General features: G+C 56.6%; 50 protein-coding genes, 1 pseudogene and 1 riboswitch (2 of these 52 cut by a window edge). Of the genes and pseudogenes, 21 read left to right on the forward strand and 30 right to left on the reverse strand.

Annotated features, from left to right (window positions below; genetic code table 11):
- The 7 genes in view from I9187_RS07885 to I9187_RS07915 are tightly spaced (at most 26 nt apart) and all read left to right on the forward strand, a layout consistent with a single transcriptional unit that may run on beyond the window.
- On the forward strand, positions 1-791 hold the 3' portion of the coding sequence (locus I9187_RS07885; protein WP_171176990.1) for an alpha-glucosidase/alpha-galactosidase. 550 nt of this gene lie to the left of the window's left edge; 791 of the gene's 1,341 nt are visible here — the last part of the coding sequence; its start codon lies beyond the left edge, outside the window; the stop codon is at positions 789-791.
- A 26-nt stretch (positions 792-817) separates the two neighbouring features.
- Positions 818-2,527, forward strand: a complete 1,710-nt coding sequence (locus tag I9187_RS07890) for an IlvD/Edd family dehydratase (RefSeq protein WP_171176988.1) — start codon at positions 818-820, stop codon at positions 2,525-2,527.
- Positions 2,527-3,291 carry an SDR family oxidoreductase gene (locus tag I9187_RS07895; RefSeq protein ID WP_171176986.1) on the forward strand — a complete coding sequence of 255 codons (765 nt, stop codon included), beginning with the start codon at positions 2,527-2,529 and terminating at the stop codon, positions 3,289-3,291. The genes I9187_RS07890 and I9187_RS07895 overlap by 1 nt, the downstream gene beginning before the upstream one ends.
- 4 nt (positions 3,292-3,295) lie before the next feature.
- On the forward strand, positions 3,296-4,183 hold the full coding sequence (locus I9187_RS07900) for a 2-dehydro-3-deoxygalactonokinase (protein WP_209940132.1): 888 nt from the start codon (positions 3,296-3,298) through the stop codon (positions 4,181-4,183).
- The gene (locus tag I9187_RS07905) at positions 4,180-4,785 is read left to right on the forward strand and encodes a 2-dehydro-3-deoxy-6-phosphogalactonate aldolase (protein WP_171176982.1); all 606 of its coding nucleotides are present in this window, start codon (positions 4,180-4,182) and stop codon (positions 4,783-4,785) included. Before I9187_RS07900 ends, I9187_RS07905 begins: the two co-directional genes overlap by 4 nt.
- Positions 4,782-5,642: an SMP-30/gluconolactonase/LRE family protein gene (locus I9187_RS07910; RefSeq protein ID WP_171176980.1), complete on the forward strand. Its 861-nt coding sequence runs from the start codon at positions 4,782-4,784 to the stop codon at positions 5,640-5,642. Before I9187_RS07905 ends, I9187_RS07910 begins: the two co-directional genes overlap by 4 nt.
- Entirely contained in the window at positions 5,639-7,555 is a 1,917-nt protein-coding gene (locus I9187_RS07915; RefSeq protein WP_171176978.1) for a beta-galactosidase, read from the forward strand. The genes I9187_RS07910 and I9187_RS07915 overlap by 4 nt, the downstream gene beginning before the upstream one ends.
- 40 nt (positions 7,556-7,595) lie before the next feature.
- On the opposite strand, the gene I9187_RS07920 is transcribed toward I9187_RS07915, so the two are convergent.
- The 14 genes from I9187_RS07920 to I9187_RS07985 all read right to left on the reverse strand — a co-directional run bounded on the left by I9187_RS07920 (position 7,596) and on the right by I9187_RS07985 (position 24,937).
- On the reverse strand, positions 7,596-8,864 hold the full coding sequence (locus I9187_RS07920) for an ABC transporter permease (protein WP_171176976.1): 1,269 nt from the start codon (positions 8,862-8,864) through the stop codon (positions 7,596-7,598).
- Positions 8,861-9,781: an ABC transporter permease gene (locus I9187_RS07925; RefSeq protein ID WP_209940133.1), complete on the reverse strand. Its 921-nt coding sequence runs from the start codon at positions 9,779-9,781 to the stop codon at positions 8,861-8,863. The genes I9187_RS07920 and I9187_RS07925 overlap by 4 nt, the downstream gene beginning before the upstream one ends.
- Positions 9,782-9,793: 12 nt before the next feature.
- On the reverse strand, positions 9,794-10,906 hold the full coding sequence (locus tag I9187_RS07930) for an ABC transporter ATP-binding protein (RefSeq protein ID WP_171176972.1): 1,113 nt from the start codon (positions 10,904-10,906) through the stop codon (positions 9,794-9,796).
- A 116-nt stretch (positions 10,907-11,022) separates the two neighbouring features.
- Positions 11,023-12,147 carry an extracellular solute-binding protein gene (locus I9187_RS07935; protein ID WP_171176969.1) on the reverse strand — a complete coding sequence of 375 codons (1,125 nt, stop codon included), beginning with the start codon at positions 12,145-12,147 and terminating at the stop codon, positions 11,023-11,025.
- A 125-nt stretch (positions 12,148-12,272) separates the two neighbouring features.
- Positions 12,273-14,258 (reverse strand): beta-galactosidase, encoded by a 1,986-nt coding sequence (locus I9187_RS07940; protein WP_171176967.1) that lies wholly within the window; start codon positions 14,256-14,258, stop codon positions 12,273-12,275.
- On the reverse strand, positions 14,255-15,901 hold the full coding sequence (locus tag I9187_RS07945; RefSeq protein WP_171176965.1) for an amino acid ABC transporter permease: 1,647 nt from the start codon (positions 15,899-15,901) through the stop codon (positions 14,255-14,257). The genes I9187_RS07940 and I9187_RS07945 overlap by 4 nt, the downstream gene beginning before the upstream one ends.
- Before the next feature lie 64 nt (positions 15,902-15,965).
- Entirely contained in the window at positions 15,966-16,715 is a 750-nt protein-coding gene (locus tag I9187_RS07950; RefSeq protein WP_171176963.1) for a basic amino acid ABC transporter substrate-binding protein, read from the reverse strand.
- A gap of 27 nt (positions 16,716-16,742) precedes the next feature.
- Positions 16,743-17,783, reverse strand: a complete 1,041-nt coding sequence (locus I9187_RS07955; protein ID WP_171176961.1) for a LacI family transcriptional regulator — start codon at positions 17,781-17,783, stop codon at positions 16,743-16,745.
- Positions 17,783-18,532: a sugar phosphate isomerase/epimerase gene (locus I9187_RS07960; RefSeq protein ID WP_209509368.1), complete on the reverse strand. Its 750-nt coding sequence runs from the start codon at positions 18,530-18,532 to the stop codon at positions 17,783-17,785. Before I9187_RS07960 ends, I9187_RS07955 begins: the two co-directional genes overlap by 1 nt.
- Positions 18,533-18,612: 80 nt before the next feature.
- Positions 18,613-19,695, reverse strand: coding sequence for a sn-glycerol-3-phosphate ABC transporter ATP-binding protein UgpC (ugpC, locus tag I9187_RS07965; protein WP_171176957.1), 1,083 nt, complete (start codon positions 19,693-19,695; stop codon positions 18,613-18,615).
- Positions 19,696-19,698: 3 nt separating this feature from the next.
- The gene (locus tag I9187_RS07970; RefSeq protein ID WP_171176955.1) at positions 19,699-21,354 is read right to left on the reverse strand and encodes an alpha-glucosidase; all 1,656 of its coding nucleotides are present in this window, start codon (positions 21,352-21,354) and stop codon (positions 19,699-19,701) included.
- Positions 21,355-21,363: 9 nt separating this feature from the next.
- Positions 21,364-22,512: a carbohydrate ABC transporter permease gene (locus I9187_RS07975; RefSeq protein ID WP_171176953.1), complete on the reverse strand. Its 1,149-nt coding sequence runs from the start codon at positions 22,510-22,512 to the stop codon at positions 21,364-21,366.
- A gap of 3 nt (positions 22,513-22,515) precedes the next feature.
- A complete protein-coding gene (locus tag I9187_RS07980) occupies positions 22,516-23,523 on the reverse strand; it encodes a sugar ABC transporter permease (RefSeq protein WP_171176951.1) in 1,008 nt (335 codons plus the stop codon).
- Positions 23,524-23,578: 55 nt separating this feature from the next.
- The gene (locus I9187_RS07985) at positions 23,579-24,937 is read right to left on the reverse strand and encodes an ABC transporter substrate-binding protein (protein WP_171176949.1); all 1,359 of its coding nucleotides are present in this window, start codon (positions 24,935-24,937) and stop codon (positions 23,579-23,581) included.
- A 218-nt stretch (positions 24,938-25,155) separates the two neighbouring features.
- Between I9187_RS07985 and I9187_RS07990 the strand changes: the two genes are divergently transcribed.
- The 9 genes and pseudogenes from I9187_RS07990 to I9187_RS08025 all read left to right on the forward strand — a co-directional run bounded on the left by I9187_RS07990 (position 25,156) and on the right by I9187_RS08025 (position 33,809).
- Positions 25,156-26,187, forward strand: a complete 1,032-nt coding sequence (locus I9187_RS07990; protein WP_171176947.1) for a substrate-binding domain-containing protein — start codon at positions 25,156-25,158, stop codon at positions 26,185-26,187.
- A gap of 6 nt (positions 26,188-26,193) precedes the next feature.
- Positions 26,194-27,495 (forward strand): annotated as a pseudogene (locus tag I9187_RS21890) (GH1 family beta-glucosidase); the annotation flags it as partial.
- Between the two features lie 45 nt (positions 27,496-27,540).
- Positions 27,541-28,521, forward strand: a complete 981-nt coding sequence (locus I9187_RS21895; RefSeq protein WP_348540082.1) for an ROK family protein — start codon at positions 27,541-27,543, stop codon at positions 28,519-28,521.
- 39 nt (positions 28,522-28,560) lie between these two features.
- Positions 28,561-29,487 (forward strand): carbohydrate kinase, encoded by a 927-nt coding sequence (locus I9187_RS08000; protein WP_171238307.1) that lies wholly within the window; start codon positions 28,561-28,563, stop codon positions 29,485-29,487.
- Positions 29,488-29,502: 15 nt separating this feature from the next.
- Positions 29,503-30,168, forward strand: a complete 666-nt coding sequence (locus tag I9187_RS08005; protein ID WP_171238308.1) for a D-lyxose/D-mannose family sugar isomerase — start codon at positions 29,503-29,505, stop codon at positions 30,166-30,168.
- A gap of 99 nt (positions 30,169-30,267) precedes the next feature.
- Positions 30,268-30,466, forward strand: a riboswitch (cobalamin riboswitch).
- Positions 30,467-30,704: 238 nt separating this feature from the next.
- The gene (locus I9187_RS08010; protein ID WP_209940134.1) at positions 30,705-31,061 is read left to right on the forward strand and encodes a DUF1636 domain-containing protein; all 357 of its coding nucleotides are present in this window, start codon (positions 30,705-30,707) and stop codon (positions 31,059-31,061) included.
- Entirely contained in the window at positions 31,058-31,834 is a 777-nt protein-coding gene (locus I9187_RS08015; RefSeq protein WP_171176937.1) for an ABC transporter ATP-binding protein, read from the forward strand. Before I9187_RS08010 ends, I9187_RS08015 begins: the two co-directional genes overlap by 4 nt.
- Positions 31,835-31,846: 12 nt before the next feature.
- Complete coding sequence (locus I9187_RS08020; protein ID WP_245223154.1) at positions 31,847-32,797, forward strand: ABC transporter substrate-binding protein; 951 nt, start codon at positions 31,847-31,849, stop codon at positions 32,795-32,797.
- A gap of 1 nt (position 32,798) precedes the next feature.
- Entirely contained in the window at positions 32,799-33,809 is a 1,011-nt protein-coding gene (locus tag I9187_RS08025) for an iron ABC transporter permease (RefSeq protein WP_171176935.1), read from the forward strand.
- Between the two features lie 2 nt (positions 33,810-33,811).
- Here the strand turns inward: I9187_RS08025 and I9187_RS08030 are convergent, their stop codons facing one another.
- Entirely contained in the window at positions 33,812-34,702 is an 891-nt protein-coding gene (locus I9187_RS08030) for a LysR family transcriptional regulator (protein WP_171176933.1), read from the reverse strand.
- 115 nt (positions 34,703-34,817) lie between these two features.
- Between I9187_RS08030 and I9187_RS08035 the strand changes: the two genes are divergently transcribed.
- A complete protein-coding gene (locus I9187_RS08035) occupies positions 34,818-36,368 on the forward strand; it encodes a proton-conducting transporter membrane subunit (protein WP_171176931.1) in 1,551 nt (516 codons plus the stop codon).
- 14 nt (positions 36,369-36,382) lie between these two features.
- The gene (locus I9187_RS08040) at positions 36,383-38,794 is read left to right on the forward strand and encodes a DUF2309 domain-containing protein (RefSeq protein WP_171176929.1); all 2,412 of its coding nucleotides are present in this window, start codon (positions 36,383-36,385) and stop codon (positions 38,792-38,794) included.
- A 257-nt stretch (positions 38,795-39,051) separates the two neighbouring features.
- Here I9187_RS08040 and I9187_RS22085 read toward each other — a convergent pair whose 3' ends face one another.
- The 13 genes from I9187_RS22085 to hutI form a co-directional block, all read right to left on the reverse strand.
- Positions 39,052-39,318: an inositol monophosphatase family protein gene (locus tag I9187_RS22085; RefSeq protein WP_348540079.1), complete on the reverse strand. Its 267-nt coding sequence runs from the start codon at positions 39,316-39,318 to the stop codon at positions 39,052-39,054.
- Positions 39,270-39,548, reverse strand: a complete 279-nt coding sequence (locus I9187_RS22090) for an inositol monophosphatase family protein (protein WP_253282828.1) — start codon at positions 39,546-39,548, stop codon at positions 39,270-39,272. Before I9187_RS22090 ends, I9187_RS22085 begins: the two co-directional genes overlap by 49 nt.
- Positions 39,549-39,942: 394 nt before the next feature.
- Entirely contained in the window at positions 39,943-40,698 is a 756-nt protein-coding gene (locus I9187_RS08050; protein WP_171176927.1) for a methyltransferase domain-containing protein, read from the reverse strand.
- Positions 40,695-41,315 carry a pimeloyl-ACP methyl esterase BioG family protein gene (locus I9187_RS08055; protein WP_171176925.1) on the reverse strand — a complete coding sequence of 207 codons (621 nt, stop codon included), beginning with the start codon at positions 41,313-41,315 and terminating at the stop codon, positions 40,695-40,697. The genes I9187_RS08050 and I9187_RS08055 overlap by 4 nt, the downstream gene beginning before the upstream one ends.
- Entirely contained in the window at positions 41,312-42,598 is a 1,287-nt protein-coding gene (gene bioA / locus I9187_RS08060) for an adenosylmethionine--8-amino-7-oxononanoate transaminase (protein WP_171176923.1), read from the reverse strand. Before bioA ends, I9187_RS08055 begins: the two co-directional genes overlap by 4 nt.
- Positions 42,595-43,215: a dethiobiotin synthase gene (bioD, locus tag I9187_RS08065; protein WP_171176921.1), complete on the reverse strand. Its 621-nt coding sequence runs from the start codon at positions 43,213-43,215 to the stop codon at positions 42,595-42,597. The genes bioA and bioD overlap by 4 nt, the downstream gene beginning before the upstream one ends.
- Complete coding sequence (locus tag I9187_RS08070) at positions 43,212-44,345, reverse strand: 8-amino-7-oxononanoate synthase (protein WP_171176919.1); 1,134 nt, start codon at positions 44,343-44,345, stop codon at positions 43,212-43,214. Before I9187_RS08070 ends, bioD begins: the two co-directional genes overlap by 4 nt.
- Positions 44,342-45,322 carry a biotin synthase BioB gene (gene bioB, locus I9187_RS08075; protein ID WP_171176917.1) on the reverse strand — a complete coding sequence of 327 codons (981 nt, stop codon included), beginning with the start codon at positions 45,320-45,322 and terminating at the stop codon, positions 44,342-44,344. The genes I9187_RS08070 and bioB overlap by 4 nt, the downstream gene beginning before the upstream one ends.
- 5 nt (positions 45,323-45,327) lie before the next feature.
- A complete protein-coding gene (locus I9187_RS08080; protein WP_171176914.1) occupies positions 45,328-45,483 on the reverse strand; it encodes a hypothetical protein in 156 nt (51 codons plus the stop codon).
- Positions 45,484-45,673: 190 nt separating this feature from the next.
- Positions 45,674-47,356 carry a urocanate hydratase gene (gene hutU / locus I9187_RS08085; protein WP_171176912.1) on the reverse strand — a complete coding sequence of 561 codons (1,683 nt, stop codon included), beginning with the start codon at positions 47,354-47,356 and terminating at the stop codon, positions 45,674-45,676.
- A complete protein-coding gene (gene hutG, locus I9187_RS08090) occupies positions 47,353-48,147 on the reverse strand; it encodes an N-formylglutamate deformylase (RefSeq protein WP_171176910.1) in 795 nt (264 codons plus the stop codon). Before hutG ends, hutU begins: the two co-directional genes overlap by 4 nt.
- Positions 48,144-49,682, reverse strand: a complete 1,539-nt coding sequence (hutH, locus tag I9187_RS08095; RefSeq protein WP_209940135.1) for a histidine ammonia-lyase — start codon at positions 49,680-49,682, stop codon at positions 48,144-48,146. The genes hutG and hutH overlap by 4 nt, the downstream gene beginning before the upstream one ends.
- Positions 49,679-50,890, reverse strand: coding sequence for an imidazolonepropionase (gene hutI / locus I9187_RS08100; RefSeq protein ID WP_171177297.1), 1,212 nt, complete (start codon positions 50,888-50,890; stop codon positions 49,679-49,681). The genes hutH and hutI overlap by 4 nt, the downstream gene beginning before the upstream one ends.
- Positions 50,891-50,971: 81 nt before the next feature.
- Here hutI and I9187_RS08105 point away from each other — a divergent pair, with 81 nt between their 5' ends.
- Entirely contained in the window at positions 50,972-52,336 is a 1,365-nt protein-coding gene (locus tag I9187_RS08105) for a formimidoylglutamate deiminase (RefSeq protein ID WP_171177295.1), read from the forward strand.
- Positions 52,337-52,406: 70 nt separating this feature from the next.
- The gene (locus I9187_RS08110; RefSeq protein ID WP_171176906.1) at positions 52,407-53,117 is read left to right on the forward strand and encodes a GntR family transcriptional regulator; all 711 of its coding nucleotides are present in this window, start codon (positions 52,407-52,409) and stop codon (positions 53,115-53,117) included.
- On the opposite strand, the gene phnY is transcribed toward I9187_RS08110, so the two are convergent.
- Positions 53,111-54,559, reverse strand: coding sequence for a phosphonoacetaldehyde dehydrogenase (gene phnY, locus I9187_RS08115; RefSeq protein WP_209940136.1), 1,449 nt, complete (start codon positions 54,557-54,559; stop codon positions 53,111-53,113). The genes I9187_RS08110 and phnY overlap by 7 nt on opposite strands.
- A gap of 125 nt (positions 54,560-54,684) precedes the next feature.
- Positions 54,685-55,659 carry a LysR substrate-binding domain-containing protein gene (locus I9187_RS08120; RefSeq protein ID WP_171176901.1) on the reverse strand — a complete coding sequence of 325 codons (975 nt, stop codon included), beginning with the start codon at positions 55,657-55,659 and terminating at the stop codon, positions 54,685-54,687.
- A 361-nt stretch (positions 55,660-56,020) separates the two neighbouring features.
- Between I9187_RS08120 and I9187_RS08125 the strand changes: the two genes are divergently transcribed.
- On the forward strand, positions 56,021-57,671 hold the 5' portion of the coding sequence (locus I9187_RS08125) for a CHRD domain-containing protein (RefSeq protein ID WP_171721322.1). It continues 1,550 nt past the right edge of the window; 1,651 of the gene's 3,201 nt are visible here — the first part of the coding sequence; its start codon is at positions 56,021-56,023; its stop codon lies beyond the right edge, outside the window.

Here is a 57,671-nt window from a genome sequence, read left to right on the forward strand (position 1 = left end):
TGGACCTGCGCAAAGAGGACATCCACTACAAGGTTGCGGGCGTCAATCATGTGGCCTTCTTCCTGAAACTTGAACATCAAAACAGCGATCTCTACCCCGCTTTGAGGCAGGGGTATGCCAATGGCCAAATCCCAAAACCACCCCTGCTGATGCCGCGCTGCCCCAACAAAGTGCGTTACGAAGTAATGGACCACCTGGGCTATTTCTGCACTGAAAGCTCGGAACATCTGGCGGAATACGTCCCGTGGTTCATCAAGGACGGACGCCAGGATCTGATCGAACAGTTTTCGATCCCGCTGGACGAGTACCCAACCCGTTGTGTCGAACAGGTCGCTAACTGGAAAGAACAGGCCAAGACGTTGACCGACGGCCGCGACATTGAAGTCATTCGAAGCCACGAATTCGCGGCCGACCTGATGAACGCCATCGTCACGGATACGCCCTATACAGCCTACGGCAACTTGCCCAACACCGGTCAAATTCCCCAACTTCCACTGGGTGCCGCTGTCGAAACGCCTTGCCTGGTTGACAGTAATGGTGTCCAGCCTTCGGTTGTCACGGACATCCCGCCCCAATTGATCGCGTTGATGCGCAGCCAAATCAATGTGCAGGAACTGACGGTCCGCGCATTGGTAGATCAGAACCCCGAATACATCTATCACGCCGCGATGATGGATCCACACACCGCTGCCGAATTGGACCTTCGTCAAATCCGCAGCCTGGTGAGCGATCTACTGGACGCACATGCAGACTGGTTGCCGGATTGGTGCAAACCCGCCAAAGCCGCCTGACCGCGAGACTAGAAGGCTAACAAAAAATGACAAAAAAGCGCCGCTCATCACATTGGTATGGAAAACTCGACAAGGACGGGTTCATCCATCGTTCGTGGATGAAGAACCAAGGGTTTCCTGACCACGCTTTTGATGGGCGCCCTATCATCGGCATCTGCAACACATGGTCCGAACTGACGCCTTGTAACTCGGGCCTGCGCGATCTGGCCGAAGGCGTCAAACGCGGTGTGTGGGAGGCAGGTGGCTTTCCGGTCGAATTCCCCGTCATGTCACTGGGCGAAACACAGATGAAGCCGACCGCCATGCTGTTCCGCAATCTGCTGGCGATGGATGTCGAAGAAAGCATCCGCGCATACGGAATTGATGGCGTTGTCCTGCTGGGCGGGTGTGACAAGACAACGCCCGGGCAGCTGATGGGCGCAGCCTCGGTCGATTTGCCGTCAATCGTGGTCAGCTCCGGCCCGATGCTGAACGGCAAATATCGCGGGCAGGATATCGGTTCGGGCACCGACGTTTGGAAATTCTCCGAGGCTGTCCGCGCTGGGGAAATGACGCTGCAGGATTTCATGAACGCCGAATCCGGCATGTCTCGCAGCGCGGGGGTTTGTATGACCATGGGGACTGCCAGCACCATGGCCTCGCTGGTTGAGGCGATGGGTATGTCCCTGCCTACCAATGCTGCCCTGCCCGCAGTGGATGCCCGCCGTATGGCGCTGGCACATCTGACCGGCAAACGGATCGTCGAGATGGTGGGCGAAGACCTGAAGCCCTCGGACATCCTGACCAAGGAAGCGTTCGAGAACGCCATTTTGGCGAATGCTGCTGTGGGTGGGTCAACCAATGCTGTGGTCCACCTGTTGGCTCTGGCAGGCCGTGTAGGAGTTGATCTAACGCTCAAGGACTTTGAGATTGGGTCTGAGATTCCTCTACTGGTGAACTGTATGCCTTCGGGCAAATACCTGATGGAGGACTTCTGCTACGCAGGCGGGGTTCCCGTCGTGCTGAACGAGCTTAAACCCTTCCTTCGCCAGGCAAAAACCGTGTTGAACAAGGACATTTCAGCCCATTATGAAGGGGCCGAGTGCTTCAATACGGACGTCATCCGCCCTTTCAACGATCCGGTGAAACCTGCCGCCGGTCTGCGCGTCTTGCGAGGCAACTTGGCGCCCAACGGGGCGATCGTGAAACCATCGGCGGCGACGGATGAATTTCTGGAAACCGAGTCCGAGGCTTACGTTTTTGAAAACATCGAAGACCTGAAAGCCAATATCGACCGAGATGATCTGCTGGTCACACCTGATACTATTCTGGTCCTGAAAGGCTGCGGCCCCAAGGGATATCCCGGCATGCCCGAGGTTGGCAACATGCCGATCCCGGCCAAGCTGGTGAAAGAGGGCGTGCGTGACATGATCCGCATCTCAGACGCGCGCATGTCCGGTACCGCTTATGGCACTGTCATTCTGCATGTCAGCCCCGAAGCGCAAGCCGGTGGTACACTGGCACTGGTGAAAACCGGTGACCGCATTCGTATCTCGGCCAGCAAGGGTGAGATGGAATTACTGGTTGATGAAGCGGAACTGGACGCCCGTCGCGCCGCGTGGCAGCCGGATGAGCCGTATTACTCCCGTGGTTACGCGAAACTTTACATCGACCACGTGCTTCAGGCAGATCAGGGCGCTGATCTTGATTTCCTTGTGGGCAAAGACACTCGCCTTGTAACCAGAGAGAGCCACTGATGCCCCAACTAGCAACATTTCATGACCTGAAAGGGGCGTCTGTCTATATCACGGGCGGAGGCTCGGGCGTCGGCGCGGCGCTGACAGATGGTTTTATGGCTCAGGGGGCCAACGTTGCGTTCATCGGTCGCTCGGACGCCAGCGGGTTTGTTGACGAGATGCGCGACAAGCATGGCCGCGCGCCGCTTTTCATGCAGGGTGACATGACCGATACCGAATTGCTGCACGCAACCATGCGCAAGGCCGCCGACGTACATGGGCCTTTGCATGTACTGGTCAATAACGCGGCCAACGATCAGCGGCACGCCTTGGACGAAACAACGCCAGAGTTCTGGGACTGGATGATCGAGGTCAACTTGAAAGCCTATTACTTCGCCTGTCAGGAAGCCGCCCGGCAGATGAAAGACGGGGGTGCGATCATCAATTTCAGTTCAATCAGCTATATGATGGGCAACGCGGGCTATCCGATCTACACGACGTCAAACGCCGGGATCACGGGCATGACACGCTCTTTGGCGCGCGAGCTTGGGCCACAGAACATCCGGGTCAACGCCCTGGCGCCCGGCTGGGTTCTGACGCAGAAACAGCTGGACATGTGGGCCACGCCCGAAGATTTGGCTGCACATCTGGACCGGCAATGCCTGAAAGAGCATCTGACACCTGAAGACATGATTGCGCCCACCCTGTTTCTGGCGTCTAAGGCCAGCCGCGCGATGACCGGCCAATGCGTGGTCGTTGACGGTGGCGTTGTGGTTACGGGGTGACGTGATGAATACTGAATGGATCGCTGTTGATTGGGGTACATCCCATCTGCGCGCGTGGGCCATGCAGGGGCGCACCGTGCTGGATCAGGCACGGTCTGACGCAGGAATGGCCCGAGTTGGCAAGGATGGGTTTCAGGCGGCGTTGCTTGCGCTTGTTGAAACATGGCTGGCGGATACCCCGGTGGACGTAATCGCGTGCGGTATGGTTGGTGCGCGGCAGGGCTGGGTCGAGGCACCTTATGGCGCAGTTCCAAGCCAACCACTGCCCGACGCGCCAATCCGCGTTCCCGACACCGATCCACGCATCTGTGCCTTTGTCGTGCCCGGTCTGAAACAGATGGCACCGCCGGACGTTATGCGTGGCGAAGAAACGCAGATCGCAGGATTTCTTGCCGCGCGGCAGAATTGGGATGGGGTGATCTGTTTGCCCGGAACGCATACAAAGTGGGTTCAGGTCAGCGCGGGCGAAGTTGTCAGCTTTCGGACATTCATGACGGGAGAGATGTTCGATCTGTTGTCTGGGCAATCGGTGCTGCGACACTCGGTTTGCGAAGGTTGGGATGATAACGCATTTGTGGACGCCGTTGCAGATACCCTGTCCAAGCCCGAACAACTGGCTGCACGCCTATTCGGTCTGCGCGCAGCAGATCTGCTACACGGTCAGGACAAAGGCACCGCTCGGGCGCAGCTTTCGGGGTTGCTGATCGGTACCGAGCTGGCCGCCACCCGACCCTATTGGTTGGGACAACAGTTGGCCGTGATTGGTGCCGACGGTGTTTCGCAGATTTATGCAACTGCGCTGAAGCAACAAGGTGCGTTTGTCGAAACTGAAAATGCCACTGCGGCGACACTGGCAGGGCTTTCTCTGGCAAAAGACAAGGTGAATTCATGAGCCGTCCCATCATCGCCATTCTTCGTGGGCTTAATCCGTCCGACGCCGAAGCCGTTGGGCGCGTGATACTTGACGCGGGAATCGACCGTATCGAAGTGCCGCTCAACTCACCCGACCCGTTAAATAGTATCGCTATTCTTGCCAGGGTATTCGGGCATCAGGCACTGATCGGAGCAGGCACGGTTTTAACCATCGATCAGGTCAATGCTGTTTCGGATGCCGGGGGTAAACTGATCGTATCGCCAAACTATGATGCCGAGGTCATTGGGCGCACGGTCGCTTTGGGGATGCAAAGCTGGCCGGGTGTTTATACCCCAACCGAAGCGTTCGGGGCACTAAAGGCCGGCGCCACAGGGCTAAAGCTGTTTCCCGGTGTGATGGCAGGACCTGCCGGACTGGCAGCTTTGCGCCCGGTTTTGCCTGACGGTGCGCTGGTGTTTGCCGTGGGTGGTGCGGGCCCTGAGAATTTTGATCAGTGGATCAAGGCCGGGGCAGATGGGTTCGGGATCGGATCGGCGCTATATAAACCTGGCATGGACGTGACCGAGATATCAGACCGCGCCCGCCAGATCGTTGCCGCCTATGACAAGGCGGTGGGATGAGCACTGTTTTCGATGATCGCCCCTGTGAATTGGGTGAAGGGCCTTTGTGGCATCCCGAACGGCAACAGTTGTATTGGTTCGACATCATCGGCAAACGCCTGATGACCCGTAGCGCACAAGGGCCGCAGAGCTGGGCATTTGAAGAATATGTCTCTGCTGCAGGATGGGTGGACCACGATACGCTGCTGCTGGCGTCGGAAACCGGGCTTTGGCGTTTTGACTTGACCACTGCGGACTGCAGCCTGATCACACCGTTGGAGGCAGATAACTCAGTCACCCGCTCTAACGACGGTCGGGCCGACCCTTGGGGTGGCTTCTGGATCGGAACGATGGGAAAGCATGCGGAACCAGCAGCCGGATCGATCTATCGGTTCTGGAAAGGCGCGTTGAGGCGTCTGGTTGCGGATGTGACAATCTCAAACGCGATCTGTTTTGCTCCGGATCGGTCGGTTGCCTATTTTTGCGATACCGTGACAGGGCAGGTTCGGCGTTGGAAGCTGGACGCGGAAACCGGGTGGCCTGAAGGGGATCATTCGGTCTTTCTGGATCTTCGGGCGGAAGGGTTGAACCCCGACGGCGCTGTGGTTGATGCAGCTGGAAACATCTGGATTGCCCAATGGGGTGCGAGCCGGGTTGCCTGTTATACATCTGAGGGACAATTCCTGCGTGCCGTTTCTTACGACGCGGCGCATACATCCTGCCCGGCCTTTGGCGGCAGTGATCTGAGCACCCTTTTCTGCACAACAGCGCGTCAGGGGTTAAGTGCCGACGAAATCGAAGCGCAACCAAACAACGGAAAGACCTTTGCCGCGCTAAATGTCGGGCGGGGTCAGGCAGAACACAGGGTCATTTTATGAAGCCGGAACTTGGCGTTTGCTACTATCCCGAACACTGGCCCGAGGCGATGTGGGCGGAGGACGCAGCGCGCATGATCACCACCGGTCTGACCTGGGTTCGGATCGGTGAGTTTGCCTGGAGCCGTATGGAACCTCAGCCGGGTAATCTGCAACTCGATTGGCTGGACCGTGCGATCGAAACACTTGGGTCCGCCGGGTTGAAGGTTGTGCTGGGTACGCCAACGGCGACACCGCCCCGCTGGATGATCGACAAACACCCGGATATGCTTGCAGTGGATGAACTCGGGGCCCCGCGCAAGTTTGGGTCGCGGCGACATTATTGCTTTAGTCACCAAGGCTATATCGACGAATGTTCACGCATCGCCCGCATCATGGGCGAACGGTATGGTCGTAATCCGCAGGTGGCAGCATGGCAGATCGACAACGAATACGGGTGTCATGACACAACGGTCAGCTACAGTGCCCCTGCCCTCCGCGCCTTCCAACAGTGGTTGGCAGTTCAATATGGCACCGTCGAAGCGCTGAATACAGCATGGGGCAATGTGTTCTGGTCAATGGAATATGCCAGTTTTGACGAGATTGACCTACCCAATCAAACCGTAACCGAACCGAACCCGGCTCATGTGTTGGCGTTCCGACGGTTCAGCTCAGATCAGGTTGTGGCTTTCAACAAAGCTCAGGTTGAGGTTTTGCGGCAGCTGACCGACGCGCCACTGCTGCACAATTACATGGGCCGGGTTCTGGATTTCGATCACTTCGAGGTCGGCGCAGATTTGGATATTGCCACCTGGGACAGTTATCCAATTGGATTTTTGTCGGATCGGCTGGAAGATGACGATGCGCAAAAGATCGCCTTTCTGCAACAAGGCGACCCGGATATGCAGGCGTTTCATCACGACCTGTACCGGGCCGTCGGGCGCGGACGTTGGTGGGTGATGGAACAGCAACCCGGTCCTGTGAATTGGGCACCTTATAACCCAGCGCCCCTTCCCGGAATGGTACGGCTGTGGTCTCTGGAGGCCGTTGCTCATGGCGCTGAAGTGGTGAGCTATTTTCGTTGGCGACAAGCCCCCTTCGCGCAAGAGCAGATGCACGCAGGCTTGTTGACGTCAAACAACCGTCCTGCACCTGCATTGACTGAAGCGCGTCAAACCGCGGATACACTGTCGGAACTGGGTGACGTCCGGCAGTCGCAAGCCAAAGTGGCTATTTTGTTCGAATATGCGTCGGACTGGGCATGGTCCACTCAGCCGCAGGGGGCCGGGTTTGATTACTTCCGACTGGTCTTTGCGGCGTATCGCGCGCTGCGACGCGCAGGGTTGTCGGTGGATTTTGTATCTACCCATGACCTCTCAGGACAGTACGATCTGATCCTTGCACCGGGGCTGGCGACACTTGATCAGGATTTGGAGCGCCGTCTGAAATCGGCGTGTAACCTCGCCATCCTTGGCCCCCGAAGCGGAGCCATTACCCGTGATTTCCAAATTCCCGAGAATGGCCGCCCCGGATTGAGCGCATTGGACTGTGACGTCGATCTGGTCGAAACGCTTCCTCCGACGGTTGAGCGACCTGTTAATGGCGGTGGCGCAGCCCTTCATTGGGTTGATCGACTGTCTGGTTCAGCCACCGATTTGCTGAACTTCGAAGATGGGGCAGCCGCGCTCAAGGGGGAAAACGGGCTTTGGTATCTGGCGGGATTTCCTGATGAACAGCTTTGGGATCGGGTCATTGCGATGGCGGCAAAGCAAACAGGATTGATCGTGCAAGCCATGCCACAAGGCTTGCGGATGCGCGAGACAGCTGATCATGTGTTCCTGATCAACTACAATGCAAGCCCGGTGATCTGGAAGGGTCAAACTGTTCAAGGCTGCGATGTCGCCATCCTGAAACGCAATCCGCCCGGACAGGGCTGATCCTGATCCGGGCGGATGCCTTGGCTATCAACCTGCGACGCTAGTCGTTTTGCAGGCTGTTGGGGTCGAAGACGTTTCCGAACCCGCTGTTGTTCGATGGGGCCGGGTCGGCCTCGGACGAACCATCGTTGCTTTCGCTTTCGTCTCCGCCCAGAGAGTTGGGGGCAAACACGTTTCCAAAGCCACTGTTGTTTGATGGCTTGGGCGTGGATTGCGCCTCACCCTGTTCGGCTTCTTCGGCTTCGCGTTGCTTACGGCGCTCTTCACGCTGCTTGCGCAGTTCCTGAATGCGTTGTTCGGCCTCCAGCTGTTTCTGCTCGCGCACGTTGGCAATGCACTGACCGGGGTCGTAGGCCGTTGCAGTGCCGACAACCGTGATCGTTGCAATCGCAAACACAACCACCAGAACCGCCGCTGCGTTTCCGGCAAAGAAGCTGGGCAGTTTGATTTTGCCGGCCAGTTCCTCAACCGTTGCGTTCTTGCGTGCCGCCGCGACCAGTTCCTGACGCTTGAGCTTGGCTTCGTTCAGTAAGGCAAAGAACACGGTCAAGGCCACGATGATAAATGCCAGCGCAGAAATCGCGGGTGTGATGCCATACCGGACCTTCTGGGCCAGCTCGATTGTCAGCGTCGGGTATTCACCAAACGTAAAGGTGGTGGTGTTGTAGTTCTCGAACGAAGCAAGGAATGCCAACACCGCCGCCGAGGCAATCGCCGGGCGCATGAACGGCAGCAAGATCTTGCGGAAAGCCTGTGCATGGCTGGCGCCAAGGTCCAGGGCCGCTTCGGTCAGAGCTACGTCGTAGCGCTGCAAACGTGCCACCAGCACCAGCATGCAGTAGCTGGCGATAAAGGTGGATTGGCCGATCACCGTCAGAAAAATGCCATTTGACAAGAAGCTGTCTGCCCCCAGTCCGAGCATACGGTTGATCCGATCCCAGAACACCAGTGTCGAGATACCCAGAACCACGCCCGGGATCAGGATCGGTGCGATGATGATCGTGTAATAGGTCGCACGCAACTTGGGCCAGATCTGAGTCAGCATCAGCGCGCCTGCCAGGCCCATCGCCACGGACAGAACAACCGTTCCAAGCCCGATGATCAACGAGTTTTTGATACCGTTCAGGATACGCTGATCCTGAAACAGCTCACCAAACCACTGGAAGGTCAGGCATTCCCACGGGCTCATCCGAGGAAAACCGGACGAGTTGAACGCGGTGATCGACATGATCACAAGCGGTCCCAGCAGATACAGGAAGAAGATCGCCAGATAGACCCAGATGCTTATGCGGAGGAAGGAATTGTTCATTTCCCGATATCCCCCATGTTCACCTTGAACAGGCGCATCACCGCCAACACGAACAGGATACAGGTCACCAGTAGCACGATGGCGTAAGCCGCCCCCTGTGGCCAGTCATTGTTGTCGTTAAACTGCTGGTAGATCAGCTGCGTGAACCACAGGCTCGACGGTCCTCCCAAAATCTGCGGAGCGGCCAGCGCACCAGCGCTTAACATGAACACCATAGTACAGCCCGAACTGATGCCCGGCTTGGCGTAAGGAATAACCACGCGCCAGTGAATCCGCCACCATGGCGCACCCAGGTCCCGAGCGGCTTCGATCTGGTTTTTATCCAGACTTTCAATGACGTTATACATCGGGAAGATCATCAGCAGGATATAGGCATAGCCCAAACCCGCATAGAGCGCGATATCGTTGCGGATGAAGTCAAACGTTGTATCCCAGATCCCCATGCCCATGAACAACGTATTCAGAACGCCGGTTTCACCGAAGATAATGCGCAGCGCGAAGGCGCGCAGGATCTCGTTGATCCAATAGGGAATGATAAGCATGATCGCAAAGATGCGGATATGGCTACCTTCGGATTGTCCCAGGTAGTAGGCGATTGGATAGCAGATGATCAGATTGAAGATCGTCACACAGACAGCCGCCACAAGGGTTCGGAAAAACACTCTCAGGTCGACTGTGTTGTAGTCCTGACTGCCGCCCTCGGGGCCGTAGATCAAGTACTTGTAGTTCTCCAGCGTATAGACGTCCTTGGGCCCGCCAATCTCTGGCGGCGGCAGGTTCGGACGGAATGAAAAGTCCAGCATCGACAACTGCGGCAAGATGATCAGCCCAATGGTCCAGAACAGGACCAGGCCCAAAATCGCCAACCCCATGCCGGTGCCATTGCGATTGAAGAAATCCTTTAGAAACTGGGGCATGAACTGTTCCCCTTATTCCGCGGCCAGTTCACCCGCAGGAACGACGACGGCGTTGTGCGTCTCATATTCCAACGTGATGTTCTGTCCGGTGTGATCTTCGAAGGATTGCCCGTGGTTGGGGATCGATACTTTGATCTCTTTTCCGCCCTCGCCTTCGGTGAAGATGTTAAAGACGTTGCCCTCGAACTCTTCGTGGTTGACACGCGCGGTGACGAAATGGTCGCCCGACGCGCCATCGGGGGCGATGGCAAATGCCTCGGGGCGCACGAACATCATGGCATCGTCGCCTTCTTTCATCTTGCCTTGATTGGCCGTCGAAATCCTCGCTACCAGATCGCCTGAGCGGTTAGTCGCGATCAGAGCCTCATTGCCCATGACTTGTTTAACTTTACCCCGGAACACATTGTTTTCGCCGACGAATGAAGCCGCAAACGCCGTGTTGGGATCGTTGTAGATGGTCTTGCCGTCGGCAATCTGATCAATCACACCCGCGCGCATAACGGCGATGTTGTCGGACATGGTCAGCGCCTCACCTTGATCGTGAGTGATGTAGATAAAGGTGATACCCACGCGCTGCTGGATTTCGCGCAGCTCTGTGCGCATGTGTTGGCGCAGTTTCAGATCCAGCGCTGACAGAGGCTCGTCCAGCAGTAACACATCCGGCTCTGCGCAAAGCGCGCGGGCGATGGCCACACGCTGACGTTGCCCGCCTGACAGTTCGCTGGGCAGTTTGTCGCCCTGCCCGGGCAAAGCGATCATGTCCAGAAGCTCATCTGCACGCTTGCGGCGTTCAGCGGCGCTGGCCCCTTTAATCTCCATCGAGAAGGTGATGTTTTCCCAAACTTTCATCAACGGAAACAACGCCAGGTTCTGGAAAATCAGCGCCGTGGGCCGCTTGTTTGGTCCGATGCCGCGCATGTCATTGCCGCCAATCAATACCTTGCCCTCGCTTGGCTCCAGGAAACCTGAAACGGCGCGCAGGATCGTTGTTTTTCCACAGCCAGACGGCCCGAGGAACGAAAAGAAATCGCCCCCGTTGATGTTCACATTCGCGTCCCGCACGGCAACGAAGTCACCGAAACGGATCCACAGCTTTTCAAGATCGACGCCGACCCCTGCACTCATTTTTGGTATCTCCCTGGGGTGCACATTGTCTTCACACCACATTACTGTCCGTTACGCCGGGACGGCGCACAGAGTGTAGCCCCCCGCGCAAGGCGGAGGGCATGTTTTCAATGCGTTTAAGCGCTCTTGAATTTGTTGACGAACTCGGTCCGTGTTTCTGCATACCAAGGTGCTTCGGCCGGCCACGGGTTAAGGTTGGCCAACGAGTCGCCCGGATAGGCTTCGGCGAAGTTCTTTTTGTAAGTGTCGCCCGAATATTGATCAGCTCCAAGAACCGGCGAGTTGTAACCGTGGCTGTCGATGGCAACACCGGCAGGCTTGGCCTGATAGGCGAAATCAATGAACGCATAGATCTGGTCGATATTCGCGGCACCTGTTGGAATTGACATGCCGTCAACCCAGGCCATCGCGCCTTCGACCGGCGCTTGGTAGTGCACTGGTTCACCTGCAGACTTCAACGCCAGCGGCGGGCCATCCCAAGTTTGACCGACAATCACGCCTTCGTTCAACAGACCATTTTTCTGTGTGTCAGCGTCATTCCAGATCAGCTTGATGCGATCTTTGCGCGCAACGCACCAGTCGGTGATCTGGCCCCAAACCTTGCGCATGGTTTCTTCGTCACCATACGCCGCCCAGACCGAGCCCGGCTCCATCTCGCCCGAACGCTCCATGTAAAGACCCGCGCCCAACATCATCGAATGCGCACGGCCCATAGTTTTTCCGGCGTTTTCTTCGGACCAAACGTCGCCATAAGACGGTGCGTCACCTTCCGGCAGCCACAGGTCGGTGCGGTAGGCAATGCCTTCGGTGCCCCAGATATGCGGCAGCCAATGCGCCCCTGATCCACCAAAGTTCCAAGCGTCTGTGCCGATCTTGGCCATGGCTGGGTTCACCAAGTCAATCGGAACCTTGTTCATATCAAAGGGCTGAAGAAGCTCCAGCGGCTCCCATTGCAACGACCGGTTGTTGGTGGGCGAGACAATGTCAAAGCCCTGACCTTTGGTGGCCTTCATCTTGTTGATGATTTCTTCGTTCGAACCGATGCCGGTGTAGTTCACCTTGATGCCGGTCAGAGTCTCAAACTCTTCGATGAAGCTGGGCGGAAGATAATCCGACCACATCAGAATATTAATCTCGCCCGACGACGCCAGCGCGCTTTTGCTGTAAAGCGGCGCTGCCAAAGCAGCTGCACCCGCGCCCTTTAGCACCTTGCGTCTGGAAAGAGTCAATTTGTCAGCCATGTGTTTTCTCCCATTGATGAACTGTTTGTTTTTATTTTTTGTTTATAGGACTTTCTGTGTCAATTCGGCAGTGAAAAAGTGACAGTTTTGAAAATTCATTAGCCCAGCCTCCTGATGGAACGCGTTCAGATTGATTTTTTAAGGGGTACATCTTCTTGCCAAACGGTCATGTCCCGGACATCCACCGGGTCGGTTCCTATCAACAATCTACGATGATCACCGGCTGGCAAGGGTTTGGGAGTGTCACCAAAGTTAAACGCGAAATGCAACGTACCGCGCCGGGCAATGCGAATATCGGGATCACAGTTCAGTGTGCTCAGGCCAGCCCACTCCAAAGCCTGATGTAAAATGGATTGCAAAAGCGCACCACGTGGAAGCATCGCCATATATATTGCCCGGTTTGACTGCACGACCGCAGGGCTTCCGTCGCAATAGGCGCTTTCAAAGCGCGCTAAGACACTTTCGTTGGTCTCGACGATCTCGCGCCAACCTACGAAAGCGTGCCGAGGGCCGTTGATCAGTTGCACATGTTCTTGTGCCAGGAGGGGAAGTGACTCGACGCGTGTGACATGAACGCCGGTCAACTCTGTTAATGTGCCAGGGGCAAGGTTCGCAGGTGTGTGCATCTGGGGTGTTTTGCTGCCTGACCTGGCTCCAATCACGAGTTTCGCGTCCGAATCTGAAAGCTTGGCAGCAAGGTCTGCGCTGACGATCATGCTCTGCGGCAATAGGATCAGTGCATAGCCGTCCAGATCATCTTCAGGGCCTAGGAAATCGACGTCTGCCCCTAATTGACGAAGGCTGGCATACCATTCACGGATAATGTGACTGTTTGGGAACTCGTCATCATGCGGCAGGATATCCGCAGCCCAGATTGAGCTGTAATCCAAAAGTATCGCCACATTGGCCTTTGAACGCGTCGCAGATGGTAGAGTTTCGCGATCCTTTACGATCTGTGCCAATTCAACCGCCGCTTGATCTGGGCTGTTATCCGAGCGCAGCAACGCCGTATGATATTGTTCCTGCGCGAATTTTGCTTGTCGCCAACGAAAGAACATAACTGCTTGCGCACCATGCGCATAAGCTGCCCAGGTCCAAAGCCGTACCATGCCCTCCGCTGGAGAAGGGTTTTTAGCCGCCCAGTCCACCGGACCCGGCTGTTGTTCCAAAACCCACATACGCCCACGTCCCTGACTGCGGTATAAATCGCAGTGAAAGCCTTGATAATCCGGCGCACCTGTCCGCAGATAGCGACGCTTTTCATCGTCGGAGAGGGTCGAACCCATCAGGTTGCCCAGCGGGTAACTGTCAAAGCCAACCACATCCAAATCGGCCGCAACGGCGTGATGGTCAAACTCGAAACTGCCTGCCATAAAGTTGTGGGTGATGTCTCGGCCCGGAGAATGTTCCCGCAGAATGTCGACCTGTGCTTTGTTGAACAGACGTACCCTGTCCGAAGAATAACGCATGAAATCCAATGCATGTGTTGGATTCGGGGCTGCGACCAGACCGTTGGGCAGCTCAATCTGGTCAAATCCGGAATAGAGCGATCCCCAGAACACGGTTCCCCATGTTTGGTTTAGGGCGTCGATTGTTTCGTATCGCTTCTGAAGCCAGCGTTGAAACCCGCTGCGCGCAGCCATTGAATAGCTGAGTACCGTGTCGTGGTCGTTGTATTCGTTGTCGATCTGCCAGGCGTGGACATGAGGGTTCTTTCCATATCTGCTGGCGTATTCGGTTGCGATCCGTTTTGCCTCGGCCAGATAAATCTCGGAGGAAAAGCAATAATGCCGACGCGATCCGTATCCCCTGACTCGTCCGTCCGGTCCGACGGGTAGGATTTCAGGATGCGCGTCGATCAGCCATTTTGGCGGGGCCGCCGTTGGGGTCGACATCATGACCTTCAGCCCGGCCTGACCCAGAATTCCAATGACCTCGTCCAGCCAACCCCAGCGAAATTGCCCGCGTGCAGGTTCGATCAGGCCCCAGGTGAATTCGGCAATACGCACCCAATCCAACCCCATCTCGACCATACGCTTGGCATCCTCTTGCCATTGCGACCGATCCCATTGTTCAGGGTAGTAGCAAACCCCCAGCTCAAGCTTGCTCATCTGCTATCCTTTGCGGTACGACGTTCGATCCATTTCAGGAAGCTGGCGCAACCCAATGTGATCACGACGTAAAGAATTGCTGCCGTATTGAAGGGGGCGAAAGGCAGGAAACTTGCCGCCTGAAACTCTCGCATCCTTTGGGTCATGTCACGAACAGACAGGATCGACAGCAGCGAGGTGTCCTTGATCATTGCTATGAATTCGTTGCCCAAGGGTGGGGTCACGATCCGCAATGCCTGCGGTAAGACGATGAGCCGAGCAGTCTGCCATCGAGACAAGCCCAAGGAGCTGCCTGCCTCCAACTGCCCTTTGGGTATGGCCTCGATCCCGGATCGAAAGATCTCGGCCATATAGGCTGAATAGCCGACCGAAATGGCGATGATGCCGCGGGTCATATTGGTCATGTCGATGCCGCCGCCTGTGGCATCCTTGACTGCACCCGCCAGAGGCAGGCCGATGTAAAGGATGATCACCAGCATCGGGATGCCCCGGATCGTATCCACAAAGAACTCTGCGCCAACGGCTAGCGGGTGGAGTTTGTGCTGTGCGCCACCAATGGTCAGCGTCAATAACAAAAAGCCAAAGACAGCAAAAGCCAGCGCCGGGTTGCGGTACTTGTCGGGCAAAAAGCTGGTTTGCCAAAGCACCGGATAGCCCTGCGTGTGTGCCTGAACGGGGACAAACGCGCCAGAGACACTTTCAACGGTTTCGATTTGCTCCAGGGCCGCTGCGGCGTCTGTTGCACTGCGGATGCGGTATTGCTGCTCTCCACCGCCTTCGAATTCACCAAACCGGATGATATCGGCCTGTGCCTGTGGTGTGCCGCGCACAATCGCAATGCGGGCTTCGGTGCTCCCGACAAGGACGTAATTCACTTGTGGTTGCATGAAGAAAAACGAGGAAACTCCTAGCAGAGCCAAGCTGATTGCGCCGTAAACCATCGTAGTACGCGCTTTGGGTTTGAACGATTGCAGCCCCACCCAGATCAGCCCCAGGATCGCTGCAAAAATATAGGCAAAGATCGCCGCGCGGAATGTAATGGCAACGCCAGTTGCAAACTGCCAATGCGCCATGAACATCAAATAGAACAAGGTGGCCCCGGTCAGGATTTCAAACCCAAGTTGAGAATAGCCGCGCAACGGGTTGTTCAGACGGGTGGATAACACGCACAGCGCGATGATCACCGCATAGATTGCCAGCAAGACCTGCAAACCAGTCTGCACTTGCGCCACAACCACAGGGAAAAGCACCCAGGTCTGGTTGGTTCGGTCGATAAGTGCCGATGTGTTTTCACTCAGCGCATGAAAGAAGACCGACTCGGCGAATGGCATCAGGATCTGAGGTGCGACAAAGGCAAGCATCGACAGGCCAACCGCCGCAGGAAATGCAGCCAATGCCGCCACGCGCAACCAGGCCGGGGCTTGCGAATGGAACCGGGAATGGCGGGCGCAGAGATAGCCCAGGATCGCCGCGGTCAGGATCAGCAAGAACCCAACAAAAATCGGCCCCGCGTTGTTGCCGATCCCTAGGATCGCGACCAGAGATCGCAAATATTTGGACGAGGAAGCAAACAGGTAAATGATGAATGGCGCTGCTGCGAGCAACACAAGGTTGCTCGGGCGGATCGAGCTGAGACGCGACATGGGGTTCTCCGCTAGGTCAAAACCCCGGCGAAAAATTCCGCCGGGGCCGTAAGGTGTTCAGAGTTCAGTTTGTTCCCCAGTATTTGGCTTTCAGCTTGTCCAAGGTGCCGTCGTCCTGAATCGCGGCCAGTCCCGTGTTGATGGCATCAACGGTTGGGTCGCCTTCCTGAAAGACGATGCCCAGCGGGTCGGATTGCAGGCCAGTGATCCCAACGGTCAACTCGCCTGCAAACTCCTGCTCATAGGCCGACGCCGAGGTGCCGTCGATGATGACCCCCTGTACGTCGGCGTTTTGAAGCGCCAGAATGGCGGCCGAAAAATTGTCATACAGACTCACATTCTCGCGGCCCACCAACTCTTCCGCGAGTTGCGCGTTGGTCGTACCGGTCTGTGCCGCAAGCTTCTGGCCTCCTGCCTTGAAATCTTCCAGCGTCATATCCGCATTGTCGACCTGAAGAAGAATGGCCTGGCTGACAACGATGTAAGGTTCGGAGAAATCCATGGTCTCTTCCCGTTCCGGTGTGATCGAAACGCCCGAGATCACCAGATCGAACTCACCCTGCTGAAGTGCCGCGAAGATCCCGTCCCAAGCCGTGTTGACGAAATTCGGAACGCAATTCACGCGCTCGCAAATGGCATTCATGACGTCGACGTCAAAACCGACAATCTCGCCAGTTGTTTCATCCACGGTTTCCATCGGTGGATATGTCGCGTCCGTCCCGATCTTGAGCACACGGCCTTCCAGATCGGCGGCAAAGGCGGCAGGCGCTGTCATCGCAGAAAGCGCCGCCGCTGCAAGTAAATGTTTGAACATGTTTGGTTTCTCCTTTGTTGGACTAAGTCAAATCGCCGGTTCCGGCGGTGGCGTGTCAGGTTGCCGCTCGATCAATTGGGCCCTGATCTTTTTTTGAATCTCTGATGGGTTGGCTCCGGCCAAGACTTGCAGCATAAACTCGCCCAAGAGGCGGCTGGTCTCGCCAATGGGCAGATAATAGGTGCTGGGCGGGGGTACGAAATACTGGCTGAGTTTCAGATCATCGTTTGAAATGACCACAACATCCTGCCCCACCCTCACCCCTTGTTTTGCTGCCGCCGACAAGGCCCCAAGGGTCATCGCCTCGTTGGCGCAAATGATGGCGCTTGGCGGTTTGGGTAACTGCATGAGTGCCGCAAAAGCCGTTTGGCCGGTCTCTGCTGTTGTTGGACCGGTCGCAATCAGCGTAGGGTCAAAGCCAAGCGCACCCTCTGACAGAGCATCGGCATAGCCCCGGCGTCGTTGCAAGGCATAGACCAGGTCATCCGGAGGGTTAATCAACGCGATCCGGCGATGGCCAAGGCCAATCAATCTGGCCGTCGCTTCAAACGCCGCAGTCTCACTGTCGAGATCAACATATGCATGCGGCAGGTCGCTGCTACTCATGCCGTAAGTGACAAAGGGAAATGCCTCAGCCTGAAGATACGCTATCCGCGGGTCGTTCACTCGCGTGCCCGAGAAAATCACACCATCGGCCAGCCCTTCTTGCACGATCGAACGCAGAGTCTTCAGTTCAGTATCGTCGCCGCTTGTGCTGAAAACACTCAATTGATAGCGCGATCCCTGAACCGCTTTGGAAATCCCAGCCAGAATCCGTGTGAATTCAACGCCTTCCCATTCCTCAGCGGCATCTTCCGAAACGCTGACCAGAACAGCAATCCGATAGGATTTATTGGTCCGCAACTTAAGTCCATCAAGGTTTACCCGATAGCCCAGAGCGGTCGCTGCCTTGTGGATTTCATCCCGCGTTTCTTGTTTCACCGAGGGCGCATCCCGTAAGGCGTTCGAAACCGTTCCGACAGAATAGCCAGTCTTCTTTGCAATTGATTTTATTGTCGCCCGCGCCATCAGGTAATCCCGATCAGACGTTCGGTCAGGAACCCCCGTCCCGTGTTCAATGTACGTCTGTGATCTAAGGTTTCGTCATGTTCGACAAACAAATCGGAACAATTGCTGTCTGCGAGTGCCTTCAATACAGCGTCCCAATCCACGACGCCCTCCCCCAGATCGCGCCAACGCTCGTCACCTGTGCCACAGTCTGGATCCGCATCCTTTGCATGAATAGACAGGATTCGGTCCGCATGACGTTTGATCATTGCGACGGCATCTAGGCCAGCAACTTGCAACCAACCTATATCTGGCTGCCAGTAGATATTCCCTTGCGAAAGGACTTGATCCAGGGGCGTTTCACCCTTTGCCCCCACCAGATCAAAGTCGTGATTGTGATAGGCCAGACGGATGCCGTGCTCGCTTAGTCGATCAGCCCATTCTGACAACTGACCCGACACTGCCATCCATCCCCGGGCAGTGTCGGGCCGCGTCTGGGGCGCCAGCCAAGGCATGACGGCCACCTGGCATTCCAAAAGGTCCATGACCTCGACAATGTCATCGAAACGCGTGTCGAACTCTTCCCAGTCAAAATGTGCAGACCGAACGTTAAGACCTGATTGATGAATGGTACCCGCCATCTGCTGCGGGTTCAGTTCATGCAGCCCCGTGGTTTCGATATCCTCAAAACCGCAATCTGCAACCAGACGCAGCTGATCTGTCAGATCACCGCATTGCCGCACTGTATAAAGCTGGGCTGAAACTCTCATTCCCCACCATTGAAACGTTTCAATTATGGTGGAATACGACCTGTTGAGTTGTCAAGCTTCGCATTGATCAGCCGCCGTTCTCACTTTCGCATCGATACGCTGTTGTGGAACAAGTGTACTTTTTCAGGGGCTGCGGTCACGGAAACGGTCTGTCCGCGCATGTTCCGTTGAACTCCTGGCAGTTTGGCAATCGGCGCTTCAGCGTCCGTGGTCTTTTCGAAGTACAACAGTGTGACCTCGCCCAAAGCCTCGGTGAAATCCACCTTTCCGGTCATGATCGCGGTATCGTCAGTCACGACAAAATCTTCGGGGCGTACACCGATATTGACCTGCTTGCCCAGATCGCTGTCCTCGGTTGGGATCGCGGAAACGGCGGTGCCGCCAGACGCAAGCTCCACAGTCGTTGTCGCCCCCGTTTCGGTGATCGTTCCGGGTAATAGGTTCATTGACGGCGAGCCAATGAATTGGGCCACAAACTCGTTATCGGGCGTCTCATACAGTTCAAGCGGCGTGCCCACCTGCGCAATACCCTTGTTGGCCAAAACCACAATCCGGCTGGCCAATGTCATCGCTTCGACCTGGTCATGGGTCACGTAGATCATGGTACTGTCGGGCATGGCCTCTTTCAGGCGCGCAATTTCGATCCGTGTTGCCACCCGAAGGGCTGCGTCAAGGTTCGACAAGGGTTCATCAAACAGATACACCTTTGGATCGCGCACAATGGCGCGCCCGATGGCGACCCGCTGGCGCTGACCGCCGGACAGAGCTTTGGGTAAACGGTCAAGAAAGGGTTCGAGTTGCAGAATTTGGGCGGCTCGATCTACCGCAGCATCTATTTCACCCGCAGGCATCTTGGCAATTTTCAGGGCAAACGCCATGTTTTCGCGCACTGTCATATGGGGGTACAGGGCGTAGCTTTGAAACACCATCGCGATGCCGCGTTGTGCGGGCGGAACATCGTTCATGACCTGCCCTTCGATCTCCAGCGTCCCGCCTGTGATCTTTTCCAAACCGGCTATCATCCGCAGCAAGGTGGATTTGCCACATCCGGAAGGACCAACAAAAACGACCAGTTCGCCCTGCTCAATGTCGAGATTGATGTTCTTCAGAACGTCAACAGGGCCATAAGACTTGGCGACACCTGTAAGGTTGAGTTCAGACATGCCTTACCCCTTTTCCCGAGCCATCAGGCAGAACTGCGAAGCCGTCAGAGTGATTGAATTTGCACCGTCAATGGCACCCAGTTCCTGACCAATTGTCTGCCAATTGCCGTCAGGCACTTTGATCTCGGTTTGATCTGATCCGAGATTGAACGCACAGAAAATTTGCTCGGAGCTGTCTTCACGAATGAAAGTCAAAACTGAGCCTATTTCGTTCATCTCAGAAAGACGTCCAGATGCCAGAGCCGGGTGCGCATGACGCAGCGCGATGGCGCGACGATAGTGGTTCAGCATCGATTGCGGGTCCACCTCGGCCCGATCGACCGCGTGTTCAGCCTGTTGGACGCTGACCGGTAGCCAGGGTTCTGCGGTGCTGAAGCCTGATTGTTCATGCTGCGCTTGCCAAACCATTGGCGTACGGCAACCGTCGCGGCCTTTGAATTCGGGCCAGAATTCGATGCCATAGGGGTCTCGAAGCTTCTCAAACGGCACATCTGCTTCATGCAGGCCCAATTCTTCGCCTTGATACAGGCAAGCCGAGCCGCGTAGGCACATCATGAGAACCGCATGCTGTCGGGCTGCGGCGTCATCTAAGTTCCAGCGAGAGGCATGGCGTTGCACGTCATGGTTTGAAAATGCCCAACAGGGCCATGCATCACCTGCCTTGGCCTGCAATTGGTCAAAGACATGTTTGGTGTAACTGGCAGTCAACGCGCGTTTCTCGAGGAACTCAAACGCATAGCACATGTGCATCCGCTGATCGCCCGAGGTGTATTCACCCATGATCTCGAGCCCACGCTGCGCATCGCCGACCTCGCCCAGACACGCACGGCCTTCGTATTCGTCCGTAAGCGCCCTCAGCCGTTCAAGGAATGCAATATTCTCGGGTTGGCTTTTCGAATACAGGTGGTCCTGATGGTTGTACGGGTTGACTGCTGGTGCGATCGTCGCGTTGCGCTGATCCATTGGCAGGGCTGGGTTGTCGCGCAATTCCTTGTCATGGAAGTAAAAATTGATTGTGTCCAACCGAAAGCCATCTACGCCCAGATCCAGCCAGAACCGTGCGACGTCCAGCAAAGCATCCTGAACATCCGGGCAATGGAAATTCAAATCCGGTTGCGATGTCAGGAAGTTATGCAGATAGTACTGCAGGCGACGAGAGTCCCATTGCCACGCCGAGCCGCCAAAGATCGACAGCCAGTTGTTTGGTGGTGTGCCATCCGGCTTGGGGTCAGCCCACACATACCAGTCGGATTTCGGGTTCTCACGGCTGCTGCGGCTTTCGCTGAACCAAGGGTGCTGGTCCGACGTGTGCGACAGAACCAGATCGATCATGATTTTCAGTCCTTTGGCATGCGCCTGATCCAGAAGCTCTTTGAAGTCCTCCAGCGTTCCGAACATGGGATCGACATCGCGATAATCGCTGACATCGTATCCAAAGTCTTTCATTGGTGACTTGAAAAACGGTGAGATCCAGATCGCATCAACACCCAACGACGCGATATAGTCCAGTCGCGCGGTGATGCCTTTCAAGTCACCGACCCCATCGCCGTTGCTGTCCTGAAAACTCCGCGGGTAGATCTGATAGATCACCCCTCCTCGCCACCAATCCGAAGACAGTCTTGTTGCTTTGCTGTGTTCAAGGTTGTTCTGCACGTTCATCAGACGCCTCTATTTAACAGATCCGGCCAGAAGGCCCCGGACCAGGTATTTTTGCATTGCGAAAAAAACGACCAGCGGCACAAAGATTGAGACAAAGGCGGCGGTCGCAAGAATTTCCCAGTTGCCGCCACGCGTCCCCAAAAGCTCGACGATGCGGTTGGTCATCACAGTTGTCTGGCCGGTCGCATCGATCAGGAAGACCTTCGCAACCAGCAGGTCGTTCCATGTCCAAAGGAACTGGAAGATCGCGAAAGACGCCAGCGCCGGGAAGCTGAGCGGCAGGATCAGCTTGGTAAAGATCTGGAACTCGGTGGCGCCGTCGACGCGTGCGTTTTCGATCAGGTCACGCGGTAATCCGGCCATGTAGTTGCGAAGCAGATAAATCGCCAGGGGCATCCCGAACCCGGTATGTGCCAGCCAGACGCCCAGATAACCCTTGCCGATGCCGATATTCAGGTGGAATTTCAGCAAGGGTATCAGGGCCAATTGAAGCGGAACAACCAACAGCCCAACAACCGCCGCGATCAACAGCGCCCGACCGGGAAAATCCATCCAGGCCAGCGCATAGGCCGCAAAGGCGGCAACCAGAATCGGGATGATTGTTGCCGGGATCGTCACGGTCAGCGTATTGAAGAACGCCTTGGCCATACTGTCCGTACTACTCTGATCCAGAAGAACTTTCTGGTAATTGTCCAAGGTGAACTCAGGCGGCAACTCGGCCGTCACAAAGATACGCGCGCCGCGGTTTCCGGTGAACTCTTCGGTGTTTTCCATCCGATAGTTTCCAACGGCATCGACGGTGATGGTGCCGCCTCGGCGTAGCTCGACCGTTTGACCGGGCTCAAAGGCATCCACATCACGCGAGCTGATACCCCATCTCGAAATTGTGGCTTGCTCATCCGCGCTGAACAGCGCGCCCTCAATGACATACAACCCGTTTTCCAACGCCTGTGTTTCAGGCGCGGCGCTGCGAAGGGTCAGATTCTGCTCGGATGGAAACAGCGATCGCCACCACCCGCTTGATGAGATTTGGTCGGCTGTCCGAAAGGACGAGACCAACAGACCCAAAGTTGGAATGACCCACAACACCACAAGAAAGATGACCGAAAGGTGCACAACCCATCTGAGCGCGGGTTTGGTTCCAGCAATATCGCTCATGGCTTACTCCATCTCCTTGCGGGCGTTGCGCACATTCCACACCAGGATCGGAGCAACCAGCAGCATAATCACCATGGCCGAGGCTGATCCGACGCCCCAGTCATTTGCCCGAAACAGCTTGTCGTACATGTAGTTGGCCAGCACCTGTGTCTCCCACTGGCCGTTGGTCATGGCAAAAACGATGTCAAAGACCTTGAGCACGGTGATTGTGATTGTCGTCCAAACAACAAGGATTGTTGTTTTGATTTGGGGCACCTTGATCTTGAAGAAAATCTGGAACGGATTCGCGCCGTCCAGAATGGCTGCTTCGATGGTTTCTTCGGGGATACCGCGCAGAGCAGCCGACAGGATGACCATGGCAAAACCGGTCTGAATCCAGACCAAAACGATCATCAGGAAAAAGCTGTTCCAGAACGGGACCGTCAGCCAGGTTTGCGGTTCGGCCCCACCGAAAAAGATATAGAGCGCGTTTAGGATGCCAATCTGGTCTTGTTCTGCAGGACGCGCATCATAAACCAGTTTCCAGATCACCGACGCGCCCACAAAAGAAATCGCCATCGGCATGAAGATCAGAGATTTGGCGAAGTTGCCCCAGCGGATCCGGTCAGTCAGTTGCGCAACAAGCAGACCAAAGGCTGTGGACATGGCTGGTACGACGATCAGCCAAAACATGTTGTTGCGCATGGCCTCCCAAAATTTGGGCTCAGCCGCCATCTGTGAGTAATTGTCCAGACCCACCCATTTGTACCCGCCGCCGGGCACACGCTCCGTGATTGACAGGCGCAGTGTTTCAACAACCGGATAGGCCAGATACAGCCCCAGCGCAGCAAGCGCAGGGAACAGAAACAGCCATGGCCGGATCATGTTGGCCCGGTTGATGTTGCGCCCCGCATTCGGCCCGTGCGGCGGGAACAGGACTTTGTCTAGAAACTGGTTGGAGAGGTAGAAATAGCCCACGCAACCCGACACGCCGATGGCGATCGTCAGCAGGCCTTGAAGTGCCGGTGTCATGGTGCGCTCATCCGTTTGGCAAGCAGGGCGATCCTAAGACCGCCCCAGCGGTTGATCACTTGGCTGCGTCCCAGGACGACTGGATTTCGCCGGCCACGGTGGCTGCGTCTTTTGCACCCGATGAATAATCTACCATCCCGGTCCAGAAGGTACCGGCACCAACGGCACCTGGCATCAGGTCAGACCCGTCAAAGCGGAAGGTGGTGGCATTGGTCAGGATTTCACCCTGCCCGCGCTGGGTGTCGTTGGAATAGTTTTCGGGGTTCGCACCAAGATGCGGTGTCAGGAAGCCGTCTTGCGACATCATGATCTCATGCGCAAAGGGTGTCTTTAGGAACTCCATGAACGCTTCGGCGGCAGGGTTTGGGTTGGTGACTGTAAACAGCGTTCCCGCCCCAAGTACCGGAGTACCCAGATCCTTTTCGGCATATGCCGGGAAATAGAAGAAATCAGCATCAACGCCCAATTCGGTGCCCTCAGGGAAGTACGCCGGAATAAACGACGCTTGGCGGTGCATCATGCAGGCCGGGGGGCTGTCGAACAAACCCTTGGGGCTGTCGCGGAAGTCAATCGCGGCAGTGTCGTCTGCATCCCCGACAACATAGTCGTCGTTGCGGGTAAAGCTGCCATATTCCTCAATTGCGGCGATCACCCGAGGATCGTCAAACTTCATCTCATTCGACACCCACTGGTCATAAACTTCCGGTGGCTGAGTGCGCAGCATCAGGTCTTCTACCCAGTCAGTCGCAGGCCAACCGGTTGCGCCTCCTGAAGCCAGACCAACGCATAATGGGGTTTCGCCATCTTCGACCATCTGGTCCATCAGAGCTTTGAACTCTTCCATGGTCTCCGGTACTTCGTATCCAAAATCTTCAAAGTTCTCGGGGATGTACCAAACCAGAGACTTGACGTTTACGTTGAAGAAAAAGCCATAGAACTCGGCAGCGCCTTGATCATTCTCGAACGTGCCCAGATCGACCCAGGACTGACCTGCAGCAAAGTTATCTTTGATCCAGTCAGCAGACCCATCCGCAAGTGGCGTCAGGTACCCCTGCTTCGCAAGGTTTGCCGCCAGACCAGGCTGTGGAAACACTGTCAGGTTCGGCGCCGAGCCCGCCGCTGCATCAATGAGGATTTGTTGCTCAAGCGAATCTGAACCTACGTAGCTGGAGTTTGCGCCTGTTGCTTCGTCGAAATACGCAACAAGGTTCTCAAAGGATTTGCCCTCACCCGCTAGCCAGGGGCCAAAGATGGTCAGGCTTTCCCCGGACAGATCGTTAGCATCGGCAAAGGCCTGGAACCCGTCCCAGTCAAAGCTGCCTTCACCTGCGGCGTGGATCAACTCACCCTCCGCCTGAACCGACCCAGCCATCAGGGCGAACATCGCCGCACCTGCATAAAGCGAGTGTTTCATCTAATCCTCCTCCCGAATTTTCACGCGCTTAAAGACTCACTTTCAAAGCGCTTTGGATGCGACGTGTTATCCGCTAACACTTTCATTCTGTCAATCATTTGCTGCCTTATGCTGAAAATATTAATAAATTTGGCTATAACGGTAAAACAAGTTGACGGGCGCTCAAATTGGCCACACAACAAATGTTGCAGATAATTGAAGGCGCTTTGAATAGCAAAATGAACCTGAAGCAGCTCTCGGAAATCCTGGGCCTTTCGCAAACAACGGTGAGCCGCGCGCTGAACGGATATCCGGAGGTCAGTGAAGGAACGCGTGTACGTGTGCAAGCCGCCGCGCAAAAACATGGATATCGCCCCAACAGCCGGGCGAAAGGGCTGGCGACAGGGCGATCCATGGTCATCGGTCATGTGATCCCCAGTTCGTCGCAGCATGAAATGGTGAACCCCATCTTTGGCGACTTTGTTGCCGGTGCCGCGCGGAAATATGCGGAATATGGCTACGACTTGATGTTTACCAACGCCGACGACACTTCGATCGAAGAAGCCTATCGCAGTCTTTTTCAGCGGGGTGCGGTCGATGGCGTTGTCCTGCAGGGGCCGAAAGTAAATGAGCCTCGGATCGCTGTTCTGAAACGCATGGGCGTGCCGTTCATCGTGCATGGGCGTTCGACTGGCGTAGATACGCCTTACGACTGGATCGACGTGAACAACAAAAGCTCGTTTCTACGGGCGACGCGGTTTTTGATTGATTTGGGTCATCGCCGGATCGCCTTGATCAATGGCCTGGAAGATATGGATTTCGCACAGCGCCGACGCGCCGGGTATCTGGAAGCGCTCAAGCAAGCTGGCCTTGCCGCCGATCCCGAACTGATGCGCAGCGCAGAGATGACGGAAGTGTATGGCCATCACGAATCGCGAGGTATGTTGCAGCTTGAGAATCCGCCAACCGCCATATTGGCGTCCTCGATGATTTCCGCCATAGGAGTAAGGCGTGCCTTGGATGAAGCGGGCTTGAAGATGGGGCGCGATGTTTCGGTCATAGCGCATGACGACGACTTGTCTTATCTGAAGAACGGTCAAGACGTTCCTATTTTCACTGCAACCCGATCATCCGTCCGTCACGCCGGGGAAATGGCGGCAGAGATGTTAATTGAACGGATCAAGTTCCCCGATGATGCGGCCAAATCCAAATTGCTGGAGGCTGAACTGGTTGTCGGACGCTCAACTGGCCCTGTGCCCAACAGGACGTAACAAAGAATGAAATACACTCGCTCTGACTTCCCAAAAGACTTCCTTTTCGGGGTCGCAACCTCAGCTTATCAGATCGAAGGGCATGCACAGGGTGGTGCCGGGCAAACACACTGGGATACGTTTGCGGCCTCACCTGGAAACGTGGTTCGTGGAGAAAATGGCGATCTCGCCTGTGATCATTTGAACCGGTTCGAACAGGATTTCGATCTGGTGCGCGAGGCGGGGTTTGACTGCTATCGGTTCTCAACCAGTTGGGCGCGGGTGATGCCGGAAGGTCGCGGGCAGGTAAATCAGGCCGGTTTGGATTACTATGATCGACTTGCCGACGCGTTGCTGGAACGCGGAATACGGCCCTGCGTAACCTTGTATCATTGGGAGCTGCCCTCGGCCCTGGCGGACCAGGGGGGGTGGCGCAATCGCGACATTGCAGGATGGTTTGCAGACTTCACCGAGGTCATCATGGGCCGCATCGGGGACAGGATGTACAGTGCCGCACCGATCAACGAGCCATGGTGTGTCAGCTGGCTAAGCCATTTCGAAGGTCATCACGCCCCGGGCCTGCGCGACATCCGCGCAACGGCCCGCGCGATGCATCACGTTTTGCTGGCGCATGGTCGCGCCATTCAGGCCATGCGTAGTCTTGGGATGAGCAATCTGGGCGCGGTGTTCAACCTCGAATGGGCAGACCCGGCCGATGACAGCGTCGAGGCGCGGCTTGCTGCGGACCGGTATGATGCGATTTACAATCGGTTCTTTCTTGGTGGCGTCTTCAAGAAACAGTACCCCAAACTGGTGTTGGATGGGCTTGAGCCACACTTGCCATCTGGTTGGCAGGACGATTTTGAAACGATTGGGACTCAGGTCGATTGGTGCGGGTTGAACTACTACACCCGAAAGTTGATTGCCCCGAGCGATACCGCGTGGCCCAGTTTGACCGATGTTCCCGGACCACTGCCAAAAACGCAGATGGGGTGGGAAATTGACCCTTCCGCCCTGACCCGATTTCTTATTCGAGCACAGAAGGACTATACGGGCGGGCTACCAATCTATATCACCGAAAACGGAATGGCGAGCGCAGAGCGCGTGCGGGATGAGGACCGTATCGAATATCTTGATACACACCTTGCAGCCGTGCTGGACGCTTTGGCACAAGGTGTTCCGGTTAAAGGCTATTTTGTCTGGTCTCTGCTGGACAATTACGAATGGGCCTTCGGGTACGAGAAAAGGTTTGGACTGGTGGACGTGGATTTTGAAACTCTGGAAAGAACGCCCAAAGCGTCGTTCGCGGCGCTGAAATCCGCCCTTTCAGAGGGGCAGAACGTCTCTCTTCCGTTAGCGCAACCATCTGGTTCTGTGCATGAACACTGGAATTTGGTTGCAGACATTGGCGGAACAAACACCCGTCTTGGCGTTGTGACAAATGGCGAGCTAACGGACCTGCGCAAGCACCCTACGGGCACATTGGACGATCTGCTGAACGCATTTCACTCTCTGCGAGATGAGGTTGGCACAAATCCTCAGGCGGTCGTTGCTGCTGGGGCTGGTCCTGTAAGAAACGGAGTCATCCGTCTTACAAACGCTAATCTGGACTTGTCCGAGGTTGAACTGGCGCAGGCGACCGGGGCGGAGCATACTTTTGTTATTAATGACTTCACAGCGGCAGCTTGGTCAGTTGCTGACGTCAAACAGAACGAAGTTTCGGTTTTGCAAGGTCAGGCGAAACCGCCTGTGGGCACGCGTTTGGTGGTTGGCCCCGGCACTGGGCTTGGTGTCGGAGCTTTGTTGTTTTCTGAAGGGCATTATCACACGGTTTCCGGCGAAGGCGGCCACGTGGGACTGTATCCGCGTCACCGCGACGAGGTAGAGATCTTTGAAGCAGCCCGCCGAATTGCACCTGAATGCTTTTTCGGGAACAGCCTGGCTCTGGAAGCGGAAATGTTCCTCAGCGGAACGGGCTTGCCCATCCTGTATCAAGCCGTTGGATTGGCGGCTGGAAACGCACAGCCTTCATTGCGCTCTGCCAAAGAGATTTTGGCCGAAGCCCGCGATGCCTCGGACCCCATCGCAGTCAAAACAGCGCAGATGTTCACCACGCATCTGGGCGCACTTATGGGCGACATGGCAGTTACTCTGATGCCTGCCGGTGGGGTATTTCTTGTGGGCGGCGTCGCCGAGAAAAACCGTTGGCTCTTTGATCAGGACTTTAAGGATGCGTTCAACGGCGGTGGACGTTTTAGTGAGTTGCGAAAGTCATTGAACCTGTACGTCTCAGAACAAGCCGAATTTGGCATCATTGGTGCAAACAACTTTTGCAAGAACGCCCTCAAGCGTTAAGCGACGTGCCCCACAAGAACTCCAGGAAAGGACTGTCGAATGATCTTGTGTTGCGGGGAAGCCCTGATTGATATGATCGCCGAGCCGACAGTTTTCGGTGCGCACGGCTTTGTTCCGCATACCGGCGGGGCGATCCTGAATACAGCAGTCGCCATGGGGCGTCTAGGCGTATCTGTGGGGATGCTGACGGGCATTTCAACGGACATGTTCGGCCAGCAGTTGATCACCGCATTAAACGCCAGTCACGTTGATACATCGCATGTGATCGTCTCGGATCGCCCCAGCACACTTGCCTTTGTTCAACTTCAAGATGGGCACGCAACCTACAGCTTTGTCGATGAAAACACGGCTGGGCGTATGTTGACGCCGGAAGATATGCCAGATCAGCTTCCAGCAGTCTCTGCTTTGTATCTAGGGGGTATTAGTGTGGCGTGTGAGCCCTGCGCGGATGCCTACGCGTCATTGTTGAAGCGTCATGGTGGCGAACGTGCGGTGATGCTGGATCCGAACATCCGTCCGGGCTTCATCGAGGATCAGGCCCGGTTTCGAACACGCCTGAACCACATGATCGCGCAATCCGATATCGTCAAAGTTTCCGACGAGGATCTGGACTGGATCATTCCCGGTACCGAGCCCGAGTCGGCGAAAGCCGCGTTGTTGTTGCAGGCCGGGCCAACGGCCCTGATAGTGACCCGGGGCGGTGATGGCGCACATGGGTATCTGGCAGATGGATCAAAGGTTTCGGTGCCGGTGAAACAGGTGCAGGTCGTAGACACGATCGGTGCCGGCGATACGTTCAATGCTGGTGTGCTCACCGCACTCAGCCGTGCTGAGAAACTGACCAAACAAGGCGTGCGAAACCTGACCCCAGAAGCGTTGCGCGCGGCCATGGAACTGGGAGCCGAAGTCGCCGCTGTAACCGTATCCCGTGCCGGGGCCGAGCCGCCCTGGGCGCATGAGCTTTAATTCTTGGAAAAACCAATGAAACGATCCGAAATTAACCGCATCAAGTCCGAAGCGCAGGCTTTCATACAATCCTTTGGAGCCGTGTTACCACCTTTTGCCGATTGGTCGCCCGATCAGATGCGAAGTCCTGTAGCTGAAACGATCCGCAGTCGGGGGCTGGGCTGGGACATCACCGATTACGCTCAGGGTCGGTTTGACGAACTCGGCCTGTTCCTCTTCACTCTGCGCAATGGTGAGGTGAATGATCTGAAATCAGGTCGCGGGATGTTGTATGCGGAAAAATTGCTGATCTCGAAAGATAAACAACTGTCTCCGATGCATCGTCACATCGTAAAGGCCGAGGACATCATCAATCGCGGCGGGGGTGATCTGGTGCTGGAGATTTACGCATCTGACCCTGACGGGGGCATCGACCGGAACACGCCAGTGACGGTACCCAGCGATGCCTGCCCTGTTACGTTGCAACCAGGTGAGCATTTGCGGCTGAAACCGGGGCAAAGCGTGACCCTTATGCCGGGTGTCTGGCACGCATTCTGGGCAGAACACGGCGATTGCCTTATTGGAGAGGTTTCGACTGTGAATGATGACCGTACGGATAATGTCTTCGAAGATTCCATCCCTCGGTTTTCACAGATCGAAGAAGACGCTGCGCCGGACTTCTTGTTGGTTTCCGACTATTGATATCAACCAGGCTAGAACCGGCCAACGTGAATGTGAGCCGCGCCCAGATGTTTTGGATCGGCTCGACTGCTTCTCCTTCTTGACAAGTCCAGCACCGCCAGCCTAGCTGAGTTGGATGGTTCCGAAAGGGATGAAAATGGGAATACGGTGCGGCGCTGTATTGCGCCAAGTCCGTGACTGCCCCCGCAACTGTAAGCGGAGAGCGACGCCACTGCGCCACTGACCCCGAAAGGGTTGGGAAGGTGGGCCAAGCTTTGACCCGCAAGTCAGGAGACCTGCCATCCGATGTTTAACCAACCCGGGGCGGGGCGTCCTGGAAGGAGGCTTTGATGGCACGGTTTTCGCGTGTTTCCATTTTTGGCACCTTCTGTCCGCGCTTGGTTTCAAGCAGAGCGGACAATGCAACAGGTGACTGATAGCTTTATCCTCAACCCCAATACCTATTGTGCTGTGGCCTCGCGAAAAGATCGCGATTCTCAAAATAGTAATGTTATAACATTGTATTGTAGTTTGATCAGCGGTAACCGGTGCGCACAATGACGAAAACTGCAGATCATTTCCTACTTGTATGCACGACATGCACAGGCGCGATGTCCACCGATCAAGTGAGTGGCGCATTGGCGCGAAAACTGCCCGAAGGGTTTGCAATCCGGGAGGTCGCGTGCATGGCGGGCTGCGACCGGCCAACCACCGTCGGTTTTCAGGCACCGGGCAAGGCGCAGTATTTGTTTGGTGACATCGTTTCGGAACAGGATCTGGATGCAGTGGTGGAATTCGCCGGGCAATATCAGCTCAGTTCCGATGGTTGGACAAACGCAACTGACCGCCCGCTAACACTGTTCACCAAAACCTTGTCGCGCATGCCTGCCTTGCCATCGCAGAGGTCGTCATGAGTTTCCTGGCTGTCGAAAACCTAGAATATTATGCCTTGAACGGTGATGTGCTGCTTCAGGATGTGTCCTTTGGCTTGGAAGAAGGATCAATTCTGGCGATTGCGGGACCGAATGGGGCTGGGAAGACTACGCTGCTCAAGCTGCTTTGCGGAATCGAACGTATTGCGCTGGGTGATGTGCAGATAAAAGGTCAAAGCCTGCGCACCTTGTCGGCCCATGAACGCGCGCGGACGATCGCTGTGGTTGGCCAACAGGAAATGCCGGATAGTCGGTTGCGATTGCACGACTATGTTGCACTTGGCCAAATTCCGATCAAGGCTGACAAGTCCGCGTCTGAGCACAGGGAAGATCTTGACCGGGTTTTGGAAACAACGGGTTTAATGCACCTTTCCCGCAAACCTATGGGTCAGCTATCGGGGGGTGAGAGGCAACGGGCGCATATCGCACGTGCGCTGGCTCAAAACCCGTCTCTGTTGTTTCTGGACGAGCCGACCAATCACCTAGACCCGGATGCCAAGGGGCACATGTTGTCTTTGGTCGCTGAATTGGGCGTGACGGTTGTCATGATCGTCCACGATCTGGTCATGATCCCGGAATTTGCCACTCATGTGGCGTTAATGAAATCAACACGTCTGACAGGGTTTGGCCCTGTCAACGATGTTCTGACAACGGATCGTGTCCGCGACACGTTTGGAGTGGATTATCTGTGTTTCCAGCATGAGGGCCGCATGATCCCTGCTCTGGATATTCGAAAACGTAAACTGTCATCATAACAGGAGCTTACAATGATGCAGAAACTCTGGCCTGTGGCTGTGTTCACTGGCCTGGCAAGCGGCGCAGCCGCGGATGCCATTACAGTGGACAATTGCGGCGAGCCACTGGTTTTTGAAACAACGCCAGAACGGCTCGTTGTTCACGACATGAACATGACTGACATGGCGTTTGCTTTGGGTCTGCAAGACAAGATCGTCGGCCTGACCGGCATCACAGGCTGGTACAAGACCAGCCCGGATTTTGATGCACAGCGCGGCGACATCCCCGAGTTGGCTCCGAAATATCCTACAGTTGAAAACCTTGTCTCTGTCGAACCCGATATGTTTTTCGCTGGTTGGTATTACGGAATGCAGCCAGGTGGCGAAGTGACCCCAGACACGCTGGAACCCTTTGGCATCAAGACCATGGTCTTGACCGAAAGCTGCGTGCACCTGAACAAAGACCGCCCCGAAGCCAGCATGGATCTGCTGTTTGACGACGTCCTGCGTTTGGGCCAGGTGATGGGTGTCGAGGCTAAGGCGGAAGACCTTGTCTTGGGCTGGAAAGTCCAGTTGGATGCCCTTGAGGCAAAAACCGCCGATCTGGATAAACCTCGTGTTTTCCTGCTGGACGGGCCGGCAGATGCGCCTTTTACCGCAGGTAAATTCGCCATCCCGGACGCCATGATTGCCGCTGCGGGGGGTGTAAACGTCACACATGACATGGATACCAGCTGGGGTCGCACCTCTTGGGAAACCGTGGCAGCCGCAAACCCGGAATTCCTGGTGCTACTGGACTATCAAACAGGAAATGGTGCAGAAGATACCTTCCAGTTTCTGAAAGATCATCCTGTCATGTCACAAACCGATGCAGTCAAGAACGCGCGCTGGATCGGCCTGCGTTACGAGGAATTGACACCCGGACCGGCAAATATTGAAGCCATTGAAAAGATGGCCAATGCGATGCATCCGGAGACCAACTGACATGGTCCATTTGGGCCGATCGATCTTGCTGGGGGCGGTCATTCTGACCGCCCTTTTGCTGCTGTCTACGATCTATGGCACAACCTCGATCCCAATGGCCGAGGTCTTTACCGCCATTGGCTTGGGGACCGGCCTGACAGAAGGTGAAATGTCCCCGGTGCATCGGATCGTTTTCGACCTTCGCCTCCCCCGAGCCTTGTTCGCCGCTGTGATCGGCGCAGGGCTGGGCGTAGTTGGCGTGGTTTTGCAAACAACCACGCGCAACGATCTGGCCGATCCGTTCCTTTTTGGCCTGTCCTCGGGGGCGGCGGCTGGGGCCGTTCTTGTCATAACGGTCACTGGCGATGTGCTGGGGGTCTGGACCCTGCCTTTGGCGGCGTTTTGCGGGGGGCTAATAGCCTCTGGCATTGTTCTGGCTCTGGTTCAGGGTTTGCGCACAAGTGCGCCGGAAAAGCTGATCCTGGCCGGTTTGGCTGTGTCTTTCCTGTTTTCCGCGATTACAAATTATTTGATTTTTTCCGGCGACAGTCGTGCGGCGCATTCGGTTATCTTCTGGATGCTGGGCGGATTGGGTCTTGCCCGATGGCAGACCTTTCCACTGGTCCTGACCGGGCTTGCCCTGATCCTAAGCTACGCGCTTTATCGCAGTCGCTGGCTGGATGCCCTTTTGACCGGAGATTTCACTGCGTCGTCACTGGGAATTCCCGTCCAGGGTCTTCGATTCCGAATGTTCTTTGTGGCTGCGTTGGCTACGGCCAGTTTTGTGTCCGTGGCTGGTGTCATCGGATTTGTTGGGCTGATGGTGCCTCATATTGCGCGCGGCATTGCTGGTACGCTGCACCGAAACCTGCTGATTACCTCGGCCATCGTAGGGGCGATTCTGCTGACGCTGTCGGATATTCTGTCCCGCCTGCTCTTGGCCCCACAGGAACTGCCCGTGGGTATCGTGACAACGTCTATCGGGTCTCTTTTTGTTTTCCTGTACCTGTTCAAATCCGCGCGTGGTGACTGACCTCAGACACCGTCCTGCGTGTCCGATCCATGCGACAAGAGCTCTTGCACCAAAGGGTTCGGGAACCGGCGTTTGAACGTGATCGCGTGGAAGTTTTCCTTGATTTTCGGGTGCTCTTGCGCCTCGACCAGACGACCCGAAATCAACTCATCCTGAACAACGATCGGAGCCACCAGAGCCAGCCCGATATCCTCCCGTGCAAGCAGCCGCATCATCGCCATGTCGTCCACCTCGGCTGCCACCTGAGGGCGCACCGACATGCGGCTGGCCATGGCATCAAAAGCCGTGCGGACACTGTTGTTCGTTGTGGGCAGGATGAAGGGTTGTTCTTCCAATAGATCCCGTATTGAACGTGTCGGTTTCAGACGATCGGGGGTTCCGACGATGCTCACCGGTTGTTCGGCCAAATGATGAGTGACAAAGCTGGTCAAACTGTCGCTTGCGGGTTCGTGGTTCATCAAGACCAGGTCGAAATTCAGCGTTTCGAGCCCCTCCAGCAACTCGCTTGGGCTACCGGACCTTAAAATAACCTCGACGTCTGCGCGCGCCAAAATGGGCCGCAAAAAACGAATCTGAAAGTTGCGAGAAAGGGTGGACTGTGCCCCAACCCTAAGAGCTTGCCGCGTATTCCCCGCGTCCTGCAAGGTTGCCACAAGTTCCTGACCTGTCGCAAAAATCGCATCGGCGTGGTCCAGAGCGATATGTCCGGCTTCGGTGAGATGCAGCTTGCGGCCCCGGCGTTCAAACAGCGGATGACCAAGCCGGTCTTCCAGTTCTTTTATCTGCACCGACAAGGCCGATTGAGAAAGATTCAAACGCTGCGCCGTGCGGGTCAAGTTCCCGTCATGAGCGACGGCCCAGAAGTAGCGCAGGTGATGATAGTTGAGCGGCATATCGTTCTATTTATATGAACGAAACACATCAAACAATGTATTTTTCTTATGTTGCACTGCGAAATATGTCGAACGGAACAAGTCGAGTCAGTATCGAACGTCAAGGGACACACGCATGAGTTACCTGCTTCTACCCCTCCTAAGTCCAATGATCTTGTTGGGATCTGCATATTACTGCAGCCGACATCCGGGGATGCGTCCGGGCAATTTGCCGAAAGTCGCAGAATGGGCGGCCCTGGCGGCATTTGGCGTGTCTGCCTTGGCGGTCATGCTGCTAATTGCAAAAGGGTCCGGGACCTCGACGATGATCGGCTTTTGGGGAGTGGGCCTTTCGGTCCGGTTGGATGCTGTAAGCGCCACAATGTTGATTCTGGTCAGTTTCATTGGCTGGATCGTATTGCGGTACTCTGCAACATACATGGACGGAGAACCAAGGCAGGGTGCCTTTAGCGGTTGGATGTCTGTCGCGCTGGCCGCCGTTCTTTTGTTGGTGATGTCCGGCAACATCGTCCAACTGCTGGTCGCCTGGATTGCAACAAGCCTGGCACTGCATCAACTGCTGCTGTTCTACCCCGAACGTACCACGGCACAACGCGCAGCGCGCAAAAAGGCTGTTGTGGCGCGAATCAGCGAAGTTGCGCTTGGTCTGGCCGTTGCCTTGCTGATCATCGGCTACGGCACCACCGACATCGCTACGATCCTGTCAGAAGCACAGCCGACAGTAACCACAATTGTCGCCGCCCTGTTCATCGCACTGGCGGCCGTACTGGCTTCGGCCCAGTTCCCGGTCCATGGGTGGCTGACCGAGGTGATGGAAGCACCAACCCCGGTCTCGGCCCTGTTGCATGCGGGCGTGATCAATGCGGGCGGGTTTCTATTGATCCGCTTTGCGGATGTGATGCTGGTGGCTCCTGGAATTATGGCCTTGTTGGTCATGCTGGGCGGTTTCACCGCGCTGTTCGGAGGCTTGGTCATGCTGACGCAGCCCGCGGTCAAGACATCCCTGGCGTGGTCAACAATTGCCCAGATGGCGTTCATGATCATGCAGTGCGGTCTTGCCCTGTTCCCGCTGGCGCTGCTGCACATTGTGGCGCATTCGCTCTACAAGGCCCACGCCTTCCTGAGCGCGGGTGAAGCTGTGCGCAACGTGGCCGCCATTCGCCGTCCGGGGCCGGTGGCAGTACCAAGTGCCCGCAATGTATTGCTGGCCTTTGCAACCGGCATTCTGATCTATGGTGCGGTGGCTTCGGTGTTCGGAATCGACGGGAAATCTGTTCAGGCCATTGCCTTGGGTGTGATCCTGATCTTTGGCGTCGCCTACCTGCTGGCGCAAGGCTTTGCGGATGCAGCGCCCGGTGCGCTGACCCGGCGCACTGTCATCTATGCGGGTGCAACATCGGTCAGCTACTTCGTTCTGCAAATCGCTGCGCAGAATCTAACGGCGGGCACCCTGCCGCCTACGCCTGCTGCAGGACCGCTGGAATGGGCTTTGATCGTTCTTGCGCTCATCAGTTTTGGCGCCGTGGCGCTGGCCCAATCGACCTTCCCGCTCTGGGCCTCGCATCCGGCGGCGGCGGGAATGCGGGTGCATTTGTCCAATGGACTTTATGCCAACGCAATCTTTGATCGGCTGCTGGACGGGTGGTCCACGCGCCGGACTGTGTGAAAAGGGGATCAGATATGTATATGAAACACGAAAGCTATCCTGCTCCGCTTTTGGAACTAGTCGCGATTGCTAATGACGCTGTGCGTCAGATCCCTCCTCTGTTTCCGCTGTCTGCGAATGTCGCTGTGAACCCCTTTTTGGGTCAGACAGGGGATACCCTCGCTGTAACGGCCGCACGTCTTGGCCGTGTTGCCGGTGTGCGCATCACCCCTGACAGGCGCATTATGGCCGAGAAGTTGAACTCGGGTGAGATGACCGAAGGGGATCTGCTTGAGGCGATTTCGCATGTAGAAAGTCGCTTTGATCCTCCGGGGCTTGAAGAAGTCACAGCCGCTTTGACGGATGATGCCGCACCTCTTGCCCCGTTTCCGACGGTGGCGGAATTGGCCGCAGATGTGTCTGGCATCGACTGGCCCGGTTTAATCGAAGAACGTATCGGAGCTTGGGCTGCCAGCCATTTTGACGAAGGCCAGGCCCTTTGGCAGCCCAGCCGTGCCGGCGGTGCGTTCAGTGCATGGCGGGAGTTCGCATCGCGCGACCTGACACCTGAGATCAATGGGTTGAAAGGCTTTGGCGCATTTGTGGCGGCCACCAACCGTTCGCAATGGCGCGCCATCGGGCGGGCCTCGGAAACGCTGGGCGTGACGCCTGACGCGGCTGGAACAACATTTCATCGTTGGCTAGTCACGCTTGGCGGTTGGGCGCAATACGCGCGCTATTTGTTGTGGAAGGCCGAGCTTCAGGGTCAGACCGACACAACAACGGCGGAGTTGCTGGCCATTCGGATGGTATTTGAAGAGGCCCTGTTCCACCAATACCGTGATCAGATTTCGGCGCGTTGGCTGGAAACCGTCGCAATGCACGAGACCCCGATCACTCCGTCCCGTGACATGGTGATTGATGCCATTCTGCAGGATGCTGCGGAACGGGCTCAACAGCGCAAGCTGGGTCAGGTTTTGGCTAGTCGTCAGCCACGGGCGACCGAGGGCCGCCCACTGGTGCAGGCTGCGTTCTGTATCGATGTCCGGTCCGAAGTTTTTCGCCGGGCGTTGGAAGCACAGGACTCGGGTATCGAAACCATCGGCTTTGCCGGGTTCTTCGGGTTGGCCAGCGCACATAAATGCGCGGGATCAGACGTGACCGAACTGCGGGGTCCGGTTCTGCTGAACCCCAATGTTAAGTCCAAAGCAGCAGAAGACACACTGTCCGACCTGGATCGTCGCTATACGGCCCGTGCCAAAAGGGCGTGGGGGCGGTTCAAGCTGGCCGCTGTTTCATCCTTTGCCTTTGTCGAGGCGACTGGTCCGATATACGCTGGTAAATTGTTGCGGGATTCGCTGGCTGCGAGTGGTAGTGGGAGCAAGTTTGACCCTGCGCCTAAACTGGACCCTTTAATGGATCTGGTCACGCGCATCGATACCGCCAAAGCCATTCTGGGCGCGATGTCTCTGACAGATAATTTCGCGCGCATCGTGATGCTGGCGGGACATGGGGCGGACGTCACCAATAACCCCCATGAAAGCGCGTTGCAATGCGGTGCCTGCGGCGGTCACGCGGGGGATGTAAGCGCCCGGCTACTTGCCAGCCTGCTGAACGACAACCAAGTACGGGACGGACTGCGGGACAAAGGGATCGACATCCCCACTGACACGCTGTTTCTGCCAGCGCTGCACAATACCACGACAGATGGCGTTACTCTGTTTGATCAGGATCACCCCGCGGGATTGTGGGCGCCGCAGATCGCTCAGCTGAAAACCTGGTTGGCAGAAGCCGGACGCCTCTCACGTACCGAGCGTGCGGCCCGGCTGCCTCGGGCCCATGGGGGCGACGATATCGCCCATCGCGCCAAGGATTGGGCAGAGCTTCGACCCGAATGGGGTTTGGCAGGGTGCCGCGCCTTTATCGCAGCGCCGCGAAGCCGGACTGACGGGACCGGTTTGGCCGGGCAGTCCTTCCTTCACAGCTATGACTGGCGCTCGGATGATGGGTTTGGCGTGCTAGAGTTGATCATGACCGCCCCGGTTGTCGTGGCCAGCTGGATCAGCTTGCAATACTATGGTTCGACTGTCGCGCCGGGGTTATTCGGTGGGGGCAACAAGTTGCTCCACAACGTAGTCGGCGGGATTGGTGTTGTTGAAGGGAACGGCGGCGCTTTGCGTCCGGGGCTGCCCTGGCAATCAGTTCATGATGGCGAGGCGTTCCAACACGACCCTCTGCGTCTGTCTGTGGTGATCGAAGCCCCACGTGAGGCCATGAACGCCATTCTCAAGCGCCACGCCAATGTCAAAGCGCTCTTTGACAACCGCTGGCTTCACCTGATCGCGATGGACGAAAAGGGTGATCTGGCATGGCGTTACACGGGTGATCTGGAATGGAGCCCAATTGCCAAGACGACTGGTTATGAACAGGCCATAGCAGCCGAATGACCAAGACCATGAAGCCAAGGCCCGGCGCATTCTGCCGGGCCTCTATCCGTGTATCAACGCCAGTAGGTTAGCACGTAATTCCGGCGTCGCCGCAGAAGCGACCGTGCATCAGACTTCAGTTTCAAAGCCCTACGCTGCCAATCGGTCTTCACACCACCGGCTGCCGCAACAAATGGCGTGACTGCCAGAAATGCTTAGGGTTGCAGATCAAAATCCACCACAGCATCCACATGCACCGCAGCCAACAGCGCATAAGGTTAACAGTCAGAGGTAAACCGACGGTTCTGCCAAGCCTGCATCAATCGGTCGAACAGGTTCGGATGATCGCGCTGAATCTTGTCATCTTTGTTCACAGACAGGATCGACTGATCCAAACGCGTTTGCTGCGGGGTCTGAATGGGCTGGCCATTCTTTGTGGCCCCCTCCCCCATGTCACCCACAAATACCTCATCCAAGGCAGGCCTTCCAACCAACCCTAGCCTAGGCTGTCCCTCAACCGGATATGCACACAGGAAGCCAAACAACGGGTGCCGCCAACTGGATCAATGAACCACATATGCCGACCGTCTCCAGCCTCCTGCCCGTGTTCCTCACCAAAGATTCCATGCTCGGGGAAATGTCGTTTCAAGTAGGACCGAACCTCAGCTTCAACCGGCTTGTCGGCTTGCGTCACAGGGCGTTCATCCAGCTTGAGTTCAACACTCAGAGATCCACGAAGGAACCGCATCCCGTTCGTGGATCCAATATTCGCCATCTGAATGGAGTGTTCTTTAAGCGTATGTGTGACAACCATTTCAATACTTTAGGATGGAAGCACCTGTGAGATTTCAAAGACGGGTTTCATCAATTGCAGTAAGCATGCGCTGCAGCCGCACCCGGCGATTTGAAGTTCTGTCGGGCGGTGCCGTCAATGCCGAATCCAGCTTTAGGCTTCATGAACTGCAAGAAACCAATCTGGCGCGTATTGCTGCTCGGAATGCGCAGGTCCAGATCGTGGTAACTGACGGGAAAAGCCGGGTAAGTGCGCGCTGGTCACTCTGGATTCAGACAGACATATCAATCTGCTTTTTACGGACCCTCACCCGTCAAAGGGCATTTGCCAAATGTTGTTTGCAAACGAAATGGTTTGGTGGTCGCCGAATAGCCGCTTACTGCTTTTGGGCAATGATCCAAACCGGGTGATATGTCAAAGACACCCCGTCATCCGTCGCAAAGCTTCGTACATAGTCTTTCTCAAACCGGGCCAGAGTGGACTTGGTCCACGCCCCTTGCGCGCGACCGTTCACCCCGGTTCGGCGCAAGTATTTCAAAACGTCACGCGGAGTTTCGAAATATGATGGCCGGATGCGTTCCCCGGCGGTCAAAACCCGCATTGACCCCTCAATGGCCGCGACAAGGGCGTCTGCCCCGCAAAGGCCAGGCGCCTGGGCTGTTGATCCGATGCTTGTCAGTTCTTTGTATTGCTGAGGTCCAAATCCTGAAATGGCCAGCCAGCCACCGGGGGCCAATGCATCGACCGCCTGCTGTAGCAGCCCGGTCGGGTCGTCCATCCATTGGATCATCGAGGCTGAAGCGATCAGGTCGATCTGGCCGGGCCATTGCACCATACGCACGTCGCCTGCGATAAATACGGCCGCTTCGGCGTCTGCCGTTGCCTGGGCTTGCGGCGCGATGTCGTTCAGAACAAGGTCAGGCAGATCGAAATTTTGCCGCAACGTCCGGGTGAGATGCCCGGTGCCACACCCCATTTCGAATGCGGTGCGAAATTGCCCCGGTGCGCCCACACGGCGCAGTTCAGAAACCAGTTTATCAGCAACCCACGCCTGTTGGCTGGCTGTGTCGTGATAGGTGTCAAAGCTTCTGCTAAAGCTGCGTTGGACCTTATCTGCCGGTTGCGCCGTCATGACAGCCACTCCGCCCAATTTTGGCCTGACCCGAAGGGTACATGTGACCCTGCAACACGTTTGACCGAAGCTGAGGTCTCCGCCCAGGCAGCCTCTTGCGCCTTCGTTGGAATGATACGGTCCCGATCGGGTATCCACACCAGGTCAAACCCGGGATTCAGGGCCGATCCGCGACGGATCACTGCGTGAAGCTCTTGTTGCGCTGCTGCGAGGTCAAGCTCTGGTGCCTCAACAGACAACCCTGCGCGGCGGCAAAACTTGGAAAAACTGGAGGTCGTCAGCTGATCCGCCGTCGCCCGTATCATTTCGGGCGCAATCCCACGGTCCGGACAGGTCGGATGCAGGGTGCCACTGACGGCAACAAGCCGGTCGGGGCGAAACTGAGTATTAGCCAGCCAATGCGCGGCAGATGCCACGCCAAAGGAAAACGCGAGCATGTCGACACGGTCAAACCCTGTCAAATCAGGCAAGGGGTCATCAAGCTGGGTGTAGTCATCAACCAACAGAACAGACGCGCCACCGGATAGACCCAGGAACGGTGCAGCACCAAGCGCCCAACCCCCGAACACAAGGATCAGAATGCCGTCGCCTGATTGCTCCAGCCACCTGTGTTTCATCCCTGCCCCCCGGCCAGCGCGACCATTGCACTCGTGACCTGGCTGAGCTCGTCAGGAGAGATTACGTAAGGGGGCATGCAATAGATGTTGCGCGCAAAGGGGCGTAGCCACACTCCGGTCTTTGGGGCCAGCCGGTGGGCGACAGAAGGATCAACCGTATCCTTCATTTCGATAACGCCGATGGCACCAAGGACTCTGACATCCGCTACGCCAGGCAAAACGCGAGCTGGCTCCAGTTCGGTGCGCATCTGGGCCTCAATATCAGAAACCTGCCGTTCCCAGTTCCCCTCGGCCAGCAGACGAAGGCTTGCCGATCCCGCGACACAGGCCAGAGGGTTGGCCATGTAAGTCGGGCCGTGCATGAACACGCCTGCCTCACTGTTGCCGATGCCATAAGCCACCTGCTCGCTGGTAACCGTTGCCGCGAATGAGATATGTCCACCGGTCAGCGCTTTGCCCAAGCACAAAATATCAGGTTTGACGTCAGCGTGATCGATGGCGAACAGCTTACCGGTGCGGCCAAAGCCAGTTGCAATCTCATCAAAGATGATCAGCACATTGTGGGCATCGCACAAGGCACGTGCCGCGCGCAGCCATTGTGGGTGATAGAAATACATACCACCGGTGCCCTGAACCACAGGCTCAAGGATCAGGGCCGCCAGTTGGTCGCCTTTTTCGGCAAGCAAGCGCTCCAGCGGCTCCAGCCCGTTCTGTACCGAATCTGCGGGCCATTCGTCACCCAACCGCACGTGCGGGCGCGGCAGGAAGTGCTGGATCGACAAGGCTCCGCGGAACAACCCGTGCATACCGGTGACCGGGTCGCAGACGCTCATCGCCTTCCAGGTGTCGCCGTGATAACCGCCCCGAATAGTAGCGAACTCGAACTTGCCGCTGCGGCCATGTGCCATTTGGTACTGCACAGCCATCTTCATCGACACTTCGACCGAAACCGAACCGCTGTCACAGTAGAAAATGCGATCCAGCCCTTCGGGCAGCATGTCGATCATCCTGCGCCCCAGATCAATGGCTGGATGATGCGTCAGCCCCCCGAACATCACATGGGGCATCTTCTCCAATTGGTTCTGCATCGCAGATGTGATCTCAGGGTGTTTGTGACCGTGGATCGCACACCACCACGAGGACATGGCGTCGATCATCTTCACGCCGTCTTCCCGGTACAGATAAACGCCCTCGGCCCGGTCGATCAGGTGCATCGCGCCGGGATTGGCGACGTTGGTATAGGGGTGCCACAGGTGGCGGGCGTCAAACTCAAGCGGGGTCACAAGAACCTCCGAATGGTGACAACGTCAATTTCTGAGAAGGCATCTTTCAGGGTTTGCTGTGTCAGTTCGCTTAGAACCGGAAGGCGCCCAAGGTGACGGACATTGCTCATCTCTACGATGGTTTGTTCAACATCCGGCTCAGCCTCACCGACAAAGGCAACACCCACAACCTCACATCCAGCGCCACGCAAGGCCATCAGAGACAATGTGGTGTGGTTGATCGTTCCCAGCGCCGTGCGTGCGACCAGCACAACCGGGGCCTGCCACTGGGCAATCAGGTCCAGGTAATAGGACTGGCGGTTCAGCGGCACCATCAGGCCCCCTGCCCCCTCAACGACCAGCGGCCCGTCAACCTGCGGCACAGCAAGGCGCGACAGATCAATCTCAACACCCATGTCTTCGGCAGACAGATGGGGTGAGGCCGGCAGGTTCAGGCGATACGCCTCAGGCAAAACTTCCGCACCGGACAACAATCGGACGGTTTCTGTGTCCGTCGCATCTTCCAAACCCGACTGAACGGGTTTCCAATACCCTGCATTCAACGCTGCGGTCAGACCAGCGGAAAAAACGGTTTTTCCGACGCCCGTGTCGGTTCCGACGACAATCAACGCGCTCATGCGGCCTCCGATTGATGGCTGGCGATGGTGGCAAACAGCGCCGAGATATCCTCGTGGGTCACATTTCCGGTGATCGACACACGCAGTCTGGACGTTCCCTTGGGAACGGTGGGGGGGCGAATACCCCGGATGTCAAAGCCCTGTTGCTGCAAGGCAGAGGCCGTCGCCATCGTTCTGGCCTCGTCACCCAAAATAACCGGGATGATCTGGCTGGTCAGGGCCGAATCCGGCAGTCCTGTTTGCCGGGCCACGTGATGGGCATGACGCAGACGGTCATGTGCAGCAGCGACCAATTGAGCGTTGGTCGCCAATTCCCGCAAAGTTGCCCGTACCAAGGCAGCGTTCAAAGGCGAAGGCGCGGTTGCAAAGATAAAGGGCCGCGCGCGATTGATCAGCGTATCAATCATTACACGCGGACCACATATCAGACCGCCCGAAACGCCCAGACCCTTGCCGCAGGTATGGAGTGTCAGAACCTCCGCGCTCAGACCATGCGCCAGACCTTTGCCGTTCAGGCCAAAAACGCCAGTGGCGTGTGCTTCATCCACGATCAGTACGGCATCGGCCTCGCGCGCCAAGGAGGCAAGATCCTCCAGCGGTGCAAGATCGCCTTCCATGGAATACACGCTTTCCACTGCGATCCAGATGTGGCCCGATCCACCCGTCGACTGCCACTCGGCCAGAACCTTGCGTGCATCTTCTACGTCATTGTGGCGAAAGGCACGCAGATCCGCGCGGCTCGCACGCATCCCTTCATGGGCACTGGCATGGACCAGTGCGTCATAAAGCACCAGATCTCCGGCTGCTGGCAGGGTGGAAAAGATTGCTTGATTGGCCTGAAACCCTCCGCCCATGAAAAGCGCGGCTTCAGATCCAAAGAATGCGGCAGCTTCCTGTTCAAGCGCCTCGTGTTCGGGGTGATTACCCCGTAGCAGGCGCGAGCCACCAGAGCCAACCGGCACACCGCGCGCCAAGGCAGCCTTTGCGGCATCTTGCAACAGTTTTGACCCCGCCAAACCCAGATAATCGTTCGACGCAAAATCCAAACCCTGCGCAGGGATCAAAGCCCGGCGGCGGTGCCGGGCTTCAAGCGCATCAAGCATGGATTCCAGTCGATCGACTGCTTTCATTCGGCAGCTTCCGTGCGCTTGTGGTCTTCCGCCGTTTCAGCCTGAATGCCAAGTTTCGCAAACAGGATCGAGTCGGTGTCTTCCTCGGGGTTTTCCGCAGTCAAGAGCGTTTCGCCCACAAAGATCGAGTTGGCACCGGCGAAGAAGCACATCGCCTGCATCTCGTCGCTCATATCGCTGCGTCCGGCAGACAGGCGAACATAAGATTTGGGCATCAGAATACGGGCGGTTGCGATGATCCGCACAAAGTCGATGGGATCGATCGGCTCTGCATCGGCCAACGGCGTGTCAGCCTGCGGCATCAACATGTTGATTGGAACCGAATCCGGCGGAGGGGTCATGTTGGCCAGGGTCAGCAACATGTCGATACGGTCGCCGGTATGTTCGCCCATACCCAGTATACCGCCCGAGCAGACCTTGATACCGGCTTCCTGCACCCGGTTCATCGTATCGATCCGGTCCGAGAAAGTGCGGGTGGTGATCACTTCGGAGTAATAGCGCTCAGAGGTGTCGATGTTATGGTTGTAGTAATCCAACCCGGCGTCGCGCAGCTGGACGACCTGAGTGTCATCCAGCATGCCCAGTGTCATACAGGTTTCCATACCCATCGCTTTCACGCCTTCGACCATCGCAACTAGGGCAGGCATGTCACGCGGTTTGGGTTCGCGCCACGCAGCACCCATACAGAACCGAGTTGCGCCACCATCCTTGGCTTTCTTGGCTTCGGCCAGAACGCGCTGAACCTCGATCAGCTTGGACGCCGGAAGGGTTGATCCGTTGCGGGCCGATTGCGAGCAATAGGCGCAGTCCTCGGCGCACCCACCGGTCTTGATCGACAGGAGTTTTGACGTCTGGACCTTGTTGGGATCAAAGTTCTCGCGGTGCACGGTTTGCGCCCGAAACAGAAGATCCATCAACGGAAGATCATGAACAGCTTGCGCAGACTTTCGGGTCCAGCCGGAATGAGGGATGATCATTTTATCTATAAAACTTCCTGCAGCTTGCGTTGCCGCAGATTTATTATCGATAAAACTGAATTGCGCAACCGTGTTGGCGCAAACGAACCCAAATCAAGCGGAAATGCCGCGAGGTCCATGCTGGCAGTAGTGTCTTCCATCTCTTCGGCCAGCGTGGTCATTGGGCGGACATCTAGCCTTCCGAAAGACCTGAACGCACATGTGTTACATCGCGCAACGGACAAGCTGCTTTGGTGGAATGGCGTTAACCTTACGATTTGCTGATCGGCCTGGTCCTGACCAAAAGAGTCCCTGCTCAAAACCAAAGCCATCGGCGCTGGCCACCAGCATAATCAATTTCGAAAGGGTCAGTCAGCCCAAAATGCCCGGCAAACGCAGCCCGTGCTCACGCGCACAGGCTTTGGCCTCCTCATATCCGGCATCTGCATGACGCCAAACGCCCGAGGCTGGATCATTCCAGAGAACCCGCTCAAGCCGTTTGGCCGCTTCGTCCGTGCCGTCTGCGCAAATAACGACACCTGCGTGCTGGCTAAACCCCATGCCAACACCCCCGCCGTGATGCAGAGAGACCCATGTCGCACCCGACGCCGTATTCACAAGCGCGTTCAGCAGTGGCCAATCGCTGACTGCATCCGAACCGTCTTTCATCGCCTCGGTCTCGCGGTTTGGCGAGGCTACCGAACCACTGTCCAGATGATCTCGACCAATGACAACGGGTGCCTTCAGCTCGCCATTGCGGACCATTTCGTTGAACGCCAACCCGGCCCGATGCCGGTCGCCCAACCCTATCCAGCAGATGCGTGCGGGCAGGCCCTGAAACGCGATCCGCTCCTGCGCCATGTCGAGCCAGTTGTGCAGATGGGTGTTCTCGGGGAACAGCTCCTTCATCTTGGCGTCTGTTTTGTAGATGTCATCGGGGTCGCCCGAAAGCGCGCACCAACGGAACGGGCCGATACCCCGGCAGAAGAGCGGGCGGATATAGGCGGGCACGAAGCCGGGGAAGGCAAAGGCATTTTCCAGTCCCTCATCCTGGGCCACCTGACGGATATTGTTGCCGTAATCCAGCGTCGGAACGCCCGCATTCCAAAAATCGACCATGGCGGCCACGTGCTGCTTCATCGATGCGCGCGCCGCTTTTTCGACCGCTTTGGGATCGCTTTCGCGCTTGTCCCGCCACTGTGCCATGTTCCAGCCCAGCGGCAGATACCCGTTGACCGGATCATGGGCCGAGGTTTGGTCGGTGACAATGTCGGGTCGCATGCCACCGGCCTGCATCCGTCGGTAAATCTCGGGAAAGATTTCAGCGGCATTGCCCAAAAGGCCCACTGATTTTGCTTCGCCCGCCTTGGTCCAGCGGTCGATCATCTCTAGCGCCTCGTCCAGCGTTTCGGCCTTTTCATCCAGATATTTGGTGCGCAGGCGAAAATCGATACTGTCGGGGTTGCACTCGACAGCCAAACAACAGGCCCCAGCAAAGACAGCCGCCAGAGGCTGCGCGCCGCCCATTCCACCCAATCCGCCGGTCAGGATCCACTTGCCGGTCAGGTCGCCGCCATAGTGCTGACGTCCGGCTTCGGCAAAGGTCTCATAGGTACCCTGAACGATGCCCTGCGTACCGATATAAATCCACGAGCCAGCGGTCATCTGGCCGTACATCATCAGACCCTTTTTATCGAGCTCGTTGAAGTGATCCCAATTGGCCCAATGGGGTACCAGATTCGAATTCGCGATCAGTACACGGGGCGCATCCGAATGGGTCCGCACAATGGCCACCGGCTTTCCGGACTGGACGACCAGCGTTTCATCCTCTTCCAGATCCTTGAGGCTGGCGACGATCGTGTCGAAGTCGTTCCACGTCCGCGCCGCGCGCCCTATACCGCCATAAACAACCAACTCGTGCGGGTTTTCCGCGACATCCGGGTGCAGGTTGTTCATCAACATCCGCATTGGTGCCTCGGTCATCCAGCTTTTGGCGTTTAGCTCTGGCCCGGTGGGCGGGTAAACATCACGGGTGTTCTTGCGAGGATCGGTCATGCGGCAATCTCCAATGCAGTGTCCTGGATGGCGTCCAGTATGTCTTTTAGCCAGCGGCGCAGGCGGTTGGCCTTTTCAGTGTCGTAGGTCCAAGGCGCAGTTTCAGCGCTCAGGTAGGTGGACTGCGCCAGTTCCATCTGTATGGCGTGGATGCCCTCGGCAGGGTTGCCATAATGCCGGGTCGTCCATCCGCCCTTGAATCGGCCGTTCAAAATGGTGCTGTACGGTGAGGATGACGCGAACTCATGTGAGATGGCTTCGATAGCGGGCGCGCACGTCACGCCATTGTTTGTTCCAATGTTCAGGTCAGGCAGAATGCCGTCGAAAAGAAAGGGGATGTGGCCGCGGATTGAATGGCAATCATACAAAACCGCAATTCCATGGATCGCCTTGACCCGCTCCAGCTCGGCCCGCAGCGCGGCATGATAGGGGGCGTGAAACGCCTCGCGCCTTTCAACTATATCCTTCTCTGTTGGCAGAATATCCCAGATGTCTTGCCCGTCAAAATCCGTAAGCGGGACCAGCGTCGTTGTGTTTTGACCGGGATAAAGCGACACGCCTGACGGGTCGCGATTGGCGTCAATCACATAACGATGAAAGGTTGCCCGCACAGTTGTCGCGCCAGGCAGGAGGCCCTCGTAAAGCGTGTGGATATGCCAGTCCGTATCCGCCAACGCCCTGCCCCGCGCGTTCAGCTTGGCCTCGATCGTTGCGGGCACATCGGTGCCGGTGTGCGGCAGGCCCAGAACAACAGGGCTGTCACCACGTATGACTTGAACCGAACCAGTCATGCGCCAAGCTCCGGCATCGCGATGCCTGTGCCATGTGCGATCTCGCCACTGGCGATCAAGGTCCATGCTGCTTCGATCTCGCGCGCCATGTATCGATCATCACCCAATACAGGGACCACAGCTCTTAGCTTGGCCATTACAGCTTGAAGGGTCTCACTGGTAGGCAATGGCGCGCGGAACTCGACCCCTTGCGTAGCGCAAAGCAGTTCGACCCCCAGAATACGTTCCAGATTGGTGACCATCTGTCCCAATCTCCTCGCGCCATGGGCCGCCATCGAAACGTGATCTTCTTGGTTGGCTGACGTAGGTGTTGAATCCGTCACGCAGGGGTTTGCAAGATGTTTGTTCTCGCTCATCAACGCGGCGGTTGTCACTTCGGCAATCATATAGCCCGAGTTCAGGCCGGGATTTGGCGTCAGGAAAGGCGGCAGATCAAAGCTGAGCGCTGGATCGACAATCAGCGCAATTCGACGCTGTGCAATGGCTCCGATCTCGGCAAGCGCCAGAGCGATCATGTCGGCAGCAAAGCCCACAGGTTCCGCGTGGAAATTGCCACCCGAGACGATCAGCCCGGCCTCGGGCAAAACCAGCGGGTTGTCGGTGGCGGCATTTGCCTCAATCTCCAACGTCTTGGCTGCCTGCCTCAGCACATCCATCGCGGCACCGACAACCTGCGGTTGGCAGCGGATGCAATAGGGGTCCTGTACCCGTGTATCGCCTTCGCGATGGCTTTCGCGGATTACAGAACCGGCTAGGATAGCCCGCATCGTGGACCCGGCTTCGATCTGGCCGCGATGGCCGCGCAACGTATGGATCTCGGGCTGCAACGGCGCGGTCGATCCCATGATTGCATCGGTGGTCAGTGCCGAAGTGACCAACGCGCTCTGCGCCGCTTGCCACGCGCCTAACAATCCCGCCAAAGCAAACGCAGTTGAGAACTGCGTGCCGTTGATCAGCGCCAGACCTTCTTTGGGGCCCAACTCAACGGGTGTTAAACCCGCCGCCGCCAACGCCTCACCACCGGGCATAACAGTCCCGCCGAATTCGGCCTCACCCGCGCCCATCATAACTGCGGCCATATGCGACAGCGGCGCCAAATCGCCTGACGCACCAACCGAGCCTTGCGCAGGGATCAGCGGGGTCACACCTTTGTCCAGCATGGCCTCCAACAGGTCGATCAGTTCCAGCCGCACGCCAGACGCGCCGCGCCCGAGGCTGAGCAGTTTCAGCACCATCATCAGCCGCGCAACCGTGCGCGGAATGGCCGGGCCAACACCACAGCAATGGGACAGAATTAGATTGCGTTGCAGCGTCGCTGTATCCTCGGCGGCAATCTTGACGCTGGCCAGCTTGCCAAAGCCGGTATTGACGCCGTAGACTGCAGTCTCACCCGCAGCAGCCTCGGCGATACGCGCATGAGCAGCCTCGATACCGGCGCGGCATACAGGGTCTAGCCGCACGGCGCATTCCTCGCGATAGACCTGTTCCAGTTGCGCTAAAGTGACTGCACCGGGGGTGAGTGTCAGGGTCGTCAAATTGCGCCTCCAAGTATGCGAGTATGAAGAGGGTTGAAGCCCACACGATAGGCTAGTTCTGCCGGGTGGGTGACGTTCCACACCGCAAGATCGGCGCGCTGTCCGGGGGCGATCTGGCCGCAATCGGACAGACCCAGGGCGCGGGCCGCATTGGTGGTGACCCCGGTCAGAGCCTCTTCCGGTGTCATGCGAAACAGGGTGCAGCCCATATTCATGGTCAAAAGCAGCGATGTCATCGGGGCCGACCCCGGGTTGCAGTCAGTGGCCAACGCCATCGGCACGTTGTGCTTGCGTAGCAAATCAATTGGAGGGGCTTGGGTTTCCCGCAGGGTATAGAAGGCGCCGGGCAGGATCACTCCGACTGTTCCCGCATTGGCCATCGCCCGAACGCCTTCTTCGTCCAAATATTCGATGTGGTCCGCGGACAGAGCGCCGTATGAGGCGGCCAGTTTTGTGCCCCCGAGATTGGACAGTTGCTCGGCATGGCATTTGATCGGCAGGCCAAGGTCTTTCGCCGCATCAAACAACGGCGCCAGCTGGTCCGGGAGGAAAGCAATTCCTTCGCAGAAAGCATCCACTGAATCCACCAAGCCCTCGTCATGGGCTTTTCGTAGGGTTGGGATACAGACCTCGGCGATATAAGCGTCAGGTCGGTCTTTATACTCAGCAGGCACCGCATGTGCGCCCAGAAAACTGGTTACAACGCGAATGGGGCGATGGTCCGGCAGCGCGCGGGCGGCTCGCAGCATGTTCAATTCGGTGTCACGATCCAGGCCATAACCGGACTTGACCTCAATCACTGAAACACCTTCGGCCAGCATCGCATCCAAACGCGGCAGCGCCTGCGTGATCAGTTCTTCGACAGTAGCCTCGCGCGTGGCCTTCACAGTCGAGATGATGCCCCCGCCCGCGCGCGCGACTTCCTCATAGCTGGCACCGTTCAGCCGCATCTCGAATTCGACAGCACGATGGCCGCCATGCACCACATGGGTGTGACAATCGATCAGCGCAGGCGTGACAAGACGGCCGTCCAAAGTAGTTTGCGAAAACCCTTTGAACTGCTCCGGCAAGCTGGCTTCAGGCCCGACCCATGCGATCCCGCCATCCTTGACCGCAATCGCCGCGTCGTGGATCAGCCCATAAGCTGCAGGTCCTGCAACCATCGTTGCCGCGTTCAGATCTGAAAAAACCCGATCTTGCGAGTGCATCCGACTCTGCGCCTCCTTGCAGTTCTCTCTTTTCTCGTACATTTCTATATGCAATATGTCTATCCATAAAATGAGGTGAAAATCGTGGCGATCTTTGCAAAACGTGCTCTGTTGAGCGGGGGGTGGGCAAGCAATACGCGGGTCGAGGTTGAAGACGGTAGAATCGTATCGCTTCAACCGGCGACAGCAGGCCGACCAGGGGATGTGTGCGTGGACACTTTGTTGCCTGCACTTGCCAATTTGCACAGCCATGCATTTCAGCGCGCCATGGCTGGGATGACCGAATACCGCCTTGCGGGTCGAGACAGTTTCTGGACGTGGCGCGATCTGATGTATCGATTCACTAAACATCTGACACCGGATCAGGTTCAGGCAATCGCCGCCTTGGTTTATATGGAGATGCAGGAAGCTGGATATGCCTCAGTCGGTGAATTCCACTATCTGCATCATCAACCAGACGGCAAACCTTATGATCGACTGACCGAGTTATCCGACCGGATCATGGAGGCCGCATTCGAGACCGGCATTGGCCTAACGCATCTGCCTGTGCTGTATTCTTACGCCGGGGTTGGCGAAAAGCCGTTGGAGCCGGGTCAAACCCGGTTCGGCAATGATGTGGATCGCTTTTGCAAACTGGTGGATCAGACGCGGGACGCACTTGCCGGTCTGCCCGACGACTGCCGCGTCGGCATCGCGCCTCATTCTTTGCGCGCCACCTCTCCGGCTGATCTGGTTCGCGTTTTGGCCGCGCGACGTGACGGTCCGTGCCACATTCACATCGCCGAACAGCCCAAGGAAGTGTCCGAAGTCCAGGCCGGATTGGGCGCGCGCCCGGTCGAGTGGCTTCTGGACAATGTGCAGGTCGATGACAGTTGGTGCCTGATCCATGCCACCCATATGACCGACCAGGAAACCCTTGATATGGCGGCAACCGGGGCTGTTGCGGGGCTGTGTCCTGTGACTGAAGCCAATCTGGGGGACGGACCGTTCAATGGAGCTGTTTTTCTGAGCGCGGGTGGCACGTTTGGCGTGGGATCAGACTCAAATGTGTTGATTTCCCTGACAGAAGAGTTGCGCACGTTGGAGTATTCCCAGCGTCTGCGCGATCTGTCGCGCAATGTCATGGTTGCCGGCGAAGGGTCGGTCGGGCAGACACTCTATTGTGGCGCGGCCATGGGTGGCGCGAAAGCTTTGGGCCGCGACTCGGGCGAAGTCGCCGTTGGCAAGCTGGCCGATCTGGTGGCCATCGACAGCCAAAACCCAGCGCTTTGCGCTTTGACATCAGAGCAGTTGCTTGATGGGTTGGTGTTTGCGGCAAAAGATCAGGTCGTCACTGACGTTTGGTCGGCGGGTCGCCACCGGGTGAGCGAGGGTCGCCATATCGCACGGGATCAGATCGTGTCGAACTACCGTCAGGCGATGACGGATCTTCTTGCCAAGCTATAGCCTCTGGTGTGGCTCTTTACCTGAAGGCTAAATGATTTCATAATTGAATTATGAATATACTTAATGGAAAATGCGCAGCGTGACCGAGCAAAAAAACATCGGCTTTCAGGACATTCGCGATGAGGTGATCAACCGAATTCAAACCCGTGTCTGGCCGCAGGGCAGCCTGTTGCCGACTGAGTTGGAATTGGCGGCGGAATTTGGCGTTGCGCGCGCAACCGTTAACCGGGCGCTGCGCGAATTGGCGGAACAGGGCATCGTAACCCGCAAGCGCAAGGGCGGCACGCGCGTTGTAACCACGCCCGTAAAACAAGCCAAGTTGCCGATTACGGTGGTACGGCAGACCATCGAAGAGATGAACGCCAAGTACCGATATGCCCTGGTCAGTCGAACCATGGTTGATTGTCCCGCGTGGCTTCAGGCAAAATTGAACATTCCAGAAGGCGCGCAGATCGTACATCTGCAATGTATGCACCACGCCGACAATCGGCCATTTCAGTTCGAAGAACGCTGGATCAACGTTAGTGCTGTGCCTCAGGTCGTGAACGAGGACTTTCTGAACATCGGGCCAAATGAGTGGCTGTTGTCAGAAGTGCCATTTTCGAACGCCGAGATCGCCTTTTCCGCCGTTCCCGCCACGGCACCCTTGCAGGAATTTCTTGCCGTCCCTCCTGGTACACCCTTGTTTCAGTTGGAGCGCACAACATGGTTTCGCAACGATCCTGTGACTTTCGTACGTATGACGTTTCATCAGGGGTACCAGATGCGCACAACCTACTGAGGCCAGGGCAGCGAATAGGTTTTGACGTTGGTGAAGAACTTCATCGCTTCGATAACGCCTTCTTTTACTCCGTTGCCGCTGTCCTTGATCCCTCCGAAGGGTGACATTTCGATCCGATAGCCGGGTTGCTCCCAAATGTTGCAGGTGCCCACATCCAGACCATTGATGTATGCGATGGCCCGGTTCAGATCATTGGTGCAGACACCTGACGACAAGCCAAAAGCGGTGCTGTTTGATATCCGCAAAACCGCAGCGTCATCATCGGGCACGCGGACAATCGGAATGACCGGGCCAAAGGTCTCTTCCATGACCAATTCACTGTCATGAGGGACTCTGTCGATGACAATCGGCGGCAGTAACGCGCCCTGCCGACCCGGATGGTAAAGGATTTCTGCCCCTTGCTCTGCCGCTTTCATCACACGGTTCTCAAACAGCTCTGCCGCGTCAGCATGAATGACACAACCCAACTCGGTTTCGGGGTTCTGAGGGTCACCAAACCGGATGGCCTTGGCCTTTTCCAGGACCAAAGGAACAAAACGATCCGCCACACTGTGTTGCACCAGAATGCGTTTAATGGCGGTGCATCGCTGACCTGAATTCCCCGTGGCCCCCGCAACTGCGATCGTTGCTGCGCGCTCTAGATCAGCGTCGCCCAGATCATTCAGCACAATCAGCGGGTCATTCCCGCCAAACTCAAGCGCCTGTCGCCTGTAGCCTGCCTTTGAGGCGATCAGCTTGCCCACAGGGACGCCACCGGTAAAGGTGATGATGTCGATATTTTCATTGGTGATCATTTCGTCGCCAATATCCTGTGGCCAACCAGTGACGACCTGGAACATCTCGGGCGGCAGGCCCGCCTCGTATAGAATGTCGGCCAGTGTCAGTGCTGTCAGAGGCGTCAGCTCGGTCGGCTTGCAAACCATACAATTATTGGTCGCAATTGACGGTGCGATTTTGTGACTGACCATGTTCAGCGGATGATTGAACGGAGTAATCGCGCTGATCGCCTTGACGGGCTCACGCTTCGTAAAGATTTTACGAGCCTTCCCATTATGAGTCAGATCGCAAGAAAACACCTCTCCATCATCTTTGAGAGCTTCGGCGGCGGCGAACTGAAACACGTCTTGTGCGCGTTTGGTTTCATAGATCGAGTGCTGAAGGCAAATCCCCAACTCAAGCGTCAGCCACTTGGCCAGATAATCGCGCCTTTCTCCGATCAACTCGCCGGCACGCCGCAGGATTTGACTGCGCTCGTACCTCGTCAAACTAGGGGTGTAGTTCGCTGCGATTTCAAAAGCGTGCCGCACGTGTTGGGCAGTTCCAGCCGGAACCGTGCCGATCACGGCATTCGTATAAGGGTAGTGAACCGGAACAGTGTTTTCCGTGAATACGACCTGCCCCCCGATGCGCATTCCGTCGTGGCGGATTTCAGATTTGGTCATGCTCCGATCCCTTGCCCCAAGAGCCACAACTAAAACATGTGTGGCTTTCGACACGCCAACCGATAGAACCGCACTTTGGCTTACGTCAATAGGCTGAGTGGGCAGCCCGGTACATTTTAAAAACGTCAGGCTTTCTCAGGCACCGTGACGGAGGGCTTGGTTTTACCTTCAGTTAGGCCATCCGACTGATAAGTCGGGATCACACCCACAGGTGGATTTTCCCGAATATAGGCTCCGATGCGTGCGAGCATTGGTTTTCTTGGGCAATTGGGGCGCGTGGCGGCGCCAAGATCGCGCAGGTGCCCCGGTGCTTCAAAGGGTATAAAGTGCAACGGCCAGTTGTCCCGCTTGAACTGTTCTGCCGCCAATGCCGAAACAATTGTGCAGTCGTCTGAATGGCAAATGTGACGACAGATCGTTTCAAACCGCAACGCTGTCAGATCAAAACGCTTGCTGATCCGGGTTGTCCCGTCCTGTTTTGGCAAATGATCTTCAAGATCGTAGCCAAAACTGTGCGGCAGCCGGATAAAATCATGCGGCGGTACCTCATCGGGGGCAATGGAGGTAAGCGTTGACAGCGGATGCCCTTGGCGCAAAGCCAAGAACAATGGCTCGGACCAGATTGAAGTGAAGTCTAAATTGGCGCTGTTGTTGACCTTGGCGACCAGCGCCATATCCAATGTGTGATCTTCGACCATATGAAGCATGTTCTGGGGCAGATCTTCGATCAGCGTAACGCGCATCCTTGGAAACAGCGTGCTGAAAAGCTCTGAAAAGTAACCCGTCAGATATGGTGCCAGCGTCGGCGTCATGCCTATTGTCAGCGGAACCGCCTCGGGGTCGCGAAATTCGATCGCTGTATCGCGGATTTTCTGGGCGTCTTTCAGAATACGCTGCGCAATCTCGACAATGCGTTCGCCGCACAGCGTTGGGCGCACCTCGTTGTTCAGACGTAGGAACAAGTCAGCGCCCAGCTCCTGTTCCAGCTTTTTGATCTGGTTCGACATTGCCGGCTGAGACACGTTGCACGCGGCCGCCGCCTGACTGAACTGGCCGTGTTTGGCGATGGCAAGGACATATTCCAAATCTCTGAGGTTCAAAGGGTATCCCGTCCTGAAGCAAAATTCGCGATTTAATCAGCTATCAAGATACGATTTGGCGACAGATTCCAGAAGGCTGCAGGGGCCTATCGGTTCTGATTGGCGCTCACATCCGATGACAAATCTGTCAGAATTCGAAATTGAATAGCCTTCCAGCTGGCGCTGGATTTGGCGCAATCCCTTTGTTTGCTGTGAAACTGCCTGCGCCTACCTCACGAAACCCGTGAGTATTCGCGACGGTTATACACCCGATTTGAACCATGAATTTCAGATGTCGCGCGGGGCGGCCTAGTCCTTTGTTGCGTCGGTGGCCCGGCAGATGGGTCGCCAGCACGAACGCAACTTAATGACGGAGTGATCCATGTTGTCCCAATTTGCAGATAGCCTGCGCGCCCGTCTCTTGACCACGTCGACCCTGGCACAAGAGACATCCCGCGACGGCCAAACCCTCATCAACAACTTCTTTCAATCCACAGTCGTCGACGACACACCTGCCTTTGTTCTGGCCAATGATTTTTCACGCCTGCTGAACTTTGGTGAGACCGTCACTAACAACGCTGTTGCCGCCGTTCAGGCTCAAGGGCAGGACGTGGATGTCTTTAACTTCCGCTCAGGCCGGATCGAAGCGAACAATGGTCCCGACGCATTGGCCACTGGTGTCCAAGTCACCGGAAGCGCTGCGGTTCGCAATTTCGGCGAAATCGCGGGTGAGTTTAACGGCGTGCAGTTTGCTGGTGCCGAAAGCTCGGGCAGCCTGGACAACTTCCGTGGCGGCGTCATATCTTCCGACAGCCGTGCTGTCGACATTCAAGGTCAGGGCATCGATGTGCGCAACTTTGGCGACATCGTCGGCACTGGCGACCAGCGCAATGGTACCATCTACACCAACTCGACGGCCGAGGACGTCTCGATCTCGAACTTCACCGGCGGTACGATTGATGCAGGCGAAGGCAACCAGGGCGCAGGTGTTTCCCTGCAGATCGGTGATGAAACCGGTGACCGCGTGGAAACCGACGTGTTCAACGCCTTTGGTGCGACCATTCAGGGCCGCGGTCAGGCGGCTGCCAACACCCCGCTGGCGGGCGACGGTGTCCGGATCGACGACGGCGCTGAAGGCACCATCCTGGAAACTGAGATCATAAACAGCGGCCTGATCTCGACCGAAAGCAATCAGGGCACAGCTGCCGGAATCCGCATCGCAGATGGCGCAAATGCCGAAGGTGAGATCTTGAACACCTCAACCGGTGTGATCGAAGGCCCTCGCAACGGCCTTTACATTGGCAATGGTGAACATGATCTGGACGTGCTGAACTTTGGCACCATCCAATCCGGCAGTCGCGCGGTTAACATCGACGGATCTGGCGTCGACCTGATCAACGGCGGTGATGTTCTTGGTACCGGTGACCAGCGCAACGGAACGATCTACGCCGACGACACAGCGCGTGATTATTCGATCAACAATCTGGCAACAGGCACGATTGACGCGGGGGAGCACAACAACGGCGCGGGCATCTCGCTATCGCTGGCCGAAGAAGGCAATGGTGACATTGAAATCGAGAACGCAGGCGTCATCGCCGGTCGTGGTAACGCGGGTGCGGCGCTGGGTACGGCGGGCGACGGCATTCGTCTGGAAGGTGTGCGTCAGGAGGGTGGCTTTGCGCCTGCCTCGTTCACAGGGAACATCATCAACAGTGGTAGCGTCACATCTGAAGGCGCAAATGGCACTGTTGGCGCATTCCGAGCTGTGAACAATGTTAATTTCCAGGGCCAGTTGATCAATGAAGAAACTGGTGTGTTCGCAGGCGGTCAGAACGGCGTCTACTTTGGAACCGGTGACCATTCCGGCGGATCGTTCGTTAACCGTGGCCTTGTCACGTCAGACAGTCGCGCGCTGAACATCGATGGCGTTGGGCTTGAGGTGCTCAACGAAGGCGAAATCCTTGGCACCGGAAACCAGCGCAATGGCACTGTTTATGCGGATGGCACAGCCGATAACTATGCGTTCACAAACA

Origin of the sequence: Ruegeria sp. HKCCE4148 (assembly GCF_017872495.1) — a bacterium.
Lineage (GTDB): Bacteria > Pseudomonadota > Alphaproteobacteria > Rhodobacterales > Rhodobacteraceae > Ruegeria.

Bases quoted from the DNA above. Each gene is read 5' to 3' on its own strand.
- I9187_RS07890 (WP_171176988.1), top strand. From the start codon at position 818: ATGACAAAAAAGCGCCGCTCATCACATTGGTATGGAAAACTCGACAAG.
- I9187_RS07895 (WP_171176986.1), top strand. From the start codon at position 2,527: ATGCCCCAACTAGCAACATTTCATGACCTGAAAGGGGCGTCTGTCTAT.
- I9187_RS07900 (WP_209940132.1), top strand. From the start codon at position 3,296: ATGAATACTGAATGGATCGCTGTTGATTGGGGTACATCCCATCTGCGC.
- I9187_RS07905 (WP_171176982.1), top strand. From the start codon at position 4,180: ATGAGCCGTCCCATCATCGCCATTCTTCGTGGGCTTAATCCGTCCGAC.
- I9187_RS07910 (WP_171176980.1), top strand. From the start codon at position 4,782: ATGAGCACTGTTTTCGATGATCGCCCCTGTGAATTGGGTGAAGGGCCT.
- I9187_RS07915 (WP_171176978.1), top strand. From the start codon at position 5,639: ATGAAGCCGGAACTTGGCGTTTGCTACTATCCCGAACACTGGCCCGAG.
- I9187_RS07920 (WP_171176976.1), bottom strand. From the start codon at position 8,864: ATGAACAATTCCTTCCTCCGCATAAGCATCTGGGTCTATCTGGCGATC.
- I9187_RS07925 (WP_209940133.1), bottom strand. From the start codon at position 9,781: ATGCCCCAGTTTCTAAAGGATTTCTTCAATCGCAATGGCACCGGCATG.
- I9187_RS07930 (WP_171176972.1), bottom strand. From the start codon at position 10,906: ATGAGTGCAGGGGTCGGCGTCGATCTTGAAAAGCTGTGGATCCGTTTC.
- I9187_RS07935 (WP_171176969.1), bottom strand. From the start codon at position 12,147: ATGGCTGACAAATTGACTCTTTCCAGACGCAAGGTGCTAAAGGGCGCG.
- I9187_RS07940 (WP_171176967.1), bottom strand. From the start codon at position 14,258: ATGAGCAAGCTTGAGCTGGGGGTTTGCTACTACCCTGAACAATGGGAT.
- I9187_RS07945 (WP_171176965.1), bottom strand. From the start codon at position 15,901: ATGTCGCGTCTCAGCTCGATCCGCCCGAGCAACCTTGTGTTGCTCGCA.
- I9187_RS07950 (WP_171176963.1), bottom strand. From the start codon at position 16,715: ATGTTCAAACATTTACTTGCAGCGGCGGCGCTTTCTGCGATGACAGCG.
- I9187_RS07955 (WP_171176961.1), bottom strand. From the start codon at position 17,783: ATGGCGCGGGCGACAATAAAATCAATTGCAAAGAAGACTGGCTATTCT.
- I9187_RS07960 (WP_209509368.1), bottom strand. From the start codon at position 18,532: ATGAGAGTTTCAGCCCAGCTTTATACAGTGCGGCAATGCGGTGATCTG.
- ugpC (WP_171176957.1), bottom strand. From the start codon at position 19,695: ATGTCTGAACTCAACCTTACAGGTGTCGCCAAGTCTTATGGCCCTGTT.
- I9187_RS07970 (WP_171176955.1), bottom strand. From the start codon at position 21,354: ATGAACGTGCAGAACAACCTTGAACACAGCAAAGCAACAAGACTGTCT.
- I9187_RS07975 (WP_171176953.1), bottom strand. From the start codon at position 22,512: ATGAGCGATATTGCTGGAACCAAACCCGCGCTCAGATGGGTTGTGCAC.
- I9187_RS07980 (WP_171176951.1), bottom strand. From the start codon at position 23,523: ATGACACCGGCACTTCAAGGCCTGCTGACGATCGCCATCGGCGTGTCG.
- I9187_RS07985 (WP_171176949.1), bottom strand. From the start codon at position 24,937: ATGAAACACTCGCTTTATGCAGGTGCGGCGATGTTCGCCCTGATGGCT.
- I9187_RS07990 (WP_171176947.1), top strand. From the start codon at position 25,156: ATGAACCTGAAGCAGCTCTCGGAAATCCTGGGCCTTTCGCAAACAACG.
- I9187_RS08000 (WP_171238307.1), top strand. From the start codon at position 28,561: ATGATCTTGTGTTGCGGGGAAGCCCTGATTGATATGATCGCCGAGCCG.
- I9187_RS08005 (WP_171238308.1), top strand. From the start codon at position 29,503: ATGAAACGATCCGAAATTAACCGCATCAAGTCCGAAGCGCAGGCTTTC.
- I9187_RS08010 (WP_209940134.1), top strand. From the start codon at position 30,705: ATGACGAAAACTGCAGATCATTTCCTACTTGTATGCACGACATGCACA.
- I9187_RS08015 (WP_171176937.1), top strand. From the start codon at position 31,058: ATGAGTTTCCTGGCTGTCGAAAACCTAGAATATTATGCCTTGAACGGT.
- I9187_RS08020 (WP_245223154.1), top strand. From the start codon at position 31,847: ATGATGCAGAAACTCTGGCCTGTGGCTGTGTTCACTGGCCTGGCAAGC.
- I9187_RS08025 (WP_171176935.1), top strand. From the start codon at position 32,799: ATGGTCCATTTGGGCCGATCGATCTTGCTGGGGGCGGTCATTCTGACC.
- I9187_RS08030 (WP_171176933.1), bottom strand. From the start codon at position 34,702: ATGCCGCTCAACTATCATCACCTGCGCTACTTCTGGGCCGTCGCTCAT.
- I9187_RS08035 (WP_171176931.1), top strand. From the start codon at position 34,818: ATGAGTTACCTGCTTCTACCCCTCCTAAGTCCAATGATCTTGTTGGGA.
- I9187_RS08040 (WP_171176929.1), top strand. From the start codon at position 36,383: ATGTATATGAAACACGAAAGCTATCCTGCTCCGCTTTTGGAACTAGTC.
- I9187_RS22090 (WP_253282828.1), bottom strand. From the start codon at position 39,548: ATGGCGAATATTGGATCCACGAACGGGATGCGGTTCCTTCGTGGATCT.
- I9187_RS08050 (WP_171176927.1), bottom strand. From the start codon at position 40,698: ATGACGGCGCAACCGGCAGATAAGGTCCAACGCAGCTTTAGCAGAAGC.
- I9187_RS08055 (WP_171176925.1), bottom strand. From the start codon at position 41,315: ATGAAACACAGGTGGCTGGAGCAATCAGGCGACGGCATTCTGATCCTT.
- bioD (WP_171176921.1), bottom strand. From the start codon at position 43,215: ATGAGCGCGTTGATTGTCGTCGGAACCGACACGGGCGTCGGAAAAACC.
- I9187_RS08070 (WP_171176919.1), bottom strand. From the start codon at position 44,345: ATGAAAGCAGTCGATCGACTGGAATCCATGCTTGATGCGCTTGAAGCC.
- bioB (WP_171176917.1), bottom strand. From the start codon at position 45,322: ATGATCATCCCTCATTCCGGCTGGACCCGAAAGTCTGCGCAAGCTGTT.
- I9187_RS08080 (WP_171176914.1), bottom strand. From the start codon at position 45,483: ATGACCACGCTGGCCGAAGAGATGGAAGACACTACTGCCAGCATGGAC.
- hutU (WP_171176912.1), bottom strand. From the start codon at position 47,356: ATGACCGATCCTCGCAAGAACACCCGTGATGTTTACCCGCCCACCGGG.
- hutG (WP_171176910.1), bottom strand. From the start codon at position 48,147: ATGACTGGTTCGGTTCAAGTCATACGTGGTGACAGCCCTGTTGTTCTG.
- hutI (WP_171177297.1), bottom strand. From the start codon at position 50,890: ATGCACTCGCAAGATCGGGTTTTTTCAGATCTGAACGCGGCAACGATG.
- I9187_RS08110 (WP_171176906.1), top strand. From the start codon at position 52,407: ATGCGCAGCGTGACCGAGCAAAAAAACATCGGCTTTCAGGACATTCGC.
- phnY (WP_209940136.1), bottom strand. From the start codon at position 54,559: ATGACCAAATCTGAAATCCGCCACGACGGAATGCGCATCGGGGGGCAG.